Here is a 56,542-nt window from a genome sequence, read left to right as displayed (position 1 = left end):
TACAACGAGGAGTCGGGCCGCTACCGCGAGCTGCGTCCCGTCTTCTACGTCCCGGCCCCCGAGCGCAATCTCGTCCAGATCGGCAAGCCCGGCGCCTACCAGTTCCTCCCCGGGTCCGAGGAGCAGGTCGAGCTCGTCGCCCGCGAGACGCGCGCGGCATCCGTCGCCGCTTTCGAGAGCTATCAGCGGATGCTGGACGCCGGCATCGCCCGCGAGGTCGCCCGCATCGTCCTGCCGCTGAACATCATGTCCTCGATGTACGTGACGGTGAACGCCCGGTCGCTGATGAATTTCCTGTCGCTGCGCACCACCCGCGAGGGCACGCACTTCCCGTCGTTCCCGCAGCGCGAGATCGAGATGTGCGCCGAGAAGATGGAGAACGTGTGGCGCGAGCTCATGCCGCTCACGTACGCCGCCTTCAACGCGAACGGTCGCGTCGCCCCCTGACCCGCTCCTAGGCTGGCGCGCATGAGTCGCACCGCCCTCGTCACCGGAGCCAGCTCCGGGATCGGCGCAGAGTACGCCCGCCAGTTGTCGTCCCGCGGCGCCGAGGCCGTCCTCGTCGGCCGCGACGCCGACGCGCTGCGCGCTCTCGTCGACGAGATCGCGGCGGCCGGAGGACGGGCCGAGCTCCTCGTGGCCGACCTGCTCGATCCCGCCGAGCGGCGGCGCGTCGAGGAGCGCGCGGCGGGTGTCGACGTGCTCGTCAACTGCGCCGGCTACGGCCTGCGCCGCGCGTTCGAGGAGAGCGACATCGACGAGGAGGCCCGCCACCTCGAGCTCCACGCCGAGGTGACGATGCGTCTCACCCGTGCCGCGCTGCCCGCCATGCTCGAGCGCGGCAGTGGCCGCATCCTGAACGTCGCCTCGGTGGCGGGGCTGGTCCCGCGGGGCACCTACGGAGCCGCCAAGGCGTGGGTCGTGAGTTTCAGCCGGTGGGCGAACGCCGTCTACGCGTCCCGCGGCGTGACGGTCACGGCGGTGTGTCCGGGCTTCGTCCACACGAACTTCCACGAGCGGCTCGGCCTGCCGCCCGGACAGGAGGGCGTCCCCGGATGGATGTGGCTGGAGGCCCCTCAAGTGGTGCGCACCTCGCTGCGCGACGCCGCCCGCGGCCGTGCCGTCAGCATCCCCTCGTCCCGGTACAAGGCGCTGGTCGCCGTCTCGCGCCTGCTGCCCGACCGCGTGGTGGTGCCCGCCGCCTCCCGCGGCCGCTGACCCGGAACACCGTTTTCGCAGCCGACACGCCGCCGGGGCGTACGTTCGCTGCGGCGTGTCTCCGGTCGACCGGTCATCTGCGTCGGGATGCCGGGTGTCATCGCCTCCTCACACGAGATCGGCCCGCTGCCGCTGTCCACAGGTGCGACGACTCCGCACCGGATCCGGGCCGGACGCCGCCACGCTCGATCGGGTGCTTCCCACCACCGTCGCCACCGTCGTGTCCCAAGGGGGAGTCGCGCGGACGCGGACCCTTCGGGACACGGGAGTGACGGATGCCGCACTCCGCGCCGCGGTCGAGGCGGGTCACCTCCTTCGAGCACGACAGGGCGTGTACGCCCTCCCGGATACCGCCCCGGCCGTTCTCGAGGCACTGCGAGGGCGGGGTCGGGTCGCCTGCCTCAGCGCCGCGCGCCATCACGGGCTCTGGACCCTCGACGGGGGACCGCACTCGCAGACCCACATGTGGGTCGATCCGGACCGACACACAGTCCCCGCGCCCGTCGGCGTCGTCGTCCACCGAGACGGCCACCGTGCACCGCGTCGCCTCGAGACGGTCGACCTCGTGCACTGCCTGAGCCAGATCGCCCGATGCGCCGGTGCGGAGGCCTTTCTCTGCGCGCTCGAATCCTCGCTGCGGCCGGGACTCCTCACGCACGGCGAACGGGAAGAGCTGCGAACCGCGGTACCCGTCGGCATCCGTCCGCTGGTCGATCTCGCGCGAGCGGATGCGGACAGCGGGCTCGAAACGCTCATCCGGTATCGGCTGCACCTCCTCGGCATCCCCTGCCTCTCCCAGGTCGCCATTCCCGGCGTCGGCAGAGTCGACCTGGTCGTGGGGGACTGCCTCATCATCGAGGCCGACGGTCGAACGCATGAAGGCGAGGGCAGGCACCGCGACCTCGTGCGCGATGCGGTCGCGGCGACCCTCGGCTTCGTGACCCTGAGATTCGACGCGGCGATGATCCTCCACGATTGGCCCACGGTCGAGTCCGCCGTCCTCGGGGTCCTCGCACGCGGCGGTCACGAGTCCGACTTCGGCCGTCGCGTCCGTGCCGCTTTCTGATCGAAAGACCGGCGACGGGGCCGGCACGCCGCTCACTCGACGGTCATCCGGGCGCGCCCTCCACCTGACCGGTCCTTTCTGCCCGAACCCGACCGCGCGCCCGACCCAGCCTCCCGACCACCACCCCGCACGACCGGCGGACCCCGACCGGTACCCTGGGAACCATGACGCACTCCGCCAATCCGTTCGGTCAGGTGCTCGTCGCGCTCGTCACTCCGATGACGGCCGACGGCGAGGTCGATTGGCCCGCGGTCGAGAAGCACATCGACGACGTCATCACCGGCGGCGCCGACGGCATCGTCGTGACCGGCACGACCGGTGAGACCAGCACGCTGACGGATGCCGAGAAGCTGAAGCTCGTCGAGGTCGGCAAGTCCGTCTCCTCGGGTCGCGCCAAGATCATCACGGGCGGCGGCTCCAACGAGACCGCTCACGCGATCGAGCTCTACAAGGCGAGCGAGAAGGCCGGCGCGGACGGCATCATGATCGTCACGCCGTACTACAACAAGCCCACCCAGGCCGGCATCCTGACGCATTTCCGCCTCGTCGCCGACGCGACGGACCTGCCCGTCATCCTCTACGACATCCCCGGGCGCACGGGTGTGCCGATCACCTACGAGACGATCCTGCGCCTCGCCAAGCACCCGAACATCCTCGCGGTGAAGGACGCCAAGGGCGACTTCAGCGAGGTCAGCCGTGTCCTCAACCAGACGGACCTGCTCTACTTCTCCGGCGACGACGCCAACGTCCTGCCGCACCTCTCGATCGGCGCCGCCGGCCTCATCGGCGTCACGGCGAACATCACGTCCGCTCCCTACCGGGTGATCGTGGATGCCGTGAACCGGGGCGACCTGAAGACCGCGACCGCCGCGCACCAGAAGCTCGAACCCCTCGTCCGCGCCGTGATGACCCACGTCCCGGGCACCGTGAGTGCGAAGTACATCCTCCACGGACTCGGCCGCATCTCCAGCCCGCGCGTGCGTCTGCCGCTCGTCGGGCCGGAGGAGTGGGAAGCCGCCCTCATCGAGGACGAGCTCGCCCTCGTCGCGGATGTCGACGGTGCCGACTTCTCCAACTTCCGACCTGACCGCAATGCCGCCGCCGGCGGCGCCCTCCCGAAGGTGCATGGAACAACTCGATGACCACTCCCGTCTCCGCCCCTGAAGCACTCGCGCCCGGCACGCTGCGGGTGACCCCCGTCGGCGGACTCGGTGAGGTCGGCCGCAACATGACGGTCTTCGAGTTCGACGGCAAGCTGCTCATCGTCGACTGCGGCGTGCTCTTCCCCGAGGAGCACCAGCCCGGCGTCGACCTGATCCTGCCCGACTTCGAGGCGATCCGCGGCAGGCTCGACGACATCGTCGGCGTCGTCCTCACGCACGGTCACGAGGATCACATCGGTGCGGTGCCCTACCTCCTCAGGCGCAAGGGCGACATCCCCCTCATCGGGTCGCAGCTGACCCTCGCGCTCGTCGAGGCGAAGCTCAAGGAGCACCGGATCAAGCCGTACACGCTCACGGTGAAGGAGGGGCAGCGCGAGCAGGTGGGGCCCTTCGACCTCGAGTTCGTCGCGGTCAACCACTCCATCCCGGATGCGCTGGCCGTCGGCATCCGCACCCCCGCGGGTCTCGTCCTCGCGACGGGCGACTTCAAGATGGACCAGCTGCCGCTCGACGGTCGCCTCACGGACCTCCGCGCGTTCGCCCGTCTCGGCGAGGAGGGGGTCGACCTCTTCCTCGTCGACTCCACGAACGCCGACGTCCCCGGCTTCACCCCGCTCGAGCGCGCCATCGGGCCGGTGCTCGACCAGGTGATCGGCAAGGCGCCGCGCCGCGTCATCGTCGCGAGCTTCTCGAGCCACGTGCACCGCGTCCAGCAGGTCATCGACGCTGCCGCCGCCCACGGCCGGCGGGTCGCGTTCCTCGGCCGGTCGATGGTCCGCAACATGACGATCGCCGAGCAGCTCGGCTACCTCCACGTCCCCGACGGCGTCCTGATCGATTACAAGAAGGCCAAGGACCTCCCCGACGATCGCATCGTCTACATGTCGACGGGTTCGCAGGGCGAGCCGATGGCCGTGCTCTCGCGGATGGCGAACCTCGACCACGCGATCGAGCCGGGCGAGGGCGACACGGTCATCCTGGCCTCGAGCCTCATCCCGGGCAACGAGAACGCCGTGTACCGCGTGATCGACGGGCTGACCAAGCTCGGGGCGAACGTCGTCCACAAGGCGAACGCGAAGGTCCACGTCTCGGGCCACGCCGCCGCCGGTGAGCTCCTCTACTGCTACAACATCCTGAAGCCGAAGAACGTCCTGCCCGTCCACGGCGAGTACCGCCACCTCATGGCGAACGCCAAGCTCGCGCAGGACAGCGGCATCCCCGCCGAGAACACGATCCTCGCCGAGAACGGCACCGTCATCGACCTGAAGGACGGGGTGGCTCGTGTCGTGGGTCAGCTCGACCTCGGCTTCGTGTACGTCGACGGGTCGTCCGTCGGCGAGATCACGGACGCCGACCTGAAGGACCGTCGCATCCTGGGTGAGGAGGGGTTCATCTCCGTCATCGTCGTGGTGGATGCCGCGACCGGCCGCATCGTCACGGGTCCTGAGATCCACGCGCGCGGCGTCGCGGAGGACGACGCGGTGTTCGACTCCGTGAAGCCGAAGATCGCTCAGGCGCTCACCGACGCCGCCCAGTCGGGTGTCCGCGACCAGCACGCCCTGCAGCAGGTCGTGCGCCGCACGATCGGGCGCTGGGTCAACCAGTCGCTGCGTCGTCGACCGATGATCGTCCCCATGGTGATCGAAGCCTGACGAGGCCGCTACCATTCGGGCATGCCCGAGTCGTGGTCGCTGCGCCCGGCCGTTCAGGCGGACGGGGTGTTCCTCGGCGACATGGTCGTCGAGGCCGCCAACTGGCGGCCCGGTGCGGCGCGCCCGCGACACGAGATCTTGTCGCATCCCGATTACAGCAGGTACCTGTCGGGGTGGATGCGGCCCGGTGACGTCGGGTTCGTCGCCGTCGCCGGCGCGGAACAGGTCGGGGCCGCGTGGTACCGGACGATGCCGCCGAACGATCCCGGCTTCGGGTACGTCGGCACGGGGGTGCCCGAGCTCATCATCGGGGTGAAACCGCTGTGGCGTTCGCACGGCGTCGGACGTGCGCTCCTGCGGCGACTGTGCGACGAGGCCCGTACCGAGGGCCGCGCGCGCATCTGCCTGTCCGTCGAGCGGGGGAACTTCGCCCAGGTCCTCTACCGGAGCGAGGGGTTCGCGGTCACGCGCAGCGGGTTCGGCCGCGACACGATGGTCATGCGCCTCGGCTGACCGCGGATACCGGCGAGGGGTCGCGTCAATCCGGGCACATGTCGGTCCTCGCGCCTACCGTGGAAGGTATGCCCAGGAGCAGCAGTCCGGCCAGCAAACCCCGCGCCTCCGCGTCGGGCTCCTCGGCGCGCGCGAAGAAAGCCGAGCCTACGCCTCGTCGAAAGGCCGAACCGGCCCCGAAGCGGTACGTCGACGACGTCGAGCGTCCCCCGGTCCTGGTCCGCGCCTGGCTGGGGCTCGCGCACGTGGCCGGCGGCATGTTCCGCGCCTTCGGCTCCGAATCGCTCGAGAAGGACCAGCGGCGCGACGGGTTCCCGTTCCTCCTCGTCCTCATGGCGATCGCCGGCGCCGTCGTCGAGTGGTTCCTCATCGGGACCGAGGTCGGCACCAACATCAGCGCCTACACCGTGGGTGCGCTCATCGGCCGCGAGGCGTTCGTCTTCCCCGTCATCCTGCTCCTGCTCGCGGGGTGGCTCTTCCGGCATCCGCCCTCCGTCCACGACAACGGCCGGATCGGCATCGGTGCGGGCCTGTTCATCCTCGCGGTCGCCGGTTTCTGCCACGTCGTCGCGGACCGACCGCAGCCGAGCGAGGGCCTCGCCGCACTGAGCGCCGCGGGCGGCCTCTTCGGGTGGGCCATCGGCGAGCCGTTGACGGTGCTCTCCGAGATCGGGGCCGGCATCGTGCTGGGCCTGCTCGCGTTCCTCAGCGTCCTCATCCTCACCAAGACACCGCCGAACCGCATCGGGCGGCGCCTCGGCGACCTGTACGCCTGGATGTTCGGCGCCGAGCGCTCCGAGGCCGACGACGCCCCGTCCCAGGGTCGGACCGGACCGACGGTCGCCTTCGACGCACCCGAGGACGAGGGCGAGTCGCTGCCCTGGTGGCGGCGCAACAAGTCCGGCCGCGAAGAGGACGCCGACGGCGGACTGGGCGCCGACGACCTGACGGCGCTCCTCGAGGCCAGCGGCGACGGCAGCTTCGACAACCCGGTGACGACGCCGACGCCCGAGGTGATGCCGGATGCCGTGACGGAGATCATCGCGCCCGCCGCGCCTCGCACGCCGGGCCGCAAACGCGACGCCGCGGCCGGGGACGTGCCGCCCGTCCCGCCGCTGCCGGACTTCGTGGCCGCGAATCTCGACTCCGTCGACCCGGATGCCGCGGACTACCGGCTGCCGTCCGCCGACGCGCTCGCCGCCGGTACGCCGCACAAGGCGCGCTCCGAGGCGAACGACGCGATGGTCCGCGCCATCATGGGCGTCTTCGAGCAGTTCTCCATCGACGCGAAGGTGACCGGCTTCTCGCGCGGTCCGACCGTGACCCAGTACGAGATCGCTCTGGGGTCCGGGGTCAAGGTCGAGCGCATCACCGCGCTGACCAACAACATCGCCTACGCCGTCGCTTCCAACGAGGTCCGCATCCTCGCCCCGATCCCGGGCAAGAGCGCGATCGGTGTCGAGATCCCCAACACCGACCGCGAGATCGTCACGCTCGGCGACGTCCTGCGCTCGCCCAACGCACAGCAGGCGACGCATCCCATGACGATCGGCATCGGCAAGGACGTCGGCGGCGGCTACGTGGTCGCGAACCTCGCCAAGATGCCCCACCTCCTGGTCGCGGGATCGACCGGCTCGGGCAAGTCGAGCTTCGTGAACTCGATGATCACGAGTCTGCTGATGCGCGCGAAGCCGTCGGACGTCCGCATGGTGCTCATCGACCCCAAGCGGGTGGAGCTCACCTCGTACGCCGGCGTGCCGCACCTCATCACGCCCATCATCACGAACCCCAAGAAGGCTGCCGAAGCGCTGCAGTGGGTCGTGAAGGAGATGGACATGCGGTACGACGACCTCGCGTCGTTCGGATTCCGTCACATCGACGACTTCAACCGCGCCGTCGTGGCGGGCGAGATCCAGCTCCCCGCCGGCAGCGAGCGCGTCCTGAAGCCCTATCCCTACCTGCTGGTCGTGGTCGACGAGCTCGCGGACCTCATGATGGTCGCTCCCCGCGACGTCGAGGACTCGATCGTCCGCATCACGCAGTTGGCCCGTGCCTCCGGCATCCACCTCGTCCTCGCGACGCAGCGGCCGTCGGTCGACGTCGTGACGGGTCTGATCAAGGCGAACGTCCCGTCCCGTCTCGCGTTCGCGGTGACGAGCGTCACCGACTCGCGCGTCATCCTCGACCAGCCCGGCGCCGACCGCCTCATCGGACAGGGCGACGGCCTCTTCCTCCCGATGGGGGCCTCGAAAGCCGTGCGCGTCCAGGGCGCCTGGGTCGCCGAGAAGGAGATCGAGAAGGTCGTCGCGCACGTCAAGAACCAGGCGCGTCCCGAGTACCGCAAGGACGTCGAGGCGATCGTCGAGAAGAAGGAGATCGACGCCGACATCGGTGACGACCTCGAGCTGCTCCTCGCCGCCGCCGAGCAGATCATCACGACCCAGTTCGGGTCGACGTCGATGCTGCAGCGCAAGCTCCGGGTCGGCTTCGCGAAGGCGGGTCGCCTCATGGACCTCCTCGAGGCGCGCGAGATCGTCGGTCCCTCCGAAGGTTCCAAGGCCCGCGACGTGCTCGTCACCCCCGACGAGCTACCCGCCGTCCTCGCCCGCCTCCGCGGCGAGGAGCCTCCGGCGGACGCGACGCCCGTGTCGACTCCTGCGGCCGACCCGTACGGGCCCGACGCGGTGACGCAGCAGTTCGAGGGCTACGAGGTCGTCGAGTCCGAGGGCGATGAGGATGCCTGGGGTCTCACGGGCCGCGACTGAGGTCGGGTGTCCGCGGCTCGATAGGCTCGGACCGTGACGATCCCGCGGCAGCTCCCGAACGCCATCACGATCCTGCGCATCCTGTGCGCGCCGGTGTTCGTCTGGATGCTCCTCGCCGACGGCGGCTCGGACGGCCCGCTCCGGTGGTGGGCGGCGGTGCTGTTCATCGTCGCGATCGCGACGGACGGCATCGACGGGTATCTCGCCCGCAAGCACGACATCGTGACGGACCTCGGCAAGCTGCTCGATCCGATCGCCGACAAGGTGCTGACCGGCGCCGCCTTCGTGTCGCTGTCCATCCTCGGCGAACTGCCCGTCTGGGTCGTCGTCCTCGTCCTCGTGCGCGAACTCGGGATCACGGTGCACCGCCTCGTCGTGGCCACCGACCACGTGGTCGCGGCCGCCTGGATGGGCAAGCTGAAGACGGTCGCGCAGGCCGTCGCCCTCTCGCTCGCCCTCCTACCGCTCTGGACGGTCGTGGGGGAGTGGATCCACGTCGTCAACACGATCACCATGAGCGTGGCCGTCGTCCTGACCGTCGCCAGCGGAATCGACTACGTCGTCACCGCGCTCCGCTCCCGCACCTCGAGGAAGCCATGATGCGCCGGACGCCCAGCGAACTCCCCGAGGAGCTCGAGCAGACCGCGGTCGCCAGCGGACCCCGCTCCGAGTCCGAGCGGCTCGTCGAGCGACTGAAGGAACTGGGGTGGACCCTCGGTGTCGCCGAGTCGCTCACCGGCGGCCTCGTCGCGGCATCCGTCGTCTCGGTGTCGGGTGCGTCGGCCGTCTTCCGCGGCGGCGTCGTCGCCTACGCCACCGATCTGAAGGAGCGGCTCCTCGGGGTCGACGCGACCCTCCTCGAGGCCCACGGTCCCGTGCATCCGCGGGTGGCGCGCCAGATGGCGGACGGCGTCCGTCGCACCGTCGGGGGCGCTGAGCCCGCCGACGTCGGCATCGCCACGACGGGGATCGCCGGCCCGGTGTCGTCGGACGGGCAGCCGGTGGGAACGGTGCACATCGCCGTCTCCACGCCCCTCGGATCGCGGGTCGAGTCGCTCCTGTTGAAGGGCGACCGGGACGAGATCCGCACGGCTGCGGCAGCCCGTGCGATCACGCTCGCCGTCGACGCTCTCTGAGGCGGGAATAGCGCTCGTTCCGAGCACGTTACGTCTCGGTGATTCCCATCCATTCCCCAGCGCTCGGGGTCTAGGGTGACATCGAACGTGTTGTACCGTGGTTCCCCCGCGAGGGATTCGGTGGATCGCAGCAGAGGGAGGGCCCACGCATGATCCTGGTTCGTCAAGAGATCGGTGACGTCCTCCGCGACTTCCGTCTGCAGAAGGGTCACACCCTCCGCCAGGTGTCCGGCAAGGCCAGTGTGGCCCTTGGCTACCTGAGCGAGGTCGAGCGCGGGCAGAAGGAGGCGTCGAGCGAGATCCTCGCCGCCGTCGCCGAGGCACTGGATGTGCCGATCTCCGCCATCATGCGCGAGGTGGGCGAGCGCATCTCCGTGCTCGAAGGCCTGCACTCGCTGAGCGACGTCGTCCCGGACGACCTCGCGTCGTTGGGAGAGGATGTCCCCGCTCCCGAGCTGTCGCTGCGCTGACCGCTCGATGCGTCACAGCGAGTTCGATCGCGCCGTCTCGGACGAGTTCGGTGCCGGGGGGTCCGCCCTCGTCTCGGATCTGGTGCTCTCCGCCGTGGGCAACAAGACGGCGCGCGAAGCGCTGGACGCCGGCGTCCCGCCGCGCGAGGTCTGGTACGCGCTCTGCGCGGAGACCGACGTCCCCGTCGCCCGCCGACACGGGGCAGGACGGCTCGATCCGCGCCGCTGACCGGCGTGTCGTATCGAAGATGCGTTCGATGCGAGCGTAGTCTCCTTCACAGCGGGTGTCGTAGAGACGTCATCCACGGAAGCAGGCGCCGGCAGATGAATGTCGGAGGGTCCTCCTAACGTGAACGACGTCAGATGACACCCCCGCCCTGTCGCAGAATCCGAACCGTCGGTGACGATCGCGACAGCCTACGGGCGACGGAACCGCGAGCACGAAGGAGCACGACATGCCATCACCTGCCGACCGCGAGAAGGCCCTCGAATCGGCCCTCGCCCAGATCGATCGCCAGTTCGGCAAAGGATCGATCATGCGACTGGGCAGCGACGAGCGCGCTCCCGTCGAGGTCATCCCGACCGGTTCCATCGCGCTCGACGTCGCGCTCGGCATCGGCGGCATCCCCCGCGGCCGTGTCGTGGAGATCTACGGTCCGGAGTCCTCGGGTAAGACGACGCTGACGCTGCACGCGATCGCGAACACGCAGCGCGCCGGTGGCATCGCCGCCTTCATCGATGCCGAGCACGCCCTCGACCCCGCCTACGCCGAGAAGCTGGGCGTCGACATCGACGCCCTGCTCGTCTCGCAGCCCGACACGGGTGAGCAGGCGCTCGAGATCGCCGACATGCTGATCCGCTCCGGCGCCATCGACCTCGTCGTCATCGACTCCGTCGCCGCGCTCGTCCCCGAGGCCGAGATCAAGGGTGAGATGGGTGACTCCCACGTGGGTCTCCAGGCGCGCCTCATGTCGCAGGCCCTCCGCAAGATCACGGGTGGTCTGAACCAGACGAAGACGACCGCGATCTTCATCAACCAGCTCCGCGAGAAGATCGGTGTGTTCTTCGGTTCGCCCGAGACCACCGCCGGCGGTAAGGCGCTCAAGTTCTACGCGTCCGTCCGCCTCGACATCCGTCGCATCGAAACGCTGAAGGACGGCTCAGAGGCCGTGGGCAACCGCACACGTGTGAAGGTCGTCAAGAACAAGATGGCGCCTCCCTTCAAGCAGGCGGAGTTCGACATCCTCTACGGTGTCGGGATCTCCCGCGAGGGCAGCCTCATCGACTTCGGCGTCGAGCACGGCATCGTCAAGAAGTCGGGTGCGTGGTACACGTACGAGGGCGAGCAGCTCGGTCAGGGCAAGGAGAACTCCCGCAACTTCCTGCTGAAGAACACCGATGTGGCAGCCGAGATCGAGACCAAGATCAAGCAGAAGCTCGGCATCGGTCAGCCCAAGCAGGCTGCAGCGGATGCCGCGACGCCCGACGAGCTGGCGGCTCGCCGCCCGGCCTGATCATGACGGACCGGAACGGGGGCGAGCGCGACTCGCTCGCCCCCGTCATCCCCCTCTTCGGACAGCGGGTCGAGCGCTTATCCGTATCCTCCGGCGATACCGAGGCCCAGCCGTGGCATGCGACCTGGATCGGCGAGCGATCGGAATCGGAGCGGGCCGCGCGTGCCGCCCATCCGGCGACGGGAACCCTTCCCGTGGTCGTCCCCGCCGAGGAGGATGAGGCCGCTGCGGCGGCGGAGCGGACGCTGCTGCGAAAACTCCGCACGCGGTCGCTGTCCGTCCGGGAGGCGCGATCGGCTCTCCGAGAGCACGACCTCGACGAGGCCGCATCCGAGGGCATCATCGACAGGTTCCTCTCGTTGGGGTACCTCGACGACGCCGCCCTGGCGGAGCAGCTGATCGACAAGGCGACCTCCCGCAAGGCGCAGGGTCGTCAGGCCATCGCGCAGACGCTCTCGCAGCGAGGAATCCCGCGAGAGGTCGTCGACGAGGCGCTCGCACAGCTTCCCGACGACGAGGCGGAGCGCGCGCTCGAGTTCGCCCGCACCAAGGCGCGCGGACTGATGGGTGTGGAGCGGGATGCCGCGCTGCGGCGGTTGGCAGGTCAGCTCACCCGACGGGGCTACGGCGCCGTCGCGCTGTCGGTGGCGCGTCAGGCGCTCGACGAGCTCAGCGCGCCCCCACGGAGCGGGGTTCGTTTCGAGCCGTGACTCCCGTGTCGACGGTGTCGTCGTGCGGCCTCGTCTGACAGACTCGGCCCCACGTGCGCATCGCACGACGGAGAGGGCGTGCAGTGGCGATCGAGGTCGAGGGACTCGTCAAGTCGTACCGGGCGGTGCGGGCGGTGGACGGGATCTCGCTGACCGTCCCCGACGGGCAGCTCTTCGCCTTCCTCGGCGCCAACGGCGCGGGCAAGTCGACGACGATCGGATGCCTCACGACGCTGCTCCGGGCCGATGCGGGTCGCGTGCGGGTGGCCGGCCGGGACGTGGCGGCCGACGGTGAGGCGGTGCGGTCCGAGATCGGCGTCGTCTTCCAGCGCTCGCTCCTCGACGACGGCCTCACAGTGCGGGAGAACCTCGCCCTGCGGGCGACGCTGTCGGGCGTGTCCCGCAGGCGCTTCGTTGTGCGTCTGTCCGAACTGTCCGAGGTGATCGAGCTCGAGGACGTCCTCGAGCGCCCGTACGGACGGCTGTCCGGCGGTCAGCGCCGCCGCGCGGACATCGCGCGCGCCCTCCTTCACGAGCCGGCGATCCTCTTCCTCGACGAACCGACGGCGGGCCTCGACCCCGCCAGCCGCGTCGCTGTCTGGGCCGCGATCGGCAGACTCCGCCGCGAGCGGGGACTCACCGTCTTCCTCACGACCCACTACATGGAGGAGACCGAGGAAGCGGATCAGGTCAGCATCATCGACGCGGGCCGCATCGTGGCCGAGGGGACGCCGACCGAGTTGCGCGCCCGGTTCAGCCGCAGCATCCTCACTGTGACGACCGACGACCCCGCGGCCGTGCTCGCCCATCCCGACGTCGATCCCGCGACGGTCGAACGCGACGGCGAGGTGCTGGTCGTCCCCGTGGCGGGCGCGGACCAGGCGCGCCGCATCCTCGCCGTCCTGGGCGACGGCGTGCGCGACTTCGAGTTCCGGCACGGGCGCATGGACGACGTGTTCCTCGCGCTCACGGGCCGACGGGACGAAACGGAGGAGGCGGCGTGAGGATCGTCGCGGCCATCGTGCGCCGCAACCTCACCCTCTTCTTCCGCGACCGCCTCAACGTCTTCTTCTCGCTGCTGAGCGGTCTCATCCTCTTCCTCCTGTACACGCTCTTCCTCGCGCGGCTGCAGGTCGACGGGCTCGAGCAGTCCCTGCCTCGCGCGAGCCGCGGCGAGATCGAGGCGTTCGTCGACAGTTGGATGCTGTCGGGCATCGTCCTGCTCACGACGGTCACCTCGGGCATCGGCGCCGTCTCGGTGTTCGTGGACGATCGGGCGACGGGGCGGTTCGGCGATTTCCTGGTCGCCCCGATCCGGCGAACGCACCTCGTGCTCGGCTACCTCCTCTCCTCGGTCACCGTCGCCGTGCTCATGTCGGGGATCATCTTCGTCCTCACCGTCCTGCACCTCGGTCTCGTCCGCGGCGCGTGGCTGCCGCCGGAGCAGATCGCCGCCGCCCTCGGGGCGATGCTCCTGTGCTGCGCGGCGTTCACGACTCTCGGGTGCTTCGGAGCGTCGTTCCTCACGACGACCGGGGCCTACTCCGCGTTCTCCACCGTCGTGGGCACCGTGCTGGGGTTCGTCGCGGGCTCGTACATCCCGGTCGGCTCGCTGCCCGAGACCGTGGCCGACGTCATCAACGCGCTGCCGTTCGCGCAGGGGGCGATGCTGCTGCGGCGCCCCTTCACGGAGGGCACGCTCCAGGCGGTGACGGGTGGCGACACGAAAGCCGTCGCCGACCTCTCGGAGTTCTACGGCATCGACATCGCCGTCGGGGCCGCGACGGTGCCCGCGTGGGCGGCCGTCACGATCCTGCTGGCTGTGGCGGTCGTCTTCAGCGCGATCTCGGCGGGCCGCATCCGTTCGCTCCTGCGCTGAGCGGCGTCGCCTCCGGTACCGCGACGCGGCTCGTAGAATGGCCTGATCATGACCAGCCCTTCCGCTGCCCCCACCCTCATCGCCCCGTCCGCCGCCGCGCTCGCCGCCGACGGCCGGCCGCGCACCTACGAGGTGCGGACGTTCGGGTGCCAGATGAACGTCCACGACTCCGAGCGGCTCTCAGGATCGCTCGAGTCGGCCGGGTACGTGCGCGCCGATGCGGGGACCGAGGCCGACGTCGTCGTGATCAACACGTGCGCGGTGCGCGACAACGCGGCGGGCAAGCTGTACGGCACGCTCGGTCACCTCAAAAGCCGCAAGGACACGCACGACGGCATGCAGATCGCCGTCGGCGGGTGCCTGGCCCAGATGGACAAGGATGCCGTCCAGCAGAAGGCGCCCTGGGTCGACGTGGTCTTCGGCACCCACAACATGGGGTCGCTTCCGAGCCTCCTCGAGCGTGCCCGCCACAACGGCGAGGCGGAGCTCGAGATCCTGGAGTCCCTCGAGGTGTTCCCCTCGACCCTCCCCACCAAGCGCGACTCCGCGCACAGCGGCTGGGTCTCCATCTCGGTCGGCTGCAACAACACGTGCACGTTCTGCATCGTCCCGAGCCTGCGCGGCAAGGAGAAGGACCGTCGCCCCGGCGACATCCTGAACGAGATCCGGCTGCTCGTCGAGGACGGCGCGATCGAGGTCACCCTGCTCGGTCAGAACGTCAACAGCTACGGCGTCGAGTTCGGCGACCGGCAGGCCTTCAGCAAGCTCCTCCGCGCCGCCGGCGAGATCACAGGTCTCGAGCGGGTGCGCTTCACGAGCCCGCACCCGGCCGCCTTCACCGACGACGTGATCGACGCGATGGCCGAGACCCCCGCGGTCATGCCGCAGCTGCACATGCCCCTGCAGTCGGGATCGGACCGCATCCTCAAGGCGATGCGTCGTTCGTACCGCAGCGAGCGGTTCCTCGGCATCCTCGACCGTGTGCGCGAGAAGATGCCGCACGCCGCGATCTCGACGGACATCATCGTCGGGTTCCCCGGCGAGACCGACGAGGACTTCGAGGACACGATGCGTGTCGTCCAGCAGGCGCGGTTCGCCGGCGCGTTCACCTTCCAGTACTCGATCCGCGAGGGCACGCCCGCGGCGACCATGCCCGACCAGGTGCCGAAGGAGGTCGTGCAGGAGCGGTACAACCGCCTCGTCGCCCTCCAGGAGCGGATCTCCCTCGAGGAGAACCAGGCCCAGCTCGGTCGCACGGTCGAGGTGCTCGTGTCCACGGGGGAGGGGAAGAAGGACGCCGCGACCCGCCGCCTGACCGGTCGCGCCGAGGACAACCGCCTCGTGCACTTCGAGGTTCCCGACGGATCGCCGACGCCGCGCCCCGGCGACGTCGTCACGAAGGTGATCACCCACGCCGCTCCGTTCCACCTGCTCGCCGACAGCCCCGACGGCGCGCCGCTGCGCATCCGCCGCACGCGGGCCGGCGACGCGTGGGACCGCGCGCAGGCGGACTCCTGCGGCATGCCCGCCCCGGCGGGGGAGGCGGGGCCCCGCGCGGTCTCGCTCGGTCTGCCGGCGCTGCGCACCGCGACGCCCGGGCTCTGACCCCGTGGGCGCGGCGCGCCTGTGGGCGATCGTCGGCGCGACCGGCACCGGCAAGACCGCGCTGTCGCTGGAGATCGCCGAGGAGCTGATCCGTCGCGGCCGGCCGGCAGAGATCGTGAACGCCGACGCCATGCAGCTCTACCGCGGCATGGACATCGGGACGGCCAAACTGCCCGAGGCGGAGCGTCGCGGCATCCCGCATCACCTCTTCGACGAGTTCGACGTGACCGAGGACGTCGCCGTCGCGGTCTACCAGGAGCGCGCGCGGGCGGCGATCCACGGGATCTTCGACCGCGGCGGCGACGCGATCCTCGTCGGCGGGTCTGGCCTCTACGTCTCGAGTGTCGTCTTCGACTTCCGGTTCCCGCCGCGCGATCCCGCCCTGCGTACCCGTCTCGAGGCGGACCTCGACGCGCACGGCGCGGAGGCGCTCCTCGCCCGCATCCGGGAGGTGGACCCGGATGCCGCCGGCCGTCTCGATCCGCGCAACGGCAGGCGCCTCGTCCGTGCCCTCGAGGTGCTCCTGCAGGGCGCCGACACGCACGGTGCCGCGCTTCCGGACGCGCCCGTGCTGTGGCATCCCGACACGACGATCGTGGGCGTGCATCTCGATCGCGGGGAGCTGGTGCAGCGACTCGACGAGCGGGTGCGCGGGATGTGGCGGGACGGTCTGATCGCCGAGGTCGAGACGTTGCGTGCGGAGGGACTCGAGTCCGGCCCGACCGCGCCCCGGGCGATCGGTTACGCGCAGGCTCTCGCACAACTCGCGGGCCGGATGACCGAGGACGAGGCGATCGCCGAGACCCAGGCGCTCACACGGCGGTACGCCCGCCGTCAGGTGTCGTGGTTCCGTCGGTACCCCGGGATCCGGTGGGTGGATGCCGGGACCCCCGGCGCCCGCCTGGTGGCGGCGGCACCGCACTCGCCGTGACCGGCGTCCGCGCCGCTGCCCGCGCCTAGACTGGTCGGGTGTCGACGATCGCATTCACGAAGGGCCACGGGACGGGCAACGACTTCGTCGTGGTCGCCGATCCCGACGGCGACCTGCACCTGACCGGTGAGCAGATCGCCGCCCTCACCGATCGTCGCTTCGGCATCGGCGGTGACGGGCTGTTGCGCGTCGTGCGCTCCTCGGCCATCGACGCCGGCGCGCAGACCCCCGACGCCGAGTGGTTCATGGACTACCGCAACGCCGACGGATCCGTCGCCGAGATGTGCGGCAACGGGGTCCGCGTCTTCGTGAAGTACCTGCTCAGCGCCGGGCTCGCGACGCTCGCGCCGGGCGAGACCCTCCGGATCGGCACCCGCGCCGGCACCAAGACCGTCACCCTCGCCGACAACGGCTTCGAGGTCGACCTGGGCCTGTGGCGACCGACGGCGGACGAGGTCCTCGTCCGCGCCCGCGGGCTCAAGGTCGCCCGACCCGGTCTCGGCATCGACGTCGGCAACCCGCACGTCGTCGTCGCGCTCTCGAGCGAGGACGAGCTCGCCGGGCTCGACCTGTCCGTGCAGCCGCTCCTCGACCCGGAGCCCGCCGCCGGCGCCAACGTCGAGTTCGTCGTCCCCGAGGAGCCCCTCGTCACCGACGGCGTCGGCGCCATCCGCATGCGCGTGTTCGAGCGGGGCGTGGGCGAGACCCTCTCGTGCGGGACGGGGGTCGCGGCATCCGCGCTCGCCGTCCGTCACTGGGCCGGCACCGGTGCGCCGGACCGTTGGAACGTCGACGTGCCGGGCGGTCGCCTGGGCGTCCGGGTGCTCCGGACGGATGCGGGGGAGCGGGTGCTTCTCTCGGGACCGGCATCCCTCGTCTTCTCCGGCGAGATCACCCTCGCCTGAGCCGGACGGCGACGTCAGGGGAGCGGGATCGTGCCCGTCGCGGGCGTGCCGTGGCGGCGCACCTTCAACACGCGGAAGCCGCGTCCGGTCGCCGCGCGGCTGACCGAGTAGCCGCGGTCCAGCGAGGCGGCGAGCCAGCGCTGCAGCGAATCGGAGCCGAGGTTGCGCTGGACGACGAGCCACGCGTCGCTGCGTTCGGCGAGCCGGGGGATCCAGGTCTCGAGCATCCCGTGCAGGACGTCCTTACCCACCCGGATCGGAGGGTTCGAACGGATCGTGCGGAAGGCGACGCCCTCCGGAACATCTTCGGGCTGTACGGCGTTGACGTTGTCGAGGCCGAGTTCCTCCGCGTTGCGGCGGACGAGGTCGAGAGCCCGCTCGTTGACGTCCACGGCCCAGACCGTGGCGCGCGGGGCGTCGAGGGCGAGGGACAGTGCGATCGGACCCCAGCCGCATCCGAGGTCGAGCAGATGACCGCCGGCCGGTGGTGGGGGAGTGTTCGCCAGGAGCACGGCCGTCCCGCCGTCGATGTGGTCGGGACTGAACACCCCGCCCGCCGTCGTCACCTCGACATCGCGACCGGCCAGGGACACACGGATGCGGCGGAGGTTCTCAGAGCTGGACGGGGACGCGCTGAAGTAATGGTCGCTCCCCATGCGACGAGCGTAGCGGAGGCGGTCCCGGGCGCGGGAAGCTAGAGTTCACGGATGGCCGCGAGGCCGCGAAAGGATCACATGACAGACACCACCACCCCTGCCACGACGGACGAACCGGTGGACCCGGTCGACCGCGTGCTCGCGCGCGCCGAAGCGCGTTCGGGGGTGCGCGTGTTCGGCGCCGCACAGGCGTTGCAGGACGAGAGCACCGTCGCTTACGGCGACACCGACGGCGAGCAATGGGACCGCGAGGAGCGCGCCGCGCTGCGCCGCGTCCCCGGCCTGTCGACCGAACTCGAGGACGTCACCGAGGTCGAGTACCGGCAGCTGCGCCTCGAGAACGTCGTCCTCGTGGGCGTCTACCCGCAGGGATCGACGGAGGATGCCGAGAACTCGCTGCGCGAGCTCGCGGCGCTCGCCGAGACCGCCGGTGCCGTCGTCCTCGACGGCGTGCTGCAGCGGCGTCCGCACCCCGACCCGGCGACCTACATCGGCCGCGGGAAGGCCGCGGAACTGCGCGACCTCGTCGTCGCCGTCGGCGCCGACACCGTCATCGCCGACACCGAGCTCGCCCCCAGCCAGCGGCGTGCGCTCGAGGACGTCGTCAAGGTCAAGGTCATCGACCGCACGACCGTCATCCTCGACATCTTCAGCCAGCACGCCAAGAGCCGCGAGGGCAAGGCCCAGGTCGAGCTCGCCCAGCTCGAGTACCTCCTCCCGCGCCTGCGCGGATGGGGTGACTCGATGAGCCGTCAGGCGGGTGGTCAGGTCGGTGCCGGCGGTGCCGGTATGGGCTCGCGCGGTCCCGGTGAGACGAAGATCGAGCTCGACCGTCGCCGCATCCGCACCCGCATGGCGATGCTGCGCCGGCAGATCCGCGACTTCGCGCCCGCCCGCGACGCCAAGCGCGCCGAGCGCAAGCGCAACACGATCCCCTCGGTCGCGATCGCGGGGTACACGAACGCCGGCAAGTCGAGCCTGCTGAACAAGCTCACGAGCGCGGGTGTCCTCGTCGAGAACGCCCTGTTCGCGACCCTGGATGCCACGGTGCGCCGGGCCCAGGCCGCCGACGGACGCGTCTACACGCTCACCGACACCGTCGGGTTCGTCCGCAATCTGCCGCACCAGCTGGTCGAGGCGTTCCGCTCGACGCTCGAGGAGGTCGGCGATGCCGACGTCATCGTGCACGTCGTCGACGGGTCGCACCCCGATCCGGCGGCGCAGCTGGCGACCGTGCGCGACGTGATGGGCGATGTGGGCGCTCGCTCGACGAACGAGATCGTCGTCTTCAACAAGGCAGACCTCATCGACCCCGACACGCGGCTCGTGCTGCGCGGGCTCGAGCCGAAGGCCCACTTCGTCTCGTCCCGGACGGGCGAAGGCGTCGCCGAGCTGCGCGCGACGATCGAGGACGCCCTGCCGTTGCCGGCCGTCGAGGTCCGGGCGCTCGTGCCGTACGACCGCGGCGACCTCGTCAACGCGGTCCACGAGTCCGGTCACATCCTGTCGACGCGCCACGAGGAGGGCGGCACCGCCGTCCACGCGCACGTGTCGGAGCGACTCGCCGCGGAGCTCGCGCCCTTCACCCGCTGAGCGCGCCCGCGGTCAGCTGAGCGTGATCGCGGGGACGCCGGGCGTCTCGAAACCGAACACCTCGCCCAGGAAGGCGAGTTCGGACTCGAGCGCGTGGATGACGTTCTCCGCCCGTCGGAAGCCGTGCCCCTCGCCGTCGTACAGGACGTAGGCGTGGGGCACGCCCTTGTCCGCCAGCGCGTCCCGGATCGCTTCGGCCTGCGACGGCGGCACCACCGCGTCGTCGGCGCCCTGCAGCAGGAGCACCGGCACGCGGAAGCCCTCCGTGTGGCCGAGGGGTGAGCGTTCGAGGTAGAGCGCCTCGGCCTCGGGCAGGGGCCCGATGAGCCCGTCGAGGTAGCGCGCCTCGAAGTCGTGGGTGTCGGTCGCCAGTAGCCGCGCATCCCCCACCCCGTAGCGGGAGATGCCCGCGCTGAACACGTCCGTCCCGACGAGGGCGGCGAGGACGGTCCACCCGCCGGCAGAACCACCGGCGATCGCGATGCGGGCGGCATCCGCTCGTCCCTCCGCCGCGAGACCGGATGCCGCGGCCGCCACGTCGTCGCGGTCGACGACGCCCCACTGCCCCCGCAATCGTTCGCGGTAGGCGCGTCCGTACCCGGTCGAGCCGCCGTAGTTGACCTCGAGGACGCCGATGCCGCGGCTCGTGAAGAAGGTGATTCGGCTGTCGGCGACGCCGCCGACGTGCGCCGTCGGGCCGCCGTGCACGAGGACGAGGTACGGCGGCAGTTCGCCCTCGGGGGCGGCGAAGTCCGGGCTCGTCGGCGGGTGGTCGTAGGCGTGGACGCCGCCGTGCGGTCCGGGGACGGTCAGCGGGCGTACCGGCGGGATCCACTCCGCGCCCAGATCCGAGGGTGTGCCGCGGACGAGGCGCGCGCGTCCGTCCGGGGCGATCTCCCAGATGCCGGTGATCCCAGGGCCCGTCCCCGAGACGAGCGCGCGCGAGCCCGCCACGTCCTCGACGACGACGCGGGATCGTGCCGGCACGTCCGTCGCGGCGACGACGCCGTCCGCCCCGATCCGCACGACCTCGTCGGCACCGTTCGTGCGGACGGCGACGAATCCGCCGTCGGCGAGCGGGGCGTACCATCGTACGCCGAGCACCCACAGGCCGCCGCCGGTGTCCGCGTCCGCGGGTGCGACCGGCACGGATCCCTCGGGCGATGCCGCGTCCTCGCGGCGGAGGTTCCACCGCCCCGTCGGGTCGTCGACGAAGACGAGGCGGCACGCGGCATCCCACTCCGGCTGCAGCGCGGCGGTCGCGCCCGACGTCACCGTCCGCCAGGTCGACACGAGGCCGTCGTCGAGCTCCGCGACGCGGACCTGCGTGCGGTCCCACGGCATGTCCGGGTGGTCCCACGCGACCCAGGCGAGCCGCCGGCCGTCGGGCGACAGGGCGGGCTGAGCGAGGAAGTCGCTCCCGGTGACGAGCTCACGCACCTCGCCGCCCGCGAGCGGGATCGCGACGATCGACCGGCGGGGGACGGGGGAATCGTCGTGGACCTCGCGGACGGCCAGGAGGGTGCCCGCCTGCCAGCGCAGGCCGCCGTGGCGGGCGCGGTCGTCGACCGGGGTGAGGGCCTCGGGCTCGCCGCCGGGGCGCAGCATCCAGACGCGCTGGTCGGTCTTCTCGACGAAGAACAGACGGCCGTCGTCGGAGGTCGTCCACGACCCACCGCCGTACTCGTGCACGCGGGACCGGGCGCTCCAGGGCGCGGGCAGCACGTCGATCGCGGTGCCGTCGTCGGCCGCGCGGCGCACCGTCGTCCGGCCGCCCTCGTCGGGCAGGGACTCGCCCCACCAGATCTCGTCGCCGACGTACCGTGCGCCGTCGAACCGCGCGGCCGCGGCGGAGGCGTCGGCGGCGGACAGCGGCGAGATCCAGGAACCGTAGGGGGCGATCGTCGTCATGGCTCCACGGTACGCGGCGGCCGGATCGAAACCGGGCGTCACATGCCCGTCACGGCGCCGACCCGCGTGGCAGCATGAGGGCATCAACAGTGGCCCGGAACCCCGGGCCCGGAGCGACAGCCGAGCCCGGCACCCGCCCGCGATGTCCCCGCACCCGTGTGTGCGGTCCGCGGCCGCCAGGCCTTTCCGTCCCGTCTCCGGAGCACCGCCATGTCGATCATCCAGCCCCCGTCGGTCACGACGGTGCCGGTCTCGTTCGAGGTCTACCCGCCGCGCAGCGACGCGTCCTACGCCGCCCTCTACGAGACGATCGACCGGCTCGCCGCCGTCGACCCCGCCTTCATCTCCGTCACCTACGGCGCCGGCGGCTCCGGCGGCGGTCGCTCCCTCGAGGTGCTCACGCACATCCTGCGCGAGACGCGCGTCGAGCCGTTGGCGCACCTGACCTGCATCGGCAGCTCGTACGCCGAGGCGACGGCCCTCATCCGCGAGTTCCTCGACGCCGGCATACGCTCCTTCCTGGCGCTGCGGGGGGATCCGCCGGCGGGAGCCGGAGAGGATGCGGCGGCGCTCGGCGACCTCGAGAGCGCGGCCCAGCTGGTGCAGCTCATCGACCGCGTGCAGGCCGAGACGTCCCCGTACACCGAGGAGCCCATCCCCGGCGTCCCCGGCGCCGCCCGCGTCGAGCGGCGGCCGAGCGTCGACATCGCCGTCGCCGCCTTCCCCAACGGCCACCCGCGCTCGCGGTACCCCGCCGAGCACATCGACGCCCTCCTCGCGAAGCAGGCCGCGGGGGCGACCCTCGCGATCACCCAGTTGTTCTTCCACGCCGACGACTACCTCGCGTTCGTCGCCCGCGCCCGCAGTGCCGGGGTCGAGATCCCGATCCTGCCGGGCATCATGCCGATCACCTCGCCCTCCCGACTGCGCCGCGTCATCGAGCTGACGGGCGAGCAGGTCCCCGGCACCCTCGCCGTCGACCTCGACGTCGAGCCCACCGCCGACGGTCGCCGCGAGATCGGTGTCCGATACGCCGCCGATCTCTGCCGGGCCGTCCTCGCGGGCGGTGCCCCCGGCATCCATCTCTACGCCTTCAACAATCACGACACCGTCCTCGCCACCCTGCGCGAGGCGGGCATCATCCCCGCGACAGAGGAGACCTCATGACCGCCTTCCCCGCCGGAACGATCCTCGGCTACCCCCGCATCGGCCGTCGCCGCGAACTCAAGCGCGCCGTCGAGGCCCACTGGAGCGGCGCGCTCGACGAGGCGGGACTCGAGTCCGTCGCCGCCGACCTGCGCCGGACCACCCGCGCCCGCCTCGCCGAGCTCGGGCTGGGTCGCGGTGACTCGTCGATCCCCGAGACGTTCTCCTTCTACGACCAGGTCCTCGACGTCGCCGCGGCCGTCGGCGCCCTTCCCGAGCGGTTCGCGCACCTGCGTGCGGAGGACGGGTCGGTGCCGCTGTCGGCCCTGTTCGCCGCCGCCCGCGGCGTGGGCGAGGCCGCGCCGCTGGAGATGACGAAGTGGTTCGACACGAACTACCACTACCTCGTGCCCGAGATCGGCCCCGAGACGCGGTTCGCCCTCTCGAGCGATCGGTTCGCGCGGCAGGTGGCGGAGGCCGTCGCGGACGGATACGTCACCCGTCCGGTGCTCGTCGGCCCGGTCACCTTCCTCGCCCTCGCGAAAGGGACGGATGCCGCGGCCCCCGGCACGCGCCCGCTGGACCGGCTCGACGACCTGCTGCCCGTGTACGTCGAGCTGCTTGCCGCTCTCCGCGACGCAGGGGCGCAATGGGTGCAGATCGACGAGCCGGCCCTCGTGAGCCAGTCGCTCGGGTACTCGGACGACGAGCTCGCGACCGCCGCCGCCCGCTCACTCGACGTCCTCACCGCCTCCGGCGACCGTCCCGAGATCCTGGTCGCCGCCGGATACGGCGCGCTCTCCGAGCCCGCCTGGCGCGCGATCGCCGCCTCCGCCGCCGAGGGCCTCGCGATCGACCTCACCCGCGGCGGCGTGCCGTCGCCCGTCGCGGGACTCGACGACAAGGTGATCGTCGCGGGCGTCGTCGACGGCCGGAACGTCTGGCGGGGCGACCTCGCCGGCGCGGCGGACGTGCTCGACGCGGTCGGCGGCCTCGGCGCCGCGGCCGTCGCGGTCGGCACCTCGACGTCGCTGCAGCACGTGCCGCACGACCTCGCCGACGAGCCCGACCTCGATCCCCGCCTCGTGTCCTGGCTCGCCTTCGCCGATCAGAAGGTCTCCCAGGTGACGACCCTGGCACGCGGGCTCGCCGATGGTCGCGACGCGATCGCCGGGGAGTTGGATGCCGCGACGGCCGCCCTCGCCGACCGCCGCTCGGCGCCCGGGGTCCGCGACGGCGCCGTCCGCGCCCGTGCCGGCGGGCTCACCCCGGCAGACCGATCCCGCACCCCGTTCGAGGTGCGTTCCGCCGCACAGGACGCGGTGCTGGGTCTGCCGGCGCTCCCGACGACCACGATCGGATCCTTCCCGCAGACCGCCGAGATCCGCCGGGCGCGCGCCCGCGCGACGCGCGGCGAGATCGACGAGGCGACCTACGAAGGGTTCCTCCGCGACGAGATCGCGCGCGTCATCGCTCTGCAGGAGGACATCGGGCTCGACGTCCTCGTGCACGGCGAGCCCGAGCGCAACGACATGGTGCAGTACTTCGCCGAGAACCTCGACGGGTTCGCCGTCACCCGCAACGGGTGGGTGCAGTCCTACGGCTCCCGCGCGACGCGCCCGTCGATCCTGTGGGGGGACGTCTCGCGCCCCGCACCCATCACGGTGCCGTGGGCGGCCTACGCGCAGTCGCTGTCCGCCGCGCCCGTCAAGGGCATGCTGACCGGACCCGTCACGATCCTCGCCTGGTCCTTCGTCCGCGACGACCAGCCGCTCGGCGAGACGGCCGACCAGGTCGCCCTCGCGCTCCGCGACGAGATCGCCGACCTCGAGCGGGCGGGCATCGCGATCGTGCAGGTCGACGAGCCGGCGCTCCGGGAGCTCCTGCCGCTGCGGACCGCCGATCAGCCGGCGTACCTCGACTGGTCGGTCGGGTCCTTCCGGCTCGCCACCGCGGGCGCCGCCGACGAGACCCAGATCCACACGCACCTCTGCTACTCCGAGTTCGGGGTCGTGATCGACGCGATCGCGGCGCTCGATGCCGACGTCACGTCGATCGAGGCCGCTCGCAGTCGGGGCGAGGTCATCTCGGAGGTGGCGGCATCCGGATTCGCCCTCGGCATCGGACCGGGCGTCTACGACATCCACTCGCCGCGCGTGCCGTCCGTCGACGAGGTGTCGTCGCTGCTCGAGCGCGCCGTCGCGGAGCTCGACGTCCGTCGCCTGTGGGTGAACCCGGACTGCGGTCTGAAGACGCGCGGGTACGACGAGACGGTCGCCTCCCTCCGCCACATCGTCGCGGCGGCTCGCGCGGTCCGCGCCGGGGTCTGACGCCGCAACGAAGAGAGGGGATGCCGCCCGGCATCCCCTCTCTTCGTTGCGCGCCGTCACACGGCGCGCAGGACCGCGACGACCTTGCCCAGGACGACTGCGTCGTCGCCGAGGATCGGCTCGAAGGCCGAGTTGCGGGGGAGCAGCCACGTGTGACCGTCGCGCTGGCGGAAGGTCTTCACCGTCGCCTCGCCGTCGAGCATGGCGGCGACGATCTCGCCGTTGTCGGCGGTGGCCTGCGAGCGGACGACGACCCAGTCGCCGTCGCAGATCGCGGCGTCGATCATCGAGTCGCCCGAGACCTTCAGCATGAACAGTTCGCCCTTGCCGACGAGCTGACGGGGGAGGGGGAAGATCTCCTCGACCTGCTGGTCGGCGGTGATGGGGACGCCGGCGGCGATGCGGCCGACCAGCGGCACCATCGCCGCGTCGCCGACGCTCGGGGCGACGTCCGCCGGGTTCTCGCCCGCCGAGCCCGGCAGGTCGATGAGGACCTCCATGGCGCGCGTCTTGCCGGGGTCGCGACGGAGGTAGCCGCTCAGCTCGAGCTGGTTGAGCTGATGGGTGACGCTCGAGAGCGACTTGAGGCCGACGGCGTCGCCGATCTCGCGCATGCTCGGCGGGTATCCGTGACGGGCGATGGAGCGCTGGATCACCTCGAGGATGGCGAGCTGCTTGTCGCTCAGGCTCTTGCGCCGACGCGTCTGCGGCTTGTCGCTCATGTCGTTCCTTTCGTCACCCCGGGGTCCCTCCGGGGGCACTCGCCTTCGAATGTCGGAAGTTGGTGATGGGCTCTGGTCATCGAAACCGTATCCGGTGTCGATCGGATCGTCCCGTAGCCGACCGCGTGTCGTCTTCGATCGATCTGCGGACAACCGCACCCTTGACAGTCTACGAACTTCGAAGATAGATTCGGAAGAGAACTTCGCACCCGTCCGTCCCGGCCGACGGGCGGGGGCGAAGATCTCATCTGACCGGGGTCACCCCGAGGAGGACACCATGAACTCGATCACCGCGACCACCAGCACCGCGATCACCATCACCACCGCGACTGCGCCTGTCGTGCGCACGCGCCTTCGGATGACCACGCGAGGTCGCCGTGTCCTCGCCACGCTCGCCGCACTGCCCGTGGTCGTCGCTCTGGGCGTCGGCATCCTCTCCAGCGGGGGTGCTCTCGCGAGCGGCGACGCGGGGGCGTCCGCGGGGTCTTTCGACACCGTGACCGTGATGCCCGGCGAATCGCTGTGGAGCATCGCGCAGGACATCGCGCCCGACAGCGACCCGCGCGACGTCATCGACGCGATCGTCCGCCTCAACGCGCTGTCGTCCTCCGCGGTGGACGCCGGTCAGTCGATCGCGATCCCGGCCACCTACTCGGCGCAGGCGGGCGAGTAAGGCCGCGCCACGTCCTACGATGGCGGGGTGAGTGCCAGTCTCGACGACCTCCCCCTCCGCGACGACCTGCGCGGCAAGATCCCCTACGGCGCCCCGCAGGCGTCGCTGCCCGTGACGCTCAACGTCAACGAGAACACCCACCCGGTTCCCGAAGAGGTCGCGGACGACATCCTCGACGGCATCGCGCAGGCGCTGCGCGACATCAACCGCTACCCCGACCGTGAGTTCACGGCTCTGCGCGAGGGGTTCGCGGATTACCTGGGCCACGGTCTCGAACCGGATCAGATCTGGGCGGCCAACGGGTCGAACGAGGTCCTCCAGCACATCCTGCAGGCGTTCGGTGGGCCGGGGCGCTCGGCCTTCGGGTTCGCGCCGACGTACTCCATGTACCCGCTGCTCACGGGCGCCACGGGCGCCACCTACGTGAGCGGTACGCGCGGCGACGACTTCACCCTGTCCGCAGCGGATGCCGCCGAGCAGATAGAACGCGCGCAGCCGGACGTGGTCTTCCTCTGCACACCGAACAACCCCACCGGCACGCCGCTGTCGCTCGAGGTCATCGAGGCCGTCTACGAGGCCTCCCGGGGCATCGTGATCGTCGACGAGGCGTACCGGGAGTTCGCCCCGCGCGACGAGCCGTCCGCGCTCACGCTGCTTCACGACCGCGAGCGTCTCGTCGTGTCGCGCACGATGAGCAAGGCCTTCGCCTTCGCCGGGGCGCGCGTGGGCTACCTCGCCGCCGATCCCGCGCTCATCGACGCGCTCCGCCTGGTGCGCCTGCCGTATCACCTCAGCGCACTCACCCAGGCCGCGGCCACGGCCGCCCTCCGCCACGCCCCGACGATGCTCCGCATGGTCGATGACATCGTCGCGCAGCGCGACCGCATCTCGGCGACCCTGTCGGCGCTCGGGTACTCGCCGTACGAGAGCTGGTCCAATTTCGTCCTCTTCGGGGGCGTGGACGACCCGGCGGCGACCTGGCAGGGTCTCTACGACCGCGGCGTCCTCATCCGCGACGTCGGCCTGCCGCACACCCTCCGCGTCACGGCGGGCAGCGAAGAGGAGTCGACGGCGTTCCTCGAGGCGCTCGCCTCCCTCTGAGCCGACTCCGTCACGGGCGCGGTCGGCCCATCATGCCTCGGTAGACTCGGGGCATGAGCACCCCTGCGCCCCGCACCGCCTCCGTCCGGCGGGCGACCAGCGAGTCGACCATCGAGCTCGAGCTCGACCTCGACGGCACCGGTCGGAGCACGATCGACACGACCGTGCCGTTCTTCGACCACCTGCTCACGGCGTTCGCGAAGCACTCGCTCACAGACCTGACGGTCCGCGCGACGGGCGACACCCACATCGACGCGCACCACACCGTCGAGGACACGGCCATCGTGCTCGGCCAGGCGATCCGTCAGGCACTCGGCGACAAGTCCGGCATCTCGCGGTACGGCGATGCGCTCGTGCCGCTCGACGAGGCGCTGGCGCAGGCGGTCGTCGACATCAGCGGCCGGCCCTACCTCGTCCACTCCGGTGAGCCGGCGGGCTACGAGTTCCACCTGATCGGCGGCCACTTCACCGGCTCGCTCGTGCGCCACACCTTCGAGGCGATCGCCTTCCACGCCGGCCTGACCATGCACGTGACCCTCGTCGCCGGCCGCGATCCGCACCACATCGCCGAGGCGGAGTACAAGGCCTTCGCCCGCGCGTTCCGCCAGGCGAAGGCGCTCGATCCCCTCGTCGCCGGCATCCCGAGCACCAAGGGCGCCCTGTGACGGATGCACCGCTCGTCGCGGTCCTCGACTACGGCTCCGGCAACGTCCACTCGGCCGTCAAGGCGCTCAGCGAAGCGGGCGCCGATGCGCGGCTGACGAAGGATCGCGGCCTGATCGCCGACGCCGCCGGACTCCTCGTCCCGGGCGTCGGGGCCTTCTCCGCCGTCATGTCGGCCTTGCGCGCGAGCCGCGGCGACGAGCTCATCGGTCGCCGTCTCGCCGGGGGGATGCCGGTCCTCGGCATCTGCGTCGGGATGCAGGTGATGTTCGAGCTGGGCGTCGAACGCGGTGTCGACACCGAGGGGCTGGGGGAGTGGCCGGGCGCGGTCACCGAGCTGCAGGCACCGGTGCTGCCCCACATGGGCTGGAACACCGTCCGCGCCGGCGAGGGGTCGACGCTCTTCGCCGGACTCGAGGACGAACGCTTCTACTTCGTGCACTCCTACGGCGCACAGGACTGGACCCTCGACGTCATCAAGCCGTTCCGCGAGCCGGTGCTCACCTGGTGCGATTACGGGGCGCCGTTCCTCGCCGCCGTCGAGAACGGCCCGCTGTCGGCGACGCAGTTTCACCCCGAGAAGTCGGGCGCGGCCGGCATCCGTCTGCTGTCGAACTGGATCGGGTCGCTTCCCGCGTCCTAGTAACGTGTCCCTCTGTGCGCGCGCCCGGTGCGCACATCGTCCCACCCGGAGCCATGAACGAATTCGCATCCACGCCCGAACTGATCCTGCTGCCCGCTGTGGACGTCGCCGACGGCAAGGCCGTCCGACTGACGCAGGGTGAGGCCGGCACCGAGACGAGCTATGGCGACCCCGTCGACGCAGCCCAGGAGTGGGCGCGCCAGGGGGCCGAGTGGATCCACCTCGTCGACCTCGACGCCGCGTTCGGTCGCGGGTCGAACGCGACCCTGCTGCGCAAGGTCATCAAGTCGCTCCGCGGGGTGAAGGTCGAGCTCTCGGGCGGCATCCGCGACGACGAATCGCTCGACGCGGCGCTCGACTCCGGTGCCACGCGCATCAACCTCGGCACCGCGGCGCTCGAGAACCCGGAGTGGGCGGCCGACGTCATCCTGCGCTACGGCGAGGCGATCGCCGTCGGCCTCGACGTCCGGGGCACCACGCTCGCGGCGCGCGGATGGACCCGCGACGGCGGTGACCTGTGGCAGGTGCTGGACCGCCTCGAGGATGCCGGGTGCAGCCGCTACGTCCTCACCGACGTGACGAAGGACGGCACGCTGCAGGGCCCGAACATCGAGCTGCTGCGCGAGGTCGCCGTCCGCACCGACAAGCCCGTCGTCGCCTCCGGTGGCATCTCGAGCCTCGACGACATCGCGGCGCTGCGCGAACTCGTCCCCCTCGGCGTCGAGGGCGCCATCGTCGGCAAGGCCCTGTACGCCGGCGCGTTCACGCTGGCCGAGGCGCTGGATGTCGCCGGACACTGACCCGCACGCGCACTCGGCGGATTCCGCCGGCGTGCCCTGGGAGGGGCGGAGCTTCCAGCCCAACCCCCACAGCGGCGACGACGGCTGCGCCGACCCCGCGCTGCTGGCCGCGCTCACCGCGTTCCACGCGGGGGAGGGGGATGCCGCGGCGGTCGTCGACGCGTATCGCACGGCACGCCTGCTGATCCCCCTCGTCGCCGAGAAGGGCGATGAGGGTGTCGGCCCGACGGGCCTCACCGTCGACAAGACGCAGGAGCTCTCGATCGTCACCGTCGCCGCGCCCGACGGCCGCCGCGTCCTGCCGGTGTTCTCGTCCGTGCAGGCGATGTCTCGGTGGGATGCCGCGGCCCGTCCGGTCCCCGCCGACGGCGTCCGCACGGCGCTGTCGGCCGCCGCGGACGACACCGACCTCATCGTGATCGACCCCGGCAGTGAGACCGAGTTCGTCCTGCGTCGTCCGGCGGTCTGGGCGATCGGTCAGGGGCAGAGCTGGGAGCCGCCGCACACCTCGCCCGAGGTGTTCGCCGGCCTGCAGGAGTCGATCGGCACCGAGCTCGGCGTGCTCGACCTGTCCGTTGCGACGGGCGACCCGCACTCGCGGCTGCGCGGTCCGGAGCTGATCGTCAGTCTCCACCTCGTGGACGGCCTGGATCAGGCGGCGCTCGACGCGATCCTGCAGCGTCTGGCTTCGCGATGGGCCGCGGATGACCGCGTCGCGGTCCTGGTGGACTCGCTGACGGTCAAACTCGTGCGCGCCTGATCGTCAGGTGACGGGGCCGGTCCACTTCTCGCCGGGCCCCTTGCCGATCGGGTCGGGGATGCTGGATGCCTCGCGGAAGGCGAGCTGCAGTGTGCGCAGCCCGTCGCGGAGGGATCGGGCGTGCATGTCGCTCACCTCGGGGGCGGCGGCGGTGATGAGGCCGGCGAGGGCGTTGATGAGCTTGCGCGCCTCGTCGAGGTCCTTCTGGGTGTCGGGGTCGTCGGCGAGGCCGAGCTTCACGGCCGCGGCGCTCATGAGGTGCACCGAGGTGGTCGTGATCACCTCGACGGCGGGGACGTCCGCGATGTCCCGCGTGGCGGACTGCGCGACGCGCTCCTGCTCGTCCCAGCGCGAGAGGCGCTCGGGGTCGTGGTCGCTGTGGTCGGCCGGAATAGTGCTCACGTGCTGCTCTCTGCTAGACTTCTGCGGGCACCGGAGTGTTCTGCTCCGTGTCGAAAGAGGATCACATCCCACCCGCGCTTGCCGCTCCAGGCTACCGGGTCCCGCACTCCGCCTCGTTCCGCGAGGTTGTCCAGGGTGCAGAACACAGAACGCCGATGCGTGCATCGTGCGGGGTGGACGTGACGATCTTCCGCCCGGCGACACATTTCCGTGTCACCGGAGGCCGTCCACCGCACGAAAGAGGAGTTCCGCATCAGCGATCCCCGCACCAATGACCGCATCCGCGTCCCCGAGGTCCGCCTCGTCGGACCCGCGGGTGAGCAGGTCGGCGTCGTCCGCATCGAGGTGGCCATGCGCCTGGCCCAGGAGGCCGACCTCGATCTCGTCGAGGTAGCCCCGAACTCGAAGCCCCCCGTGGTCAAGATCATGGATTACGGCAAGTTCAAGTACGAGGCTGCGCAGAAGGCCAAGGAAGCGCGGCGCAATCAGGCGAACACCGTCCTCAAGGAGGTCCGGTTCCGTCTGAAGATCGAGGCGCACGACTACATCACCAAGCTCAAGCGCGCGGAGGGCTTCCTCCAGGCCGGCGACAAGGTGAAGGCGATGATCCTGTTCCGCGGTCGCGAGCAGTCGCGTCCCGAGCAGGGTGTGCGTCTGCTCCGCAAGTTCGCGGAGGACGTCGCCGAGTTCGGCACCGTGGAGTCCAACCCCACGATCGACGGCCGCAACATGGTGATGGTGGTGGCTCCCCACAAGAACAAGTCCGAGGTCAAGACCGAGCAGAACGCGGCCCGCGCCGCGACGAAGCAGGCCGCCCGCGAGGCGCGCACCGGTCAGGCCGACGAGACCCCCGCCTCCGCTCCGGCGGAGTAAGCGGCCCCAGACCCCCGCCCGGCGGGAACCACAACGAAGGAAGAGATATGCCCAAGCAGAAGACCCACTCGGGCGCCAAGAAGCGCTTCAAGGTCACCGGCAGCGGAAAGATCAAGAAGCAGCAGGCGAACCTCCGTCACAACTTCGAGGGCAAGCCCACGAAGCGCACCCGCCGCCTGTCCGCCGACAAGATCCTGGCTCCCGGCGACGCCAAGGTCGCCAAGAAGCTCCTCGGCCTCTGAGCGCCGACGCAACACCCTAGGAAGTAGAAGAAATGGCTAGAGTCAAGCGGGCTGTCAACGCCCACAAGAAGCGTCGCGTCATCCTCGAGCGCGCCTCCGGTTACCGCGGACAGCGTTCGCGTCTGTACCGCAAGGCGAAGGAGCAGGTCACCCACTCGCTCGTCTACGCGTACCGCGACCGTCGCAAGCGCAAGGGCGACTTCCGTCGCCTCTGGATCCAGCGCATCAACGCCGCTGCCCGCCAGAACGGCATCACGTACAACCGCTTCATCCAGGGCCTCGGCCTCGCGGGTGTCCAGGTCGACCGCCGCATGCTCGCCGAGCTCGCGGTCAACGAGCCGGCCGTCTTCGCGTCGCTCGTCGCCACGGCGAAGGCTGCGCTGCCGGCCGACGTCAACGCCCCCAAGGCCTGATCGCCTCAGCATCCGTGAAAAGGCGTCCTCTTCGGAGGGCGCCTTTTCGCGTACCCGGATGCCGGTGCTCGCCGCGCGCCGCCCTACACTGAGAGCGTGCTCGAGAACCCACGTTCACCGCGCGTCCGCGCGGTCGCGAAGCTGACGAAGCGCACGGCGCGGCAGGAGACCGGCCTCTACCTCCTCGAGGGCCCGCAGGCCGCCCGGGAGGCTCTGCTCTGGCGGCCGGACACCCTGCTCGAGCTGTATGCGACCCCGACGGCATGGGACAAGCATCAGGACATCCGCGATGCGGCATCCGATGCCGGTGTCGAGGTGGCCTTCTCGAGCGAGCAGGTCATCGACGCCATGGCCGACACGGTGACGCCCCAGGGCATCGTGGCCGTCGCCCGCCAGGTCCCGACCTCGGTGCGCGACGTCTTCGGCGGCGAGCCCCGCCTCATCGTGATCTGCGAGGAGGTGCGCGACCCGGGCAACCTCGGGACGATCATCCGAGCAGCGGATGCCGTCGGTGCCGACGCGGTCATCCTCACCGGGCGCACGGTGGACCCCTTCAACCCCAAGGTCGTCCGCGCGACGACCGGTTCGCTCTTCCACCTGCCCGTCGCGGTGGGGGTGGACCTCGCGGATGCGACGGGGCGGGCACGCTCCGCGGGTCTGCGCATCGTCGCGGCCGACGTCGGGGGAGAGGACTTCGTCGACCACCGGGCGACCCTGGCGGAACCGACCGCGTGGGTCTTCGGGAACGAGGCGCGCGGACTCGACGAGGACGCCCTCCAGCTCGTGGACCTGTCGCTCCGGCTGCCCATCTACGGCCGCGCCGAGTCGCTGAATCTCGCGACGGCGGCGAGCGTCTGCCTCTACGAATCGGCTTTCGCGCAGCGCGCGACCTGAAGCGACCATTCTCGAGGGTTGATTACGGAACTGTAAACCCCGCGGCATCCGCTCGTTCACCGGGGCGGGCGTTGCCTAGGGTGAGTTCCATGACCACTCCTGCTGCCGATCCCGCGCCGCGCACGTCGAACATCGACGTTCGTCGAGGCGAGCCGCTCGTCGTCATGTCCGACGTGCAGAAGCACTACGGCGACTTCCAGGCGCTCACCGACATCAACCTGTCGGTGAACCGCGGCGAGGTCGTCGTCGTGGTCGGCCCGTCGGGGTCCGGCAAGTCGACGCTCTGCCGCACGATCAACCGTCTCGAGACGATCACCAGCGGCCGCATCACGATCGACGGAGCCGATCTCCCTGCGGAGGGTAAGGCACTCGCCGCGCTCCGTGCCGACGTCGGCATGGTCTTCCAGTCCTTCAACCTGTTCTCGCACCTGACGATCCTCGACAACGTGACGCTCGGGCCGATCAAGGTGAAGGGCATGAAGAAGGCGGATGCCGAGAAGCTCGCTCGTGAGCTGCTCGACCGCGTGGGCGTCGGCCACCAGGCCGACAAACTGCCCGCGCAGCTCTCCGGCGGCCAGCAGCAGCGCGTGGCGATCGCCCGTGCGCTCGCGATGAAGCCGAAGGTGATGCTCTTCGACGAGCCGACGTCCGCGCTCGACCCCGAGATGATCAACGAGGTCCTCGACGTCATGGTCGGCCTCGCGCAGGACGGGATGACGATGATCGTCGTCACCCACGAGATGGGCTTCGCCCGCAAGGCGGCTGACCGCGTGGTCTTCATGGCGGACGGCCAGATCGTCGAGGAGGCCGCACCGCAGGAGTTCTTCACGAACCCGAAGAGCGACCGCGCGAAGGACTTCCTCTCGAAGCTCATCACCCACTGAGACGTCCGCGCCCTGCACCGGCGCGACGAACGAAGCACGACACGAAACCAGGAGGATCACATGCGTAAGACTCGACTCGCCGGCACGTTCGCCGGCATCGCGATCGCGGCACTCGCGCTCGCCGGCTGCAACAGCGGCAGCCCCGCCGCTCCCGGCGCCGAGGGCGGCACCGGCGGCGAAGGCACCGAGGGCAGCGAGGCCCTCTGGGAGGTCGCCAGCGACGTGTCGCTCGACGGCAGCCCCACCTTCGACGCCATGACGGCACGAGACGGCGTGATCGTCGGCGTCAAGGAGGACCAGCCTGGTCTCGGATTCCTCGACGCCACGACGAACGAGCGCTCGGGCTTCGACGTCGACATCGCGCGTTGGATCGCGGCATCCCTCGGGTACGACGAGGACCAGATCGAGTACAAGGCGATCGCGTCCGCGAACCGCGAGCAGTCGATCGTGAACGGCGATGTCGACTACTACGTCGGTACCTACTCGATCACCGACTCCCGCAAGGAGCAGATCGATTTCGCCGGCCCGTACTTCACCACGGGTCAGGGTCTCCTTGTCGCCGCGGACAGCGACATCGCGAGCGAGGACGACCTCAGCGCCGACACGACGGTGTGCTCCGCGACCGGTTCGACGCCGATCCAGAACATCAAGGACAACTACCCCGACGTGCCGACCGAGGAATTCGACCTCTACTCGGCATGTGTCGATGCACTGATCAACGGCACCGTCGACGCCGTCACGACCGACCAGGCGATCCTCATCGGCTACGCGGCGCTGTACCCGAACGACGTCAAGGTCGTGGGGGAGCCCTTCAGCGAGGAGAACTACGGCGTGGGTCTGCGCAAGGGTGACGACGCCCTCCGTGCGCACATCAACGACCTCTTCACCGAGGGCGGCGACACCTGGCAGGCGATCTTCGACAAGAACCTCGGCGAATCCGGGATCACCGTCGAGCAGCCCGCTGTCGACGCGTACTGAATCACGCTGACACCATGATCCGGGGCGGGGGCGCGAGCCCCCGCCCCGCACCAGCCAAGGAGACGAAGTGGGCGTCATCACCGACAACCTCGATCTGTGGAGCGAGGCGCTGCGCAACACGCTGCTGCTCTTCCTCGCGGGCGGCGCGATCGCGCTCGTCCTCGGGACGCTCATCGGGGCGATGCGTGTCTCGCCGATCCCCGCCGCGCGGGCGTTCGGAACGTTGTACGTCAACATCATCCGCAACACCCCCCTGACGCTCGTCTTCTTCTTCTTCGCTTTCGGTTATCCCGCTCTGCGCCTGCCGAATCCGGGGTTCACGGTGCTGGCCATCTGGGCCCTCGGCGTCTACACCGCGACCTATGTGGCCGAGGTGATCCGGGCAGGAATCAACACCGTTCCGGTCGGTCAAGCCGAGGCCGCCCGTGCCATCGGTCTCACCTTCACGCAGGTGATGACTCTCGTCGTCATGCCGCAGGCTTTCCGATCGGTCGTGCCGCCGATGATGAGCGTCTTCATCGCGCTGCTCAAGAACACCACGGTCGCCGCAGGCTTCAGCGTCGCTGAACTGGGCGTCATCCGCGCGAACCTCAGCGAACGGGGCGAGAACGCCCTCACCGTCCTCCTCTGGGTCGCGGTGGTCTTCGTGGTCCTCGTCCTGCTGCTCAGCTGGCTGCAGCGCTATCTCGAGAACAAGTGGAGGATCGCGCGATGACTTCCGTCCTGTACGACGTCCCGGGCCCCCGGGCAATTCTCCGCAACCGCATCCTCGGCGTCGTCACCGTGGTCGCCGTGCTCGGCGTACTCGGCTTCATCGGCTACCGCTTCGCGGTGACCGGTCAGTTCGCGCCGGACCGCTGGTACGTCTTCTCGTTCAGTGCCGTCTGGATGAACATTCTGCGCGCGCTGGGCAACACGCTCGCGGCGTTCGGTCTCGCCGCCGTCGGCGCCATCGTCCTGGGCCTCGTCCTGGCGGTGGGGCGACTGTCCGACCACGCCGTCATCCGGGTACCCGTCGCCGCGATCACCGAGCTGTTCCGCGCGATCCCCGTCCTGATCTTCATGTCGCTGATGTACTACGGTCTGCCGACCGTCGGCATCCGCATGGAGCCGTATTTGGCGGTGGTCATCGCCCTCGTCATGTACAACGGCTCCGTGCTCGCCGAGGTGATCCGCGCCGGTGTCGAATCGTTGCCCCGCGGCCAGAAGGAAGCCGGGTACGCGATCGGCCTCCGCAAGAGCGGCGTCATGCGCCTGATCCTCATGCCGCAGGCGATCCGTGCGATGCTGCCCGTCATCATCGCGCAGCTGGTCGTCACACTGAAGGACACGGCGCTCGGCTTCATCATCACCTACCCGGAGCTGCTCTACTTCGCCAAGCAGCTGACGTCCCAGCCGGGTCGACCGATCCTGCAGGCCGGAATCGTCATCGGGGCGATCTACATCGCGATGTGTCTCCTGCTCTCGTGGGTCGCCACCCTCGTCGAGAAGCGTCTGCGTCGTTCGCCCGGCACGCGCGGAGGTGCCGGCGGAGTTCATCACCCCGTGGCGCCCACGACCGACACCGAATTGATCGCGGCCCAGAAGGGCGCCGGCAAGTTCGATCCCGGCAACGCACCGACACTCTGACGCTGTCCTACCGGCGGGCCGCACTCCAGCCCGCCGGTAGACTCGTCTCTCGTGTCCGACGCACCCCAGATCACCCCCGAGGCGGTGGATGCCGCCGTCGCCGAGGCGCTGGCCGCCTTCGCCGCCGCTCCCGATACCACGGCGCTCAAAGCCGCCCGTTCGGCCCACACCGCGGAGGGGTCGCCGCTCGCGCGTCTGAACGCCGAGCTGCGGAACGTCCCCAACGACCAGAAGGCCGCCTCCGGCAAGCTCGTCGGTCAGGCCCGCGGTCGTGTGAACCAGGCGCTCGCCGCCCGCGAGGCCGAGCTCGCCGCGGCCGAGACGGCGGCGAAGCTCGAGGCCGAGCGCGTCGACATCACCGCGATCGTCCCCGCGACGCGCGTCGGGGCGCGGCATCCGATCTCGCTCCTGCAGGAGGAGATCGCCGACCTCTTCGTCGGCATGGGGTGGGAGATCGCGGAGGGTCCCGAGCTCGAGCACGAGTGGTTCAACTTCGACGCGCTGAACTTCGCCCCCGACCACCCTGCGCGTCAGATGCAGGACACCTTCTTCGTCGACCCGGTGGCGCGTCACCTGGTCATGCGCACGCACACGAGCCCCGTTCAGGTGCGCTCCATGCTCGAGCGCGAAGTGCCGATCTACATCCTCTGCCCGGGACGGGTGTACCGCACCGACGAGTTCGACGCGACCCACCTGCCCGCGTTCACGCAGTTCGAGGGCCTCGTGATCGACAAGGGCATCACGATGGCGAACCTCAAGGGCACGCTCGACCACGCCGCGAAGGTCCTCTTCGGCGCCGAGGCCAAGACCCGGTTCCGCACCAACTACTTCCCGTTCACCGAGCCGTCCGCCGAGCTCGACCTGTGGCACCCGACCTTCCCGGGCGGGGCGCGCTGGATCGAGTGGGGCGGATGCGGGATGGTGAACCCCAACGTCCTCCGCGCCGCGGGCATCGACCCCGAGGTCTACTCGGGCTTCGCCTTCGGCATGGGCATCGAGCGGACCCTCATGTTCCGCAGCGATGTGCAGGACATGCGCGACATGGCCGAAGGCGATGTCCGCTTCAGCGAGCAGTTCGGAATGGTGGTCTGATGCGCGTCCCGCTCTCCTGGTTGCGCGAGTACGTCGACGTCGCGCCCGGTACGACCCCCGAGGACGTCCTCGCGTCGCTCGTCTCGGTCGGGTTCGAGGAAGAGGACGTGCACACGTTCGACCTCAGCGGACCGATCGTCGTCGGCCGTGTGGTCTCGTTCGAGGCCGAACCGCAGTCCAACGGCAAGACCATCCGGTGGTGCCAGGTCGACGTCGGTGAGGCGCACGGCGGCATCCGCGGCATCGTCTGCGGTGCCGGCAACTTCTTCGAGGGCGACAAGGTCGTCGTGACCCTGCCCGGTGCGGTCCTTCCCGGGCCCTTCCCGATCGCGGCACGCAAGACCTACGGTCATGTCTCCGACGGCATGATCGCCTCAGCCAAGGAGCTGGGCCTCGGCGACGAGCACTCCGGCATCCTGCGCCTCACCGAGCTCGGTCTCGACCCCGACGTCGGCACCGACGCGATCTCCCTCCTGGGGCTCGACGACGTGGCCGTCGACATCAACGTCACCCCCGACCGCGGCTACGCCCTGTCGATCCGCGGCGTGGCACGCGAATACGCCCACGCCACGGGAGCGACCTTCCGCGACCCGGGTCTGCGCGACTTCGAGGAGCTCCAGCAGCCGACCGGCGGATTCCCCGTCGCGATCGACGACGCGGCGCCCATCCACGGCAACCCCGGCGCGAGCGAGTTCGTCGTCCGCATCGTGCGCGACGTCGACCCCTCCCGCCCGACGCCGCCGTGGATGACCGCGCGGCTCACGCTCGCCGGCATCCGTTCCCTCGGCATCCTGATCGACATCACGAACTACGTGATGCTCGAACTCGGCAACCCGATCCACGGGTACGACCTCGACACGCTGACCGGTGGCATCACCGTCCGTCGCGCGACCGCCGGGGAGAAGCTCACGACCCTCGACGGCAAGGAGCGCACGCTCCACACCGAGGACCTGCTCATCACCGACGCGTCCGGCCCGATCGGCCTGGCGGGTGTCATGGGCGGCGGCAGGACCGAGATGGGGGATGCCACGCGCAACGTCCTCATCGAGGCGGCGATCTTCGACACCGTGTCCATCGCGCGCACGGCCCGCCGGCACAAGCTGCCCAGCGAGGCGTCGCGGCGCTTCGAGCGCGGCGTCGACCCGCTCATCCCGTTCGTCGCCGCCCGCCGTGTCGCCGACCTCATGGTCGAGCTCGCCGGCGGCACCCTCGACACGGAGACCGGCGGCGCACTGTTCGCCGAGGTGTTCATCCCGTCGATCGAGCTGCCGAAGACCTTCACCGCCGGCCTGATCGGCGTCGACTATTCCGACGACGAGGTCGTCGGCGCCCTCGAGACGATCGGATGCGACGTCGAGGACGAGGGCGAGGCCTGGGAGGTCATCCCGCCGTCCTGGCGTCCCGACCTCACCGACCGCTGGACGCTCGCGGAGGAGGTCGCCCGCATCCACGGGCTCGACCGCATCCCCTCCATCCTCCCGACGCCCCCGTCCGGGCGCGGACTCACGCCGCACCAGCGCGGACGCCGGCGCGTCGCGAACGCGCTCGCCGCGGCCGGGTTCGTCGAGGTCGTCGCCTTCCCGTTCACGACCGAGGAGCAGAACGACCTCCACGGCTCGGCGACGGGGGAGCACGTCCCCTCGATCCGTCTCGCGAACCCGCTCGACGGCCAAGCGCCGTACCTGCGACGCTCGCTCCTGCCCGGTCTGCTGCAGATCGCGCACCGGAACGTCTCGCGCGGCTTCACCGATCTGGCGCTCTTCGAGTCGGGCAGCGTCTTCACCCCCGACGAGGGCGTGACCTACGGCACCGACACCGTCCCGCCGCTCGCGCAGCGCCCCGACGAGCAGACCCTCGCGGCCCTGCACGGCTCGATCCCGCCGCAGCCGCGGCACGTCGCCGTGCTTCTCCACGGCAACGCGGCGGTCAAGCGTCCCGGCGGCGCCGCGGCGCCGTACGACCTCGCGGACGCGCTCGGCGCGGTCCGCACGATCGCCGCCGCGGCGGGCGTGCAGATCGACGTGCAGCAGGGTCAGCGCGCAGCGCTCCACCCGGGGCGCACCGGTATCCTCACCGTCCGCGGTGATGAGGTCGGCTACGTCGGCGAGCTCCTCCCGGCCGTCGCCGAGGCGGCCGACCTGCACGGACGCGTGTTCGTCGCGGAGCTCGACCTCGACGGCATCCTGTCGCTCGTGCGCCAACCGGAGGTTTCCCCCTCGCTGGCGACCTTCCCCGCGGCGACGCAGGACGTGTCCCTCGTCGTGCCGGCAGACGTCGCCGCCGGTGACGTGCGGGCCGCCCTCGTCGACGGCGCGGGGCAGCTCCTCGAGGATCTGCGCCTGGTCGACGACTATCGCGGTGCCGGCGTCGCGGACGGGTCGAAGAGCCTCACGTTCGCGCTGCGGTTCCGCGCCGACGACCGCACGCTGACAGCATCGGAGGCCACCGACGCGAAGCTCGCCGGTGTCGCCGTCGCCGCGGAACGCTTCGGGGCGACGATCCGCGACTGACGACGTCCCCCGAACGGCCGACTGCGGGGTCGGCCGACCGAGGGGTACGTTTCGGTCATGACATCCGCGACTGCCGGTGCCCGACCGTCCGAGGACGGCGCGCCGCTGCGCATCCCGCGCGGAGCGGTCTGGCTCGTGTTCGCCGGCATCGCAGCGATCGCCGCAGGTGTACGTGCGCTGCGTGCGCCCGCGGGGCATCGGGGCTACGCGGTGTTCCGCTCGCTCACGATCTTCGGCGCGGTGGTCGCCGTCGTGATGGCTGCTCTCGTCGTCGCGGCCTCGTTCATCACGCTCTGACCCGCGTCAGCGCGTGCCCCAGTTCCACGGCGGACCCTCGAGTCGCCCCTGACCGCTCACGAGTGTGCCGTCGGGGTGACGTTCGAGCGGTATCCGGTGGGCGTCGGGAAGGGCGTCGATGAGCCCCGCGGCGTGAGACACCAGAAGCACCTGCGTCTGTGCGGCCGCCGCGCGTACGAGGTTCGCCAGCGGCGCGAGCAGGCTCACGTGCAGGCTCGATTCGGGCTCGTTGAGGATCGTGAGCGGCGCCGGCCGGGCGGGAAGCAGCGCCGCGCAGAGCAGCAGGTAGCGCAGCGTGCCGTCCGAGAGCTCCGCGGCGTCCAGCCGCCGGAGCAGGCCCGGCTGCGTCAGGGTGAGTCGCAGGAGGCCGTCGGATGCCGCGATGCGCACCCGACTGCCCGGGAACGCCTCATCCACCGCCCGATCGAGCAGGCCGCCGAACCCCGCGTCGACCACGGTCGCCCACACGGAGGCGAGGTTCGATCCGTCGTGCGCGAGCACGGGGGATCTCGTGCCGACCTGCGAGCGCCGCGCGGGGGCGTCCGCATCGACGCGGAAGTGGTCGTAGAACCGCCAGCCGTTCATGATGCGCCGCAGACCCAGCAGCTCGGGTGCGGTGTCGCCGTCGGCGAGGTCGATGATGATGCTCTCGAAGGGGGCGAGCTTCTGGTCGAGCGAGACCCAGCCGCCGTCACGGACGCGCGTCTGGGCGCGCAGCCGGTCGATGAGGAGCGTCGACGGTTTGGCGAGCGGGCCGGCGAAGATCTGCTCGCGCTTGATCTCGGGGTCCCGCGCGAACACGCTGTCCTGCGACGCCTGCGGGATGCCCAGATCGACGAGGTAACCGAGCTCGTCGGACGCGAACCCGAGTCGCACCGCGATCGGGTTACGGCGCACCGTCCCCTGATCGCCGCCGTTCTCCGGGCCCGCCCAGAGCAGCGAGGACAGACCGCCCTCGCGGGCGACGGCGCCGATGAGGTCGCCGGTCGCGGCGGAGGCGAGCAGCCGCAGGGCGCGGTAGAGGTTCGACTTGCCCGAGCCGTTCGGGCCGGTCACGACGGTGAGCTCCTGCAGGGGGATCACGAGGTCGCGAAGCGACCGGTAACCCGAGACGGCGAGCGTGCGCAGCATCCCTCCACTGTGCCAGTCGGCCCCGACACGCGTGGTCGGGGCGGTTAGGCTCGGCCCGTGACCGACTCTCCGACCGTCCCCGCCCTGCAGCTGACCGGATTGGTGAAGCAGTTCGGCTCCGTCACCGCCGTCGCCGGCATCGACCTCACGGTCCCCGCCGGATCGTTCTACGGGCTCGTCGGCCCTAACGGCGCCGGCAAGACGACGACCCTGTCGATGGCCACCGGGCTGCTCAAGCCCGACGCCGGGAGTGCCCACGTGCACGGCGTCGACGTGTGGCGCGACCCCGTGACGGCAAAGCGCATGATCGGCAACCTCGCCGACGGCATCCGGCTGTTCGACCGCCTGACGGGGGAGCAGCTCGTCACCTACACGGGCATGATGTTCGGTCTTCCCCGAGAGGAGATCGGCCAGCGGGTGTCGGACCTCCTCGACCTCATGGACCTGCGCGCCGCAGCCGGGTCGATCGTCGCGGACTACTCGGCCGGCATGACCAAGAAAATCGCGCTCGCCTGCGCCCTCATCCACGCGCCGCGTCTGCTGGTCCTCGACGAGCCGTTCGAATCGGTCGATCCCGTCTCAGCGGCGAACATCGAGGACGTCCTGCGCGGATACACCGCCTCCGGCGGATCCGTCATCGTCTCCAGCCACTCGATGGACCTCGTCCAGCGCATGTGCGACCACGTCGCCGTCATCGCCGCCGGTCGTGTGCTCGCCGCGGGGACCGTCGACGAGGTCCGCGCCGGCGACAGCCTGCAGAACCGGTTCGTCTCGCTCGTCGGCGGACGCCACCAGTCGGAGGGACCGCAGTGGTTGCGACAGTCCTGAAGCTGCGGTACCGCGCCCTCGCGAACACGCTGGCCCGTCGGCCGTGGCAGCTCGTGGGCTTCATCTTCGGCGCGCTCTGGGCCATCGGCGCGCTCGTCTCGATCGTCGCGGGGATGGTGGCGCTCGCCGTGTTCCAACCGCTCGAGACCGCCACCGTCGTGGCGGTGCTCGGGGGGAGCGCGCTGCTGCTGGGATGGGTGCTCGGTCCGATCCTCCTGACCGGCATGGACACGTCCATCGACGCGCGCGGCCTCGCCGTCTTCCCGTTCACGCGGACCCAGACGATGCTCGCGCTCGGCGGCACCGGGCTGACCGGTCTCCCCGGCATCGCGACGACCCTCGCGGCGCTGAGCACGGTCATCCTGTGGGTGAGGTGGCCGCTGGCGGCGGTCGTCTCGATCCCCGCGGCCGTGCTCGCGGTTCTCACCTGCGTCCTCGCCTCCCGTCTCGTCGGCGAACTCTCCGGCGGACTGGGCGGCAACCGCCGCGGCCGCGAACTCATCGGCACGGTCGTGCTGATCCTGCTCGTCCTGTCGGGGCCGATCCTCACCGGCGTCCTCACCCTGCTCGATGCCGGCGGCGACCTGGTGACGCGGCTCACATCCGCCGCCGCGGTCCTGCCGTGGACCCCGATCGGCGCCGCATGGGGCGTCGCCCCCGCGCTCGCCGCGGGCGACGTCCTGTCGGCGGTGGCGCGCCTCGGCATCGCGGTCGCCACCGTCGGCGTGCTGTGGGTGGTGTGGTCGCGGGTCATCGACGCGGGGACGGATGCCGCGCCGCGCCGCGCCCGCAAGGTGGCGGCTGCCGGCCGCCTCGGCCTCTTCGGGCTCCTGCCGACCGGCGGCGTCGGTGCGACCTGGGCGCGATCGCTGAACGGCTGGCTGCGCGACCCGCGTTACCTCCGTCAGCTCCTGGTCGTACCCCTCCTGCCGATCGTGTTCCTCGTCACCGGCGGGACCGACGGGTTCTTCTTCGGCTTCTCGCCCGTCTTCGCGGCGCTGATGCTCTCCATCGCCGGGTACACCGACGTCTCCTACGACGGCACGGCGTACGCGACCGTCCTCGCCACGGGTGTGCGCGGCGTGGCCGACCGGGCCGGCCGCACCCTGGGTGCGGCGTGCGTCGGACTGCCGCTCATCGTGCTGCTCGCGACCGTGACCGCGGTCCTCTCGGGCAACCTGGCGACACTCCCGATCACGCTGGGCGCCTCCGTGGGCATCGTCCTCGTCGGTTACGGGGTCTCCGCCGTCTCGTCGGCGCTGATCATCAGCCCTGTGGCGGCTCCGGGCGACAGCCCGTTCAAGAGCGTGCCAGGCCAGACCTTCGTCAACGGACTGCTCGCCTTCGTCGTGTGGGGTGTCGTCATCGCGCTGTCGACGCCGACGATCGCGGTCGCCGCCTTCGCCTCGACCACCGAGGACGGGGTCTGGACCTGGGTCGCGCTCGCGGTGGGCGTCGTCGAGGGAGTCGTGATCGCCGTCCTCGGCATCGTCGTGGGGGGTCGCCTCCTCGACCGGACCGGACCCGACCTGCTGGCGAAGATCCGGGCGCTCCCGAACTGATCGCAGCCCGGGGTGTCGCCCGGCGGCCCACGCTGGTTCGATGGGGGCATGACCCGCATCCTCGTCCTCAGCGGCACCGGCTGGCTCGGATCCCGCATCACCCAGCGGTGGGTCGACCGCGGCGCCGAGGTGACCTGCCTCGCGCGCGGCCACCGTGCCGCGCCGGCGGGCGCCCGTCTCGTGGTCGCCGACCGCGCGGCGCCCGATGCCTATCGCGAGGTCGCGGACCGGGACTGGGACGACGTCGTCGATGTCTCCTCGGTCCCGTCGTACGTGCGGGCCGCTGCGGACGCCCTCGGCGGTCGCGCAGCGCACGCCACCTACGTGTCGAGCGTCTCGGTGTACGCCGGAGCGGACGAGGAGTGTGCGGACGAGACCGCCGAGATCGTCCCCGCGTGGCAGGACGGCGACGAGGAGGACTACGCCCGCGCGAAGGTCGCCGCCGAGCGCGCCGCGGACGGTCTCGCCGCACGGCTCGCGATCGTCCGACCCGGACTCATCGTCGGCCCCGGCGACCCGACCGACCGGTTCGGCTACTGGCCCGCACGGTTCGCCGCGGCGGCCGACCGGCCGGTCCTCGTGCCGCAGACGGAGGGCAGGGTGCAGGTGATCGACGTCGACGACCTGGCGGACTTCATCGTGGCGGCCGGCGCCCGCGCGTTCGAGGGTGTCGTGAACGCGGTGGGCGAGCCGCATCCCTTCGCGGGGTTCGTCGCCCTCGTGCAGCGGCTCTCGGGGCACACGGGTCAGGTACAGGTCGCCCCGGGCGACTGGCTCGAACGCCACGGCGTGAGCCACTGGATGGGTCCGCGGTCCCTTCCGCTGTGGCTGCCCGACGACATGCCCGGATTCGCGACGCGCAGCAACGCGGCCTATCGCGCGGCGGGCGGCCGCATCCGTCCCCTGGTCGAGACGACCGCGCGGGTCCTCGACGACGAGCGCGCCCGCGGTGTCTCGCGCTCACGCGGGTCGGGGCTCGAGCGCGCCGCGGAGCTCGACCTCCTGCGCATCCTGACGGAGGGTCCCGCGACGGCGTCGTGACCGTCGATTTGCGGGACCGGATGCCGCGGCGATACCGTCGCGGTGTGTCCTCCGCCGCGACCCTCCCCGCCTCCGCGGGTTCGCGCGCGCGTCGACGTCTGGGCGACCGCCGACGCTAGGCGACCCTCCCGCTGTGCTCCGCGTCTCGGAGTGAGCCGCAGGTGTCGCCGTTCCGGCCCCGTTCCCCCCCAGACAATAAGGTTGAATCCATGACCATCTCGGTCGCCGTCTCCGGCGCTTCCGGCTATGCGGGCGGCGAGATCCTCCGCCTGCTCACCGCTCACCCCGAGGTCGAGATCCGCAGCGTCACGGCGCACTCCAACGCCGGGCAGCCGCTCAGCGACCATCAGCCGCACCTGCGCTCGCTCGCGCACCTCACCCTGCAGGACACGACGCCCGAGGTCCTCGCGGGCCACGACGTCGTCTTCCTCGCCCTGCCGCACGGTCAGTCCGCGCAGTACACCGAGACGCTGGCGGACGTCCCCCTCGTCATCGACGCGGGTGCCGACCACCGACTGACCGACCAGGCCGCGTGGGACCAGTTCTACGGCGGCGACTTCCCCGAGCCGTGGGCGTACGGCGTGCCCGAGCTCCTCGTCGACGGGGGGAAGCAGCGGGACGTGCTGGCGGGTGCGCGGCGGATCGCCGCGCCGGGGTGCAACGCGTCCACCGTGTCGCTCAGTCTCGCGCCCGGTGTGGCCGCCGGCGTCATCGACCCGGGCGACATCGTGTCGGTCCTCGCGGTCGGCCCGTCCGGAGCGGGCAAGAGCCTCAAGACGAACCTCCTCGCCTCCGAGATCCTCGGCAGCGCGAACCCGTATGCCGTGGGCGGCACGCACCGCCACATCCCCGAGATCCGTCAGGCGCTCGCCGCCGCCGCGCCCGCCGCCGACATCCGGATCTCGTTCACCCCCGTTCTCGTCCCCATGGCGCGCGGCATCCTCGCGACCTCGACGGCGCCGATCGTGCCCGGTGTCACCGACGCGCAGATCCGGGAAGCGTGGGAGTCCGCGTACGCCGACGAGACGTTCGTCCAGGTGCTGCCCGAAGGGCGGTTCCCGCGCACGGCGGACGTCCTCGGTGCCAACACGGCGCTCCTGGGCCTCGCTATCGACCGCGCCGCGAACCGCGTCGTCGTGGTCGCCGCGGTCGACAACCTCGTCAAGGGCACCGCGGGTGCCGCCATCCAATCGATGAACATCGCCCTCGGTCTCCCCGAGTCGACGGGTCTGAGCGTGAACGGAGTAGCCCCGTGAGTGTCACGGCAGCGCAGGGATTCGAGGCGGCCGGCGTCGCCGTCGGCCTGAAGTCGACGGGAGCGAACGACGTCGCGATCGTTGTCAACCGCGGTCCGAAGAAGGTCGGTGCGGCCGTCTTCACCACCAACCGCGCCAAGGCGAACCCCATCCTCTGGTCGCAGCAGGTCATCGGGGACGGCCTCGTCGAGGCGATCGTCCTCAACTCCGGCGGAGCGAACTGCTTCACCGGGCCCTTCGGCTTCCAGACCACGCACCAGACCGCCGAGAGGGCCGCCGAGCTCCTGGGCGTCGGCGCCGGCGATGTGCTCGTGTGCTCGACCGGGCTCATCGGCACAGGGGACGAGGTCTTCCGCGCCAAGGTCCTCGACGGCGTCGAGAAGGGGGTCCGCGCCCTCTCCGCGGACGGGGGCGAGGCGGCATCCCTCGCCATCATGACCACCGACTCCCGGCCCAAGCGCGCGGTGGTCGCTCGGGGCGGCTGGACCGTCGGCGGCATGGCCAAGGGCGCCGGCATGCTCGCCCCGGGTCTGGCGACGATGCTCGTCGTCATCACGACCGACGCGGATCTGGATGCCGCGGCCGCCGACACCGCGCTCCGCGAGGCGACGCGGGTCAGCTTCGACCGGCTCGACTCCGACGGCTGCATGTCGACGAACGACCAGGTGACGCTCCTCGCGAGCGGAGCCAGCGGCATCCGACCCGACCCGGCCGACTTCGCGGCCGCTCTCACCGAGCTGTGCCTCGACCTCGCGACGCAACTGCAGGGCGACGCCGAGGGGGCGAGCCACGACATCACGATCGAGGTCGTCGGCGCCGCGAGCGAGGACGACGCCGTCACGGTGGGCCGCTCGGTCGCGCGCAACAACCTCTTCAAGGCCGCGATCTTCGGCAACGACCCGAACTGGGGTCGCGTGCTCGCGGCGATCGGGACGACGGATGCCGCCTTCGACCCCTACGACGTGGACGTGTCCTTCAACGGGGTCCGCGTGTGCACGGCCGGCGGCCCCGATCGCCCCCGCGAGGAGGTCGACCTGACGCCCCGCGCGACGCACATCCTCATCGACCTGCGCGTCGGGGATGCCGCGGCGACGATCCGCACCAACGACCTGACCCACGACTACGTCCACGAGAACAGCGCCTACTCGTCATGACCGACATCCAGCAGACCACCCCAGAAGAGGCCGCCGGCAAGGCCGCGGTCCTCGTCGAGTCCCTTCCCTGGCTCAAGCGTTTCCGCGAGCAGATCGTCGTCATCAAGTACGGCGGCAACGCGATGGTCAGCGAAGAGCTGCAGACCGCGTTCGCCGAGGACATCGCCTACCTGCACCACGTCGGTGTGAAGGTCGTCGTCGTCCATGGCGGTGGCCCGCAGATCTCGAAGATGCTCGACCGTCTCGACATCCCGAGCGAGTTCAAGGGTGGCTACCGCGTCACGAGCACCGAGGCCATCGGCGTCGTGCGCATGGTCCTGGCGGGGCAGATCAACCCGCAGCTCGTCTCGCGGATCAACGCGCACGGCTCGTTCGCGACCGGCATGTCCGGAGAGGACGCCGGGCTCTTCCAGGGGCGGCGCCGGGGTGTCGTCGTCGACGGCGCCGAGCACGACCTCGGGCACGTCGGCGACGTCGTCGCCGTCGACCCTCAGCCGATCCTCGATCAGCTGGCCGCCGGTCGCGTACCGGTCGTCTCCTCGATCGCCCCCGACGTCGACGATCCGGGCAGCTCGCTCAACGTGAACGCGGATGCCGCCGCCGCCGCCCTCGCGGTCGCGCTCGGCGCGGTCAAGCTCGTCATCCTGACCGATGTCGCGGGGCTCTACGCCGACTGGCCCAACCGCGACTCGCTCGTCTCGAACCTGACCGCGACGGAGTTGCGGACGATGCTGCCGCGCCTGGAATCCGGGATGATCCCGAAGATGCAGGCATGCCTCGACGCTGTCGACGGCGGCGTGAACCGCGCCGCGATCATCGACGGACGCCAGCCCCACTCGGTGCTGGTCGAGCTGTTCACACAGCGGGGGATCGGGACCGAGGTGGTGGCGGGATGACCGTGAAGACGACGACGACCTGGAAGGACGATGCCGCGCGCGACCTCGTCCTCAACTCCGGCGAACGCTACGCGATGCTCGTGCGCGGGGAGGGCGCTCACCTGTGGGACGACGAGGGCACGCGCTACCTCGACTTCCTGGGTGGGATCGCCGTGATCTCGCTCGGTCACGCGCACCCGGTCTTCGTGCAGGCGGTCGCCGACCAGGCCGCCACCCTCGGCCACGTCTCCAACTACTTCGCGACGCCGCCGCAGCTCGGGCTCGCCGCCCGCCTCAAGCGGCTGGCGGGCACGGGGGAGTCCGGCCGGGTCTACTTCGGCAACTCCGGCGCCGAGGCCAACGAGGCCGCCTTCAAGCTCGCCCGCCTGCACGGCGGATCCGAGCGCCCCCGCATCCTCGCCCTGAAGAACGCGTTCCACGGGCGCACGATGGGGACCCTCGCCCTCACCGGCAAGCCCGCCATGCAGCAGCCGTTCGAGCCGATGGTCCCGGGTGTGGAGTTCCTCGACTCCACGATCGAGGCGCTCGAGGCGGCGATCGACGACCGCGTCGCCGCCCTGTTCGTCGAGCCCATCAAGGGCGAGGCCGGCGTGCTCGAACTGCCCGAGGGATACCTCGCCGCCGCGCGCGAGATCACCCGGCGCCACGGCGCGCTCCTGATCATCGACGAGATCCAGACCGGCGCCGGTCGCACGGGGGCATGGTTCGCCTTCCAGCACTCCGGGATCACCCCCGATGCGATCACGGTCGCCAAGGGGATCGGCAACGGCATCCCGATCGGCGCGCTCGTCACCTTCGGCGCCGCGAGCGACCTGTTCTACCCAGGCACCCACGGGTCGACCTTCGGCGGCAACCCGCTCGCGACCGCGGTCGCGTCGGCCGTCCTGGACGAGATCGAACGAGCGGGACTCGTCGAGGCGGCCGCCGAACGCGGCCGGCAGATCCGCGACGTGGTCACGGCGATCGGTTCCCCGTTGGTGACCGGATGCCGCGGCCAGGGGCTTCTCATCGGGGTCGCCCTGCGGCATCCCGTCGCCGGAGCCGTCGTCGCCGCGGCGCAGCAGCACGGGCTCATCATCAACGCCGCGAACGACGCGACGATCCGCCTGGCGCCGGCGCTCACGATCGGCGATGTCGAGATCGACGAGTTCCAGACGCTGTTCGCTCGCGCCCTCGCCACTGTCGAGGACGCCCTGATGCTCGACGACACCCCCGGTACCGACGACACTTCTGACACGACGGAGGCCCCCGCATGACCCGCCACCTGCTGCGCGACGACGACCTGACCCCCGCCGAACAGGCCGAGATCCTCGACCTCGCGGTCGAGCTCAAGGCCGACCGCTGGAAGGAGAAGCCGCTCGCGGGTCCCCAGACCGTCGCCGTCATCTTCGACAAGTCCTCCACCCGCACCCGTGTCTCGTTCGCCGTCGGCATCGCCGACCTCGGCGGGTCCCCGCTCATCATCTCGACGGCGAACAGTCAGCTCGGCGGCAAGGAGACCCCGTCCGACACGGCGCGCGTCCTCGAGCGTCAGGTCGCTGCGATCGTGTGGCGCACCTACGCGCAGGCAGGTCTCGAGGAGATGGCGGCGGGCACCCGCGTCCCCGTCGTCAACGCGCTGAGCGACGACTTCCACCCCTGCCAGCTGCTCGCGGACCTCCTCACCATCCGCGAGCACAAGGGCGAGCTGAAGGGTCTGACGCTGACGTTCTTCGGCGACGGTCTCTCCAACATGTCGCACTCGTACGCGCTCGCCGGCGTCACCGCCGGTATGCACGTGCGGATCGCCTCGCCGGAGGCTTACGCGCCCCGGGCGGACGTGGTCGCCGACGCCGACCGGATCGCTGCGGAGACGGGCGGATCGCTCACCCTCTTCACCGACCCGAACGAGGCCGCGGCCGGTGCCGACGTCATCGTCACCGACACGTGGGTCTCGATGGGCAAGGAGGAGGAGAAGATCGCCCGCCTGCGCGATCTCGGCTCCTACAAGGTGACCCAGGAGACCATGACGCTCGCGAAGGACGACGCGATCTTCATCCACTGCCTCCCCGCCGACCGCGGGTACGAAGTGGATGCGGATGTCATCGACGGTCCGCAGAGCGTCGTCTGGGACGAGGCGGAGAACCGCCTGCACGCGCAGAAGGCGCTGCTGGTGTGGCTGCTCCGGCAGCAGTGAGCCGTGCCTGGCGGAGCTGGAACGGCCCCGCCAGGCTCCACGGCGTCGACCTCGCCCGCGCCCTCGCGGTGTTCGGGATGCTCGCCGCCCACCTGCTCACCATCGAGCAACCGCTGCGGATCGCCGACCCCGCGACGTGGATCGACGTCGTCAACGGACGCTCCTCGATCCTGTTCGCCGTGCTGGCGGGCATCTCGATCGCGCTCATCACCGGGGGACGGATGCCGCACCGCGCCCCGCGCCTGGGTGTCGACCGCCGTCGTCTCGCGGTCCGGGCCGTCCTGCTGTGGGCGATCGGTCTGCTCCTGACGCAGACCGGCGTCCCGATCTACGTGATCCTGCCGGCCTACGGCATCCTCTTCCTCCTCGCACTGCCCCTGCTGGCGCTTCCGGTGTGGGCGCTGTGGGCGATCGCGGCATCCGTCGCCCTCGTCGTCCCCTGGTTCCTGCCGTTCCTCGACGCCCTGCCGATCTGGGACGGCGAGGCGGGGGAGACGCTCTTCTTCGCCGTCGGGTGGGCCTACCCCTTCCCGCTGTGGATCGCTTTCGTCGCGGCGGGGATGGCGCTGGGGCGCACCGATCTGCGGCGGGCCGGCACTCAGGCGCTGATCTTCGCGGCGGGTGTCGCATTGACGGCGCTCGGCGCGGTCATCGGGCTCCTCGCGGACATGGCCGGCTGGGCGCCACCGGACTCCTACGCCGCGGCCGTCCTCAGTGCGGAGGCGCACAGCGGCGGGATCGTCGAGGTCGTGTCGTCGACGGGGTTCGCGATGGCCGTCCTCGGCGCGTGCCTGCTCGTGTGCCGGACGCCGCTGACCTGGGTGCTGGCACCTCTGCGCGCCGTCGGATCGATGCCCCTGACCGCCTACGTCGGCCAGGTCGTCGCCTGGGCTCTCATCGCCCTCGCGGTGCTCGGCGACACGACAGACCTGCGGGCGTTCCGCGATCTGCATCCGCTCGGGTGGTTCTTCCTGGGAGCGATCGTCCTGTGCAGCCTGTGGGCGATCCTCGTCGGCCGCGGACCGCTCGAGAGTGCGCTCGCGGCGGTGTCGCGGCGAGCGGTGCCGACGGACGGCGGGGAGCCCGCCGATAGGGTGGAGTCGTGAGCGAGAGCAAGAACGAAGCAACGAATCAGGGTGCGTTGTGGGGCGGGCGTTTCGCCTCGGGCCCCTCCCCGGAGCTCGCTGCGCTGAGCCGCTCGACGCACTTCGACTGGGCCCTCGCGCTCTACGACCTGCGCGGTTCGCACGCGCACGCGCGCGCCCTGGGACGTGCCGGTTACCTCACCGCCGACGAGGAGGCCCGGATGCACGCGGGCCTCGATGCGCTCGGCGAGGCGGTGCGGTCGGGCGAGCTCGTCGCGACCGAGTCGGACGAGGACGTGCACGGTGCCCTCGAGGCGGCGCTGATCCGCGAGGTGGGCCCCGAATTGGGCGGCAAGCTGCGGGCCGGACGCAGCCGCAACGACCAGATCGCCACGCTCGTGCGGCTGTTCCTCCTCGATCACTCACGCGTGATCGCGCGTAATCTCGTGCGTGTCATCGATGCCATCGTCGCGCAGGCCGAGGCGCACCCCCAGGCGATCATGCCCGGTCGCACGCACCTGCAGCACGCGCAGCCCGTCCTGCTCGCCCACCATCTCCAGGCGCACGCCTGGCCCCTCGTCCGCGACCTCGAGCGGCTCCGCGACTGGTCGGTCCGCGCGTCGGTCTCGCCCTACGGCGGGGGAGCGCTCGCCGGTGCCACGTTCGGCCTGGACGCGCAGCTCGTCGCCGACGAGCTGGGTCTCGCCCGGCCCGCCGAGAACTCGATGGACGGCACGGCCGCCCGCGACGTGGTCGCCGAGTTCGCCTTCATCACGGCGATGATCGGTGTGGACATCTCGCGCTTCGCCGAGGACATCATCATCTGGAACACGCGGGAGTTCTCCTTCGTCCGCTTGGACGACGGGTTCTCGACGGGTTCGAGCATCATGCCGCAGAAGAAGAACCCCGACATCGCCGAACTCGCGCGGGGCAAGTCGGGTCGCCTCATCGGCAACCTGGCCGGTCTGCTCGCGACGCTGAAGGCGCTGCCGCTCGCGTACAACCGCGATCTGCAGGAGGACAAGGAGCCGGTCTTCGATTCGGTGGCGACCCTCGAGGTGCTGCTGCCGGCGTTCGCGGGCATGATCGCCACCCTCCGTTTCGACACGGAACGCATGGCGGCCTCGGCGCCCGAGGGGTTCTCCCTGGCCACCGACGTCGCGGACTGGCTGGTCAAGCGCGGTGTGCCCTTCCGGGACGCGCACGAGATCTCGGGTGCGCTGGTGCAGGCGTGCGAGTCGCGCGGGATCGAGTTGGCGGATGCCGACGACGCCCTCCTCGCCGAGGTGTCACCGCACCTGGAACCGGGGGTGCGTGAGGTGCTCACGGTCGAGGGATCGGTGGCGAGCAGGGACGGATCCGGCGGGACGGCTCCGGTGCGGGTCTCGGAGCAGCGCGCCGCGCTCGTCGCGCGCACCCAGGAACTCGCTCGCGCCCTGAGCGCGTGACTCTGCGACCATCTGTCTTACTTATCTCCTCGACAAGATAAGCAAAACACTTATTGCCAGCTCAGCATAAGCGGCCTACCCTGTCCCTATGAGCGACGACGCAGCGGTGATCGCCGACATCGTCGGATCACGCACCCTTCCGGACCGCGCGGCGGCGCAGCGGGCGATCGTGGCGACCGCGGACCGCGTCCACGCGGACCACCCGGTCGCCGGTGCACCCCTCGCAGCGACCGTCGGGGACGAGTTCCAAGCCGTCTACCCGGGACTCGCGGCGGCGCTGACGTCCCTGCTGCTCGTGCAACTGCACCTCCCCGACGGGGTTCAGTTGAGGTTCGGGGTCGGTGTCGGCGCGGTGGACCCCGTCGACGAGTCGATCACGGACGGACCCGGATGGTGGGCAGCCCGGGCGGCGATCGACGAGGCCCACCGATTGCAGGACCGCGCCGTGCCGCGCGCGCGCACCCGCATCGCCGCCGCGGAGGGGCAGGATGCGGTCATGCTCCACCGCATCGCGTACGCCAACGCCTACCTGCTCGCGCGGGACGATCTCGTCGCGTCGATGAGCGAACGGACGCGACGGCTGACCTACGGTCGCTGCCTCGGTCGCACCCAACGGGAGCTCGCCGAGGCCGAGGGCGTCACCCAGCCCGCGGTCTCGCAGGCGCTCGCCTCGGCGGGGTCCGCGGCGCTCGTCGCGGGTTTCGCCGACCTGAGCCGGGAGCTCTCGTGATCGGCGCGGGGATCGTCCTTCTGGCGGTGGGTGTCGCCGACCTCATCCGCCTGTACGTGCCGTCTCGGGGCCGCGCCGGTGCGTACGCGGTCGCCGCTCTCGTCGTCCTCATCGGTGCCGCCGGTGCGGACGCGGTGGTGTGGGCGTTCGTCGCCGTCGCGGTTGCGGCCGTCTGGGTTCTCGCGACGCCCGGCTCCGCCGGGGGCCGGGCGGGTCTCTGGCCGCTCGTCGCGGTCGCCGTCGTCGCGTTCGTCGCGGTCGCGTTCGACGGAGTGCGCCTGGATCAAGGGCCGCTGGGCGAGTCGTGGCCCGCGGATTCCCCCCTCGGCGCCGTCAGCCTGGACGTGGCGCTGTTCGTGCTCGGCGCGGTCGTCTTCCTGAGCGAATCCGGCAACGTGGTCGTCCGCGCCGCGCTCCGCGGGGGAGACGTCGCCGCCGATGCCCCGAACGCGTTGAAGGGCGGTCGTCTCATCGGGCCCCTCGAACGCGTTCTCGTCTTCGCGCTGACGCTGACCGGCGCGTTCACGCTCCTGGCTGCGGTCCTCGCGGCGAAGGGCATCGTGCGGTTCCCCGAGATCTCCCGTGACAGCGACCTGGGTACGCGCGCCGAGTACTTCCTCATCGGCAGCCTGGTCAGCTGGGTGACGGCGCTCGGGGCCGCCTTCCTCCTCTGGTGGGGGACGTCGGTCTGAGCCGTGCCGGCACGCGGGGCCGCCGCACGCCCGCTGATAGCCTGGAAGACGTGTCTGAATCCGCTCCGAGCGCCGAACTGAAGGCCCTCGCGCCCGCCAACGACCCGTCCTTCGCCAACGTGTGGGACGAGATCGTCTGGCGTGGTCTCGTGCACGTGTCCACCGATGAGGCATCGCTCCGCGAGCTCCTCTCGGGGGAGCCGATCACGTACTACTGCGGGTTCGACCCGACCGCTCCGAGCCTGCACCTCGGCAACCTGGTCCAGCTCCTGCTCCTGCGACGGCTGCAGCTGGCCGGGCACAAGCCGCTGGGCCTGGTCGGCGGCTCCACCGGCCTCATCGGGGACCCGCGGCCGACGGCGGAGCGCACGCTCAACACCCGTGAGACCGTCACCGAGTGGGTCGAGCGTCTGCGCGGTCAGGTGGAGCGGTTCCTCAGCTTCGAGGGGGACAACGCCGCCCGGATGGTGAACAACCTCGACTGGACGGCGCCCCTGAGTGCGATCGACTTCCTCCGCGAGATCGGCAAGCACTACCGCGTCGGCACGATGCTGAAGAAGGATGCCGTCGCCGCGCGCCTGAACTCGGATGCGGGCATCAGCTACACCGAGTTCAGCTACCAGATCCTGCAGGGCATGGACTTCCTGGAGCTCCACCGCCAGTACGGCTGCGTCCTCCAGACGGGTGGCAGCGATCAGTGGGGCAACCTGACGAGCGGGACCGACCTCATCCACCGGGTCGAGGGGACGTCCGTGCACGCGATCGGCACCCCGCTCATCACGAACAGCGACGGGACGAAGTTCGGCAAGAGCGAGGGCAACGCCGTCTGGCTGGATGCCGACATGTGCAGCCCGTACCGGATGTACCAGTTCTGGCTCAACACCGACGACGCCGACGTCATCGCGCGACTGAAGGTGTTCACCTTCCTGACGCGTTCCGAGATCGAGGAGTACGAGCGGATCGTGGCCGATGAGCCCTTCCGCCGCGCCGCGCAGCGCCGGCTGGCGATGGAGGTCACGACGACCGTCCACGGGGTGGATGCCGCGACCGCGGTCGCCGCGGCGTCGGACGCCCTGTTCGGTCAGGGTGATGTGACGGCGTTGGATGCCACGACGCTGCGCTCCGCGCTGGAGGAACTCCCGCACATGACCGCGGCCGGCGGCGTGCCGATCGTCCAGGCCCTGCTCGAGACCGGTCTCGTGTCGAGCGCGAGCGAGGCTCGCCGGGCGATCGCCCAGGGCGGGGTGTCGGTCGACGGCGTCAAGGTCGCCGACGAGGAGCACGTCGTCTCCGGTTCGCTGCCCGGTGGCGTGTCGGTGGTGCGGCGGGGCAAGAAGACTCTCGCAGGGGTGTTCGTCTCCTGACCGCTGCGTTCCGAGAGGCCGTCGTCCCCGCCGTGGGGAGGGCGGCCTCTGCGCGTACGGGGCGGATTCCTGCGCGACACGCCCGGGATGCGAGCGTGATTTGCCCGACCCGGAGGAGCGGCGTAACTTATTACTCGTTCGCCCCACAGGGAAGAGCGAGAGACCGAAAGGCCTCCGGCCCCCTCAAGCGGAGAACGAAATCCATCCCAAACCTCTCCTAGAGAGAACAGGGCCTTGTGGTCTAGGATGGGGACTCCACCTCGAAGCCCCGTGGTGATGAGCCCGACACGACCTTTTGGTCGTGGCGTGCCGTCCTGTTCGGGAGTCGAGCGAAGAGTCAGTGACGTTGCCTCACTACGAAGCCCTTGCGGGGGTGGTGTGGGAGCATCCGATCCTTGAGAACTCAACAGCGTGCACTTGTCAAATGCCAAATAACCTCG

Annotated in this window: 56 protein-coding genes (1 of these 56 cut by a window edge); 51 read left to right on the top strand and 5 right to left on the bottom strand. The window is 70.8% G+C overall.

Annotated features, from left to right (window positions below; genetic code table 11):
• The 18 genes from thyX to dapF all read left to right on the top strand — a co-directional run.
• On the top strand, positions 1–447 hold the 3' portion of the coding sequence (gene thyX, locus ACPEH2_RS14905; RefSeq protein WP_359920777.1) for an FAD-dependent thymidylate synthase. 297 nt of this gene lie to the left of the window's left edge; only the last 447 of its 744 coding nucleotides appear in the window; its start codon lies beyond the left edge, outside the window; it ends in the stop codon at positions 445–447.
• 21 nt (positions 448–468) lie between these two features.
• Positions 469–1,218, top strand: a complete 750-nt coding sequence (locus tag ACPEH2_RS14900; RefSeq protein ID WP_359920778.1) for an SDR family NAD(P)-dependent oxidoreductase — start codon at positions 469–471, stop codon at positions 1,216–1,218.
• A 193-nt stretch (positions 1,219–1,411) separates the two neighbouring features.
• On the top strand, positions 1,412–2,284 hold the full coding sequence (locus ACPEH2_RS14895; protein WP_359920781.1) for a type IV toxin-antitoxin system AbiEi family antitoxin domain-containing protein: 873 nt from the start codon (positions 1,412–1,414) through the stop codon (positions 2,282–2,284).
• A 164-nt stretch (positions 2,285–2,448) separates the two neighbouring features.
• The gene (dapA, locus tag ACPEH2_RS14890; RefSeq protein WP_311289767.1) at positions 2,449–3,426 is read left to right on the top strand and encodes a 4-hydroxy-tetrahydrodipicolinate synthase; all 978 of its coding nucleotides are present in this window, start codon (positions 2,449–2,451) and stop codon (positions 3,424–3,426) included.
• A complete protein-coding gene (locus tag ACPEH2_RS14885; RefSeq protein ID WP_311289769.1) occupies positions 3,423–5,099 on the top strand; it encodes a ribonuclease J in 1,677 nt (558 codons plus the stop codon). The genes dapA and ACPEH2_RS14885 overlap by 4 nt, the downstream gene beginning before the upstream one ends.
• A 21-nt stretch (positions 5,100–5,120) precedes the next feature.
• On the top strand, positions 5,121–5,612 hold the full coding sequence (locus ACPEH2_RS14880) for a GNAT family N-acetyltransferase (RefSeq protein WP_217531381.1): 492 nt from the start codon (positions 5,121–5,123) through the stop codon (positions 5,610–5,612).
• Between the two features lie 68 nt (positions 5,613–5,680).
• Entirely contained in the window at positions 5,681–8,377 is a 2,697-nt protein-coding gene (locus ACPEH2_RS14875) for an FtsK/SpoIIIE family DNA translocase (RefSeq protein WP_253034314.1), read from the top strand.
• Between the two features lie 33 nt (positions 8,378–8,410).
• The gene (gene pgsA, locus ACPEH2_RS14870; RefSeq protein WP_217531379.1) at positions 8,411–8,977 is read left to right on the top strand and encodes a CDP-diacylglycerol--glycerol-3-phosphate 3-phosphatidyltransferase; all 567 of its coding nucleotides are present in this window, start codon (positions 8,411–8,413) and stop codon (positions 8,975–8,977) included.
• Positions 8,977–9,513, top strand: coding sequence for a CinA family protein (locus tag ACPEH2_RS14865; RefSeq protein WP_359920787.1), 537 nt, complete (start codon positions 8,977–8,979; stop codon positions 9,511–9,513). Before pgsA ends, ACPEH2_RS14865 begins: the two co-directional genes overlap by 1 nt.
• A gap of 149 nt (positions 9,514–9,662) precedes the next feature.
• A complete protein-coding gene (locus tag ACPEH2_RS14860) occupies positions 9,663–9,983 on the top strand; it encodes a helix-turn-helix domain-containing protein (RefSeq protein ID WP_064003188.1) in 321 nt (106 codons plus the stop codon).
• A 7-nt stretch (positions 9,984–9,990) separates the two neighbouring features.
• Positions 9,991–10,212 (top strand): DUF3046 domain-containing protein, encoded by a 222-nt coding sequence (locus ACPEH2_RS14855; protein ID WP_064003189.1) that lies wholly within the window; start codon positions 9,991–9,993, stop codon positions 10,210–10,212.
• 226 nt (positions 10,213–10,438) lie between these two features.
• Positions 10,439–11,497 carry a recombinase RecA gene (recA, locus tag ACPEH2_RS14850; RefSeq protein ID WP_064003190.1) on the top strand — a complete coding sequence of 353 codons (1,059 nt, stop codon included), beginning with the start codon at positions 10,439–10,441 and terminating at the stop codon, positions 11,495–11,497.
• A gap of 2 nt (positions 11,498–11,499) precedes the next feature.
• Positions 11,500–12,207, top strand: coding sequence for a regulatory protein RecX (locus ACPEH2_RS14845; protein ID WP_359920791.1), 708 nt, complete (start codon positions 11,500–11,502; stop codon positions 12,205–12,207).
• 83 nt (positions 12,208–12,290) lie between these two features.
• The gene (locus ACPEH2_RS14840; protein WP_359920794.1) at positions 12,291–13,211 is read left to right on the top strand and encodes an ABC transporter ATP-binding protein; all 921 of its coding nucleotides are present in this window, start codon (positions 12,291–12,293) and stop codon (positions 13,209–13,211) included.
• Positions 13,208–14,086 carry an ABC transporter permease gene (locus ACPEH2_RS14835; RefSeq protein WP_359920797.1) on the top strand — a complete coding sequence of 293 codons (879 nt, stop codon included), beginning with the start codon at positions 13,208–13,210 and terminating at the stop codon, positions 14,084–14,086. The genes ACPEH2_RS14840 and ACPEH2_RS14835 overlap by 4 nt, the downstream gene beginning before the upstream one ends.
• A gap of 48 nt (positions 14,087–14,134) precedes the next feature.
• Complete coding sequence (gene miaB / locus ACPEH2_RS14830; RefSeq protein ID WP_359920800.1) at positions 14,135–15,691, top strand: tRNA (N6-isopentenyl adenosine(37)-C2)-methylthiotransferase MiaB; 1,557 nt, start codon at positions 14,135–14,137, stop codon at positions 15,689–15,691.
• 4 nt (positions 15,692–15,695) lie between these two features.
• Positions 15,696–16,622: a tRNA (adenosine(37)-N6)-dimethylallyltransferase MiaA gene (gene miaA / locus ACPEH2_RS14825; RefSeq protein ID WP_423719022.1), complete on the top strand. Its 927-nt coding sequence runs from the start codon at positions 15,696–15,698 to the stop codon at positions 16,620–16,622.
• A 38-nt stretch (positions 16,623–16,660) separates the two neighbouring features.
• Complete coding sequence (gene dapF, locus ACPEH2_RS14820; protein ID WP_359920806.1) at positions 16,661–17,527, top strand: diaminopimelate epimerase; 867 nt, start codon at positions 16,661–16,663, stop codon at positions 17,525–17,527.
• A 14-nt stretch (positions 17,528–17,541) separates the two neighbouring features.
• On the opposite strand, the gene ACPEH2_RS14815 is transcribed toward dapF, so the two are convergent.
• On the bottom strand, positions 17,542–18,183 hold the full coding sequence (locus ACPEH2_RS14815) for a class I SAM-dependent methyltransferase (protein ID WP_217531371.1): 642 nt from the start codon (positions 18,181–18,183) through the stop codon (positions 17,542–17,544).
• 78 nt (positions 18,184–18,261) lie between these two features.
• On the opposite strand from ACPEH2_RS14815, the gene hflX reads away from it, so the two are divergent.
• Positions 18,262–19,776 carry a GTPase HflX gene (gene hflX / locus ACPEH2_RS14810; RefSeq protein WP_064003198.1) on the top strand — a complete coding sequence of 505 codons (1,515 nt, stop codon included), beginning with the start codon at positions 18,262–18,264 and terminating at the stop codon, positions 19,774–19,776.
• 12 nt (positions 19,777–19,788) lie between these two features.
• Here hflX and ACPEH2_RS14805 read toward each other — a convergent pair whose 3' ends face one another.
• Positions 19,789–21,687 carry a prolyl oligopeptidase family serine peptidase gene (locus ACPEH2_RS14805; RefSeq protein WP_359920809.1) on the bottom strand — a complete coding sequence of 633 codons (1,899 nt, stop codon included), beginning with the start codon at positions 21,685–21,687 and terminating at the stop codon, positions 19,789–19,791.
• 210 nt (positions 21,688–21,897) lie between these two features.
• Between ACPEH2_RS14805 and ACPEH2_RS14800 the strand changes: the two genes are divergently transcribed.
• A complete protein-coding gene (locus ACPEH2_RS14800) occupies positions 21,898–22,854 on the top strand; it encodes a methylenetetrahydrofolate reductase (protein WP_311289786.1) in 957 nt (318 codons plus the stop codon).
• On the top strand, positions 22,851–25,163 hold the full coding sequence (metE, locus tag ACPEH2_RS14795; protein ID WP_359920813.1) for a 5-methyltetrahydropteroyltriglutamate--homocysteine S-methyltransferase: 2,313 nt from the start codon (positions 22,851–22,853) through the stop codon (positions 25,161–25,163). Before ACPEH2_RS14800 ends, metE begins: the two co-directional genes overlap by 4 nt.
• A 56-nt stretch (positions 25,164–25,219) precedes the next feature.
• Here the strand turns inward: metE and lexA are convergent, their stop codons facing one another.
• Positions 25,220–25,885, bottom strand: coding sequence for a transcriptional repressor LexA (lexA, locus tag ACPEH2_RS14790; RefSeq protein ID WP_064003202.1), 666 nt, complete (start codon positions 25,883–25,885; stop codon positions 25,220–25,222).
• A 277-nt stretch (positions 25,886–26,162) separates the two neighbouring features.
• Here lexA and ACPEH2_RS14785 point away from each other — a divergent pair, with 277 nt between their 5' ends.
• The 6 genes from ACPEH2_RS14785 to ACPEH2_RS14760 are packed head-to-tail and all read left to right on the top strand — an operon-like array spanning position 26,163 to position 30,525.
• Entirely contained in the window at positions 26,163–26,558 is a 396-nt protein-coding gene (locus tag ACPEH2_RS14785) for a LysM peptidoglycan-binding domain-containing protein (protein WP_217531367.1), read from the top strand.
• A gap of 27 nt (positions 26,559–26,585) precedes the next feature.
• On the top strand, positions 26,586–27,659 hold the full coding sequence (locus ACPEH2_RS14780; protein WP_359920815.1) for a histidinol-phosphate transaminase: 1,074 nt from the start codon (positions 26,586–26,588) through the stop codon (positions 27,657–27,659).
• A 53-nt stretch (positions 27,660–27,712) separates the two neighbouring features.
• Positions 27,713–28,324: an imidazoleglycerol-phosphate dehydratase HisB gene (gene hisB, locus ACPEH2_RS14775; RefSeq protein WP_064003205.1), complete on the top strand. Its 612-nt coding sequence runs from the start codon at positions 27,713–27,715 to the stop codon at positions 28,322–28,324.
• The gene (gene hisH, locus ACPEH2_RS14770; protein WP_217531365.1) at positions 28,321–28,965 is read left to right on the top strand and encodes an imidazole glycerol phosphate synthase subunit HisH; all 645 of its coding nucleotides are present in this window, start codon (positions 28,321–28,323) and stop codon (positions 28,963–28,965) included. Before hisB ends, hisH begins: the two co-directional genes overlap by 4 nt.
• 53 nt (positions 28,966–29,018) lie before the next feature.
• Complete coding sequence (gene priA, locus ACPEH2_RS14765) at positions 29,019–29,765, top strand: bifunctional 1-(5-phosphoribosyl)-5-((5-phosphoribosylamino)methylideneamino)imidazole-4-carboxamide isomerase/phosphoribosylanthranilate isomerase PriA (protein WP_217531364.1); 747 nt, start codon at positions 29,019–29,021, stop codon at positions 29,763–29,765.
• The gene (locus ACPEH2_RS14760; RefSeq protein WP_359920821.1) at positions 29,749–30,525 is read left to right on the top strand and encodes an SseB family protein; all 777 of its coding nucleotides are present in this window, start codon (positions 29,749–29,751) and stop codon (positions 30,523–30,525) included. The genes priA and ACPEH2_RS14760 overlap by 17 nt, the downstream gene beginning before the upstream one ends.
• A 3-nt stretch (positions 30,526–30,528) precedes the next feature.
• Here ACPEH2_RS14760 and ACPEH2_RS14755 read toward each other — a convergent pair whose 3' ends face one another.
• Complete coding sequence (locus ACPEH2_RS14755) at positions 30,529–30,927, bottom strand: DUF1844 domain-containing protein (protein ID WP_064003209.1); 399 nt, start codon at positions 30,925–30,927, stop codon at positions 30,529–30,531.
• A gap of 210 nt (positions 30,928–31,137) precedes the next feature.
• On the opposite strand from ACPEH2_RS14755, the gene infC reads away from it, so the two are divergent.
• The 11 genes from infC (at position 31,138) to ACPEH2_RS14700 (ending at position 40,739) form a co-directional block, all read left to right on the top strand.
• On the top strand, positions 31,138–31,800 hold the full coding sequence (infC, locus tag ACPEH2_RS14750; RefSeq protein ID WP_082886179.1) for a translation initiation factor IF-3: 663 nt from the start codon (positions 31,138–31,140) through the stop codon (positions 31,798–31,800).
• Positions 31,801–31,847: 47 nt separating this feature from the next.
• On the top strand, positions 31,848–32,042 hold the full coding sequence (gene rpmI / locus ACPEH2_RS14745; protein WP_064003210.1) for a 50S ribosomal protein L35: 195 nt from the start codon (positions 31,848–31,850) through the stop codon (positions 32,040–32,042).
• Positions 32,043–32,074: 32 nt separating this feature from the next.
• On the top strand, positions 32,075–32,455 hold the full coding sequence (gene rplT, locus ACPEH2_RS14740; protein ID WP_064003211.1) for a 50S ribosomal protein L20: 381 nt from the start codon (positions 32,075–32,077) through the stop codon (positions 32,453–32,455).
• A gap of 96 nt (positions 32,456–32,551) precedes the next feature.
• Positions 32,552–33,349 carry a TrmH family RNA methyltransferase gene (locus ACPEH2_RS14735; RefSeq protein ID WP_359920826.1) on the top strand — a complete coding sequence of 266 codons (798 nt, stop codon included), beginning with the start codon at positions 32,552–32,554 and terminating at the stop codon, positions 33,347–33,349.
• A 164-nt stretch (positions 33,350–33,513) separates the two neighbouring features.
• Positions 33,514–34,233: an amino acid ABC transporter ATP-binding protein gene (locus ACPEH2_RS14730; RefSeq protein ID WP_197471643.1), complete on the top strand. Its 720-nt coding sequence runs from the start codon at positions 33,514–33,516 to the stop codon at positions 34,231–34,233.
• Positions 34,234–34,293: 60 nt separating this feature from the next.
• A complete protein-coding gene (locus ACPEH2_RS14725; protein WP_359920828.1) occupies positions 34,294–35,211 on the top strand; it encodes a glutamate ABC transporter substrate-binding protein in 918 nt (305 codons plus the stop codon).
• A 67-nt stretch (positions 35,212–35,278) separates the two neighbouring features.
• Entirely contained in the window at positions 35,279–35,926 is a 648-nt protein-coding gene (locus tag ACPEH2_RS14720; RefSeq protein WP_359920831.1) for an amino acid ABC transporter permease, read from the top strand.
• Positions 35,923–36,840, top strand: a complete 918-nt coding sequence (locus ACPEH2_RS14715; protein WP_359920834.1) for an amino acid ABC transporter permease — start codon at positions 35,923–35,925, stop codon at positions 36,838–36,840. The genes ACPEH2_RS14720 and ACPEH2_RS14715 overlap by 4 nt, the downstream gene beginning before the upstream one ends.
• 51 nt (positions 36,841–36,891) lie before the next feature.
• A complete protein-coding gene (pheS, locus tag ACPEH2_RS14710) occupies positions 36,892–37,932 on the top strand; it encodes a phenylalanine--tRNA ligase subunit alpha (RefSeq protein ID WP_217531358.1) in 1,041 nt (346 codons plus the stop codon).
• Positions 37,932–40,442 (top strand): phenylalanine--tRNA ligase subunit beta, encoded by a 2,511-nt coding sequence (pheT, locus tag ACPEH2_RS14705; protein ID WP_359920836.1) that lies wholly within the window; start codon positions 37,932–37,934, stop codon positions 40,440–40,442. The genes pheS and pheT overlap by 1 nt, the downstream gene beginning before the upstream one ends.
• A gap of 57 nt (positions 40,443–40,499) precedes the next feature.
• The gene (locus tag ACPEH2_RS14700; RefSeq protein ID WP_359920839.1) at positions 40,500–40,739 is read left to right on the top strand and encodes a hypothetical protein; all 240 of its coding nucleotides are present in this window, start codon (positions 40,500–40,502) and stop codon (positions 40,737–40,739) included.
• 6 nt (positions 40,740–40,745) lie between these two features.
• On the opposite strand, the gene ACPEH2_RS14695 is transcribed toward ACPEH2_RS14700, so the two are convergent.
• Positions 40,746–41,870, bottom strand: coding sequence for an AAA family ATPase (locus ACPEH2_RS14695; RefSeq protein ID WP_359920841.1), 1,125 nt, complete (start codon positions 41,868–41,870; stop codon positions 40,746–40,748).
• A gap of 57 nt (positions 41,871–41,927) precedes the next feature.
• Between ACPEH2_RS14695 and ACPEH2_RS14690 the strand changes: the two genes are divergently transcribed.
• From ACPEH2_RS14690 to tyrS, 13 genes are all read left to right on the top strand, one after another.
• Entirely contained in the window at positions 41,928–42,698 is a 771-nt protein-coding gene (locus ACPEH2_RS14690; protein ID WP_217531354.1) for an ABC transporter ATP-binding protein, read from the top strand.
• Positions 42,680–44,260 (top strand): hypothetical protein, encoded by a 1,581-nt coding sequence (locus ACPEH2_RS14685; RefSeq protein WP_359920843.1) that lies wholly within the window; start codon positions 42,680–42,682, stop codon positions 44,258–44,260. The genes ACPEH2_RS14690 and ACPEH2_RS14685 overlap by 19 nt, the downstream gene beginning before the upstream one ends.
• Positions 44,261–44,308: 48 nt before the next feature.
• Positions 44,309–45,301, top strand: a complete 993-nt coding sequence (locus ACPEH2_RS14680) for an NAD-dependent epimerase/dehydratase family protein (RefSeq protein WP_359920845.1) — start codon at positions 44,309–44,311, stop codon at positions 45,299–45,301.
• Positions 45,302–45,510: 209 nt separating this feature from the next.
• Complete coding sequence (gene argC / locus ACPEH2_RS14675; RefSeq protein ID WP_359920847.1) at positions 45,511–46,557, top strand: N-acetyl-gamma-glutamyl-phosphate reductase; 1,047 nt, start codon at positions 45,511–45,513, stop codon at positions 46,555–46,557.
• Positions 46,554–47,711 carry a bifunctional glutamate N-acetyltransferase/amino-acid acetyltransferase ArgJ gene (gene argJ / locus ACPEH2_RS14670; RefSeq protein WP_217531350.1) on the top strand — a complete coding sequence of 386 codons (1,158 nt, stop codon included), beginning with the start codon at positions 46,554–46,556 and terminating at the stop codon, positions 47,709–47,711. Before argC ends, argJ begins: the two co-directional genes overlap by 4 nt.
• Positions 47,708–48,607 (top strand): acetylglutamate kinase, encoded by a 900-nt coding sequence (gene argB, locus ACPEH2_RS14665; protein ID WP_253035389.1) that lies wholly within the window; start codon positions 47,708–47,710, stop codon positions 48,605–48,607. Before argJ ends, argB begins: the two co-directional genes overlap by 4 nt.
• Positions 48,604–49,863, top strand: coding sequence for an acetylornithine transaminase (locus ACPEH2_RS14660; RefSeq protein ID WP_359920850.1), 1,260 nt, complete (start codon positions 48,604–48,606; stop codon positions 49,861–49,863). Before argB ends, ACPEH2_RS14660 begins: the two co-directional genes overlap by 4 nt.
• Entirely contained in the window at positions 49,860–50,783 is a 924-nt protein-coding gene (gene argF, locus ACPEH2_RS14655; protein WP_217531347.1) for an ornithine carbamoyltransferase, read from the top strand. The genes ACPEH2_RS14660 and argF overlap by 4 nt, the downstream gene beginning before the upstream one ends.
• On the top strand, positions 50,762–51,889 hold the full coding sequence (locus ACPEH2_RS14650; RefSeq protein WP_359920853.1) for a heparan-alpha-glucosaminide N-acetyltransferase domain-containing protein: 1,128 nt from the start codon (positions 50,762–50,764) through the stop codon (positions 51,887–51,889). The genes argF and ACPEH2_RS14650 overlap by 22 nt, the downstream gene beginning before the upstream one ends.
• Positions 51,886–53,316 (top strand): argininosuccinate lyase, encoded by a 1,431-nt coding sequence (gene argH / locus ACPEH2_RS14645; RefSeq protein WP_359920856.1) that lies wholly within the window; start codon positions 51,886–51,888, stop codon positions 53,314–53,316. The genes ACPEH2_RS14650 and argH overlap by 4 nt, the downstream gene beginning before the upstream one ends.
• A gap of 88 nt (positions 53,317–53,404) precedes the next feature.
• A complete protein-coding gene (locus ACPEH2_RS14640) occupies positions 53,405–54,046 on the top strand; it encodes a SatD family protein (protein ID WP_359920858.1) in 642 nt (213 codons plus the stop codon).
• Complete coding sequence (locus ACPEH2_RS14635) at positions 54,043–54,738, top strand: hypothetical protein (protein ID WP_359920861.1); 696 nt, start codon at positions 54,043–54,045, stop codon at positions 54,736–54,738. Before ACPEH2_RS14640 ends, ACPEH2_RS14635 begins: the two co-directional genes overlap by 4 nt.
• Positions 54,739–54,788: 50 nt before the next feature.
• A complete protein-coding gene (gene tyrS, locus ACPEH2_RS14630) occupies positions 54,789–56,102 on the top strand; it encodes a tyrosine--tRNA ligase (RefSeq protein ID WP_359920864.1) in 1,314 nt (437 codons plus the stop codon).
• Positions 56,103–56,542 lie beyond the last annotated feature (440 nt).

This window comes from Microbacterium sp. NPDC064942, assembly GCF_049545525.1.
In the GTDB taxonomy this organism is placed as follows: domain Bacteria; phylum Actinomycetota; class Actinomycetes; order Actinomycetales; family Microbacteriaceae; genus Microbacterium; species Microbacterium gawkjiense.
Note: the sequence above shows the minus strand (reverse complement) of the source record. Positions and strands in the feature narration are given on the sequence as shown.

Coding starts and splice junctions, on each gene's coding strand:
- argC (WP_359920847.1), top strand. CDS start 45,511: ATGACCATCTCGGTCGCCGTCTCCGGCGCTTCCGGCTATGCGGGCGGC.
- ACPEH2_RS14785 (WP_217531367.1), top strand. CDS start 26,163: ATGAACTCGATCACCGCGACCACCAGCACCGCGATCACCATCACCACC.
- ACPEH2_RS14880 (WP_217531381.1), top strand. CDS start 5,121: ATGCCCGAGTCGTGGTCGCTGCGCCCGGCCGTTCAGGCGGACGGGGTG.
- metE (WP_359920813.1), top strand. CDS start 22,851: ATGACCGCCTTCCCCGCCGGAACGATCCTCGGCTACCCCCGCATCGGC.
- ACPEH2_RS14695 (WP_359920841.1), bottom strand. CDS start 41,870: ATGCTGCGCACGCTCGCCGTCTCGGGTTACCGGTCGCTTCGCGACCTC.
- ACPEH2_RS14865 (WP_359920787.1), top strand. CDS start 8,977: ATGCGCCGGACGCCCAGCGAACTCCCCGAGGAGCTCGAGCAGACCGCG.
- ACPEH2_RS14845 (WP_359920791.1), top strand. CDS start 11,500: ATGACGGACCGGAACGGGGGCGAGCGCGACTCGCTCGCCCCCGTCATC.
- ACPEH2_RS14875 (WP_253034314.1), top strand. CDS start 5,681: ATGCCCAGGAGCAGCAGTCCGGCCAGCAAACCCCGCGCCTCCGCGTCG.
- miaB (WP_359920800.1), top strand. CDS start 14,135: ATGACCAGCCCTTCCGCTGCCCCCACCCTCATCGCCCCGTCCGCCGCC.
- priA (WP_217531364.1), top strand. CDS start 29,019: ATGAACGAATTCGCATCCACGCCCGAACTGATCCTGCTGCCCGCTGTG.
- ACPEH2_RS14725 (WP_359920828.1), top strand. CDS start 34,294: ATGCGTAAGACTCGACTCGCCGGCACGTTCGCCGGCATCGCGATCGCG.
- ACPEH2_RS14760 (WP_359920821.1), top strand. CDS start 29,749: ATGTCGCCGGACACTGACCCGCACGCGCACTCGGCGGATTCCGCCGGC.
- ACPEH2_RS14715 (WP_359920834.1), top strand. CDS start 35,923: ATGACTTCCGTCCTGTACGACGTCCCGGGCCCCCGGGCAATTCTCCGC.
- argB (WP_253035389.1), top strand. CDS start 47,708: ATGACCGACATCCAGCAGACCACCCCAGAAGAGGCCGCCGGCAAGGCC.
- rpmI (WP_064003210.1), top strand. CDS start 31,848: ATGCCCAAGCAGAAGACCCACTCGGGCGCCAAGAAGCGCTTCAAGGTC.
- ACPEH2_RS14680 (WP_359920845.1), top strand. CDS start 44,309: ATGACCCGCATCCTCGTCCTCAGCGGCACCGGCTGGCTCGGATCCCGC.
- pheT (WP_359920836.1), top strand. CDS start 37,932: ATGCGCGTCCCGCTCTCCTGGTTGCGCGAGTACGTCGACGTCGCGCCC.
- ACPEH2_RS14800 (WP_311289786.1), top strand. CDS start 21,898: ATGTCGATCATCCAGCCCCCGTCGGTCACGACGGTGCCGGTCTCGTTC.
- ACPEH2_RS14730 (WP_197471643.1), top strand. CDS start 33,514: ATGTCCGACGTGCAGAAGCACTACGGCGACTTCCAGGCGCTCACCGAC.
- ACPEH2_RS14660 (WP_359920850.1), top strand. CDS start 48,604: ATGACCGTGAAGACGACGACGACCTGGAAGGACGATGCCGCGCGCGAC.
- hisB (WP_064003205.1), top strand. CDS start 27,713: ATGAGCACCCCTGCGCCCCGCACCGCCTCCGTCCGGCGGGCGACCAGC.
- ACPEH2_RS14815 (WP_217531371.1), bottom strand. CDS start 18,183: ATGGGGAGCGACCATTACTTCAGCGCGTCCCCGTCCAGCTCTGAGAAC.
- ACPEH2_RS14900 (WP_359920778.1), top strand. CDS start 469: ATGAGTCGCACCGCCCTCGTCACCGGAGCCAGCTCCGGGATCGGCGCA.
- lexA (WP_064003202.1), bottom strand. CDS start 25,885: ATGAGCGACAAGCCGCAGACGCGTCGGCGCAAGAGCCTGAGCGACAAG.
- dapA (WP_311289767.1), top strand. CDS start 2,449: ATGACGCACTCCGCCAATCCGTTCGGTCAGGTGCTCGTCGCGCTCGTC.
- ACPEH2_RS14855 (WP_064003189.1), top strand. CDS start 9,991: ATGCGTCACAGCGAGTTCGATCGCGCCGTCTCGGACGAGTTCGGTGCC.
- ACPEH2_RS14885 (WP_311289769.1), top strand. CDS start 3,423: ATGACCACTCCCGTCTCCGCCCCTGAAGCACTCGCGCCCGGCACGCTG.
- ACPEH2_RS14805 (WP_359920809.1), bottom strand. CDS start 21,687: ATGACGACGATCGCCCCCTACGGTTCCTGGATCTCGCCGCTGTCCGCC.
- argF (WP_217531347.1), top strand. CDS start 49,860: ATGACCCGCCACCTGCTGCGCGACGACGACCTGACCCCCGCCGAACAG.
- rplT (WP_064003211.1), top strand. CDS start 32,075: ATGGCTAGAGTCAAGCGGGCTGTCAACGCCCACAAGAAGCGTCGCGTC.
- ACPEH2_RS14640 (WP_359920858.1), top strand. CDS start 53,405: ATGAGCGACGACGCAGCGGTGATCGCCGACATCGTCGGATCACGCACC.
- ACPEH2_RS14700 (WP_359920839.1), top strand. CDS start 40,500: ATGACATCCGCGACTGCCGGTGCCCGACCGTCCGAGGACGGCGCGCCG.
- hflX (WP_064003198.1), top strand. CDS start 18,262: ATGACAGACACCACCACCCCTGCCACGACGGACGAACCGGTGGACCCG.
- recA (WP_064003190.1), top strand. CDS start 10,439: ATGCCATCACCTGCCGACCGCGAGAAGGCCCTCGAATCGGCCCTCGCC.
- ACPEH2_RS14860 (WP_064003188.1), top strand. CDS start 9,663: ATGATCCTGGTTCGTCAAGAGATCGGTGACGTCCTCCGCGACTTCCGT.